The organism is Zooshikella harenae (genome assembly GCF_018837975.1).
GTDB lineage: Bacteria > Pseudomonadota > Gammaproteobacteria > Pseudomonadales > Zooshikellaceae > Zooshikella > Zooshikella harenae.
In genome coordinates this window covers 1-57671 of record NZ_JAGSOY010000013.1, presented here as the reverse complement: position 1 = coordinate 57671, position 57671 = coordinate 1, and the positions used below count along the sequence as shown (strand labels likewise).

The 57671-nt window shown below is 40.0% G+C and carries 53 protein-coding genes and 3 tRNA genes (1 of these 56 running past the window's edge); 26 read left to right on the top strand and 30 right to left on the bottom strand.

All coding sequences use genetic code 11. The annotated features are described in order from the left end of the window. From KCG35_RS07985 to KCG35_RS07975, 3 genes are all read left to right on the top strand, one after another. On the top strand, nt 1–18 hold the final stretch of the coding sequence (locus tag KCG35_RS07985) for an alpha/beta fold hydrolase (RefSeq protein WP_215819158.1). The gene continues 717 nt to the left of window position 1, outside the view; the window shows 18 of its 735 coding nt (coding positions 718–735); its start codon lies beyond the left edge, outside the window; it ends in the stop codon at nt 16–18. A gap of 359 nt (nt 19–377) precedes the next feature. Further along, complete coding sequence (locus tag KCG35_RS07980) at nt 378–647, top strand: hypothetical protein (RefSeq protein WP_215819157.1); 270 nt, start codon at nt 378–380, stop codon at nt 645–647. 22 nt (nt 648–669) lie between these two features. Further along, nucleotides 670–1416, top strand: a complete 747-nt coding sequence (locus KCG35_RS07975) for a hypothetical protein (protein ID WP_215819156.1) — start codon at nt 670–672, stop codon at nt 1414–1416. Between the two features lie 130 nt (nt 1417–1546). Here the strand turns inward: KCG35_RS07975 and KCG35_RS07970 are convergent, their stop codons facing one another. Both KCG35_RS07970 and KCG35_RS07965 read right to left on the bottom strand, forming a co-directional pair. Then, nucleotides 1547–2074 carry a hypothetical protein gene (locus KCG35_RS07970; RefSeq protein ID WP_215819155.1) on the bottom strand — a complete coding sequence of 176 codons (528 nt, stop codon included), beginning with the start codon at nt 2072–2074 and terminating at the stop codon, nt 1547–1549. A 387-nt stretch (nt 2075–2461) separates the two neighbouring features. Next, nucleotides 2462–3010: an outer membrane beta-barrel protein gene (locus KCG35_RS07965; protein ID WP_215819154.1), complete on the bottom strand. Its 549-nt coding sequence runs from the start codon at nt 3008–3010 to the stop codon at nt 2462–2464. 1170 nt (nt 3011–4180) lie between these two features. Here KCG35_RS07965 and KCG35_RS07960 point away from each other — a divergent pair. The 5 genes from KCG35_RS07960 to purU all read left to right on the top strand — a co-directional run bounded on the left by KCG35_RS07960 (nt 4181) and on the right by purU (nt 8729). After that, a complete protein-coding gene (locus tag KCG35_RS07960; RefSeq protein WP_215819153.1) occupies nt 4181–4534 on the top strand; it encodes a hypothetical protein in 354 nt (117 codons plus the stop codon). A 145-nt stretch (nt 4535–4679) separates the two neighbouring features. Continuing rightward, entirely contained in the window at nt 4680–5108 is a 429-nt protein-coding gene (locus KCG35_RS07955; protein WP_215819152.1) for a DUF2628 domain-containing protein, read from the top strand. 367 nt (nt 5109–5475) lie between these two features. Beyond that, nucleotides 5476–6066 carry a hypothetical protein gene (locus tag KCG35_RS07950; RefSeq protein WP_215819151.1) on the top strand — a complete coding sequence of 197 codons (591 nt, stop codon included), beginning with the start codon at nt 5476–5478 and terminating at the stop codon, nt 6064–6066. A gap of 233 nt (nt 6067–6299) precedes the next feature. Beyond that, nucleotides 6300–7775 carry an exodeoxyribonuclease I gene (sbcB, locus tag KCG35_RS07945; protein WP_215819150.1) on the top strand — a complete coding sequence of 492 codons (1476 nt, stop codon included), beginning with the start codon at nt 6300–6302 and terminating at the stop codon, nt 7773–7775. A gap of 99 nt (nt 7776–7874) precedes the next feature. After that, a complete protein-coding gene (gene purU, locus KCG35_RS07940; protein ID WP_215819149.1) occupies nt 7875–8729 on the top strand; it encodes a formyltetrahydrofolate deformylase in 855 nt (284 codons plus the stop codon). 80 nt (nt 8730–8809) lie between these two features. On the opposite strand, the gene KCG35_RS07935 is transcribed toward purU, so the two are convergent. The 4 genes from KCG35_RS07935 to KCG35_RS07920 form a co-directional block, all read right to left on the bottom strand. After that, the gene (locus tag KCG35_RS07935; protein ID WP_215819148.1) at nt 8810–9631 is read right to left on the bottom strand and encodes an ion transporter; all 822 of its coding nucleotides are present in this window, start codon (nt 9629–9631) and stop codon (nt 8810–8812) included. 179 nt (nt 9632–9810) lie between these two features. Further along, the gene (locus tag KCG35_RS07930) at nt 9811–10191 is read right to left on the bottom strand and encodes a response regulator (RefSeq protein WP_215819147.1); all 381 of its coding nucleotides are present in this window, start codon (nt 10189–10191) and stop codon (nt 9811–9813) included. Between the two features lie 304 nt (nt 10192–10495). Further along, complete coding sequence (locus KCG35_RS07925; protein WP_215819146.1) at nt 10496–11119, bottom strand: response regulator transcription factor; 624 nt, start codon at nt 11117–11119, stop codon at nt 10496–10498. A gap of 16 nt (nt 11120–11135) precedes the next feature. Beyond that, a complete protein-coding gene (locus KCG35_RS07920) occupies nt 11136–12986 on the bottom strand; it encodes a PAS domain-containing sensor histidine kinase (RefSeq protein WP_215819145.1) in 1851 nt (616 codons plus the stop codon). Between the two features lie 187 nt (nt 12987–13173). On the opposite strand from KCG35_RS07920, the gene KCG35_RS07915 reads away from it, so the two are divergent. Continuing rightward, entirely contained in the window at nt 13174–14049 is an 876-nt protein-coding gene (locus tag KCG35_RS07915; RefSeq protein ID WP_215819144.1) for an eIF2B alpha/beta/delta subunit family protein, read from the top strand. Between the two features lie 74 nt (nt 14050–14123). Here the strand turns inward: KCG35_RS07915 and aspA are convergent, their stop codons facing one another. Continuing rightward, nucleotides 14124–15569 carry an aspartate ammonia-lyase gene (gene aspA, locus KCG35_RS07910; protein WP_215819143.1) on the bottom strand — a complete coding sequence of 482 codons (1446 nt, stop codon included), beginning with the start codon at nt 15567–15569 and terminating at the stop codon, nt 14124–14126. Between the two features lie 413 nt (nt 15570–15982). Here aspA and aotJ point away from each other — a divergent pair, with 413 nt between their 5' ends. Next, a complete protein-coding gene (gene aotJ, locus KCG35_RS07905) occupies nt 15983–16759 on the top strand; it encodes an L-arginine-binding protein AotJ (RefSeq protein ID WP_230409083.1) in 777 nt (258 codons plus the stop codon). A 283-nt stretch (nt 16760–17042) separates the two neighbouring features. Here aotJ and KCG35_RS07900 read toward each other — a convergent pair whose 3' ends face one another. The 8 genes from KCG35_RS07900 to KCG35_RS07865 form a co-directional block, all read right to left on the bottom strand. Next, nucleotides 17043–17456 (bottom strand): CBS domain-containing protein, encoded by a 414-nt coding sequence (locus KCG35_RS07900; RefSeq protein WP_215819142.1) that lies wholly within the window; start codon nt 17454–17456, stop codon nt 17043–17045. Then, nucleotides 17453–17803 carry a P-II family nitrogen regulator gene (locus tag KCG35_RS07895; RefSeq protein ID WP_215819141.1) on the bottom strand — a complete coding sequence of 117 codons (351 nt, stop codon included), beginning with the start codon at nt 17801–17803 and terminating at the stop codon, nt 17453–17455. The genes KCG35_RS07900 and KCG35_RS07895 overlap by 4 nt, the downstream gene beginning before the upstream one ends. Continuing rightward, nucleotides 17803–18597: a DUF1538 domain-containing protein gene (locus KCG35_RS07890; RefSeq protein WP_215819140.1), complete on the bottom strand. Its 795-nt coding sequence runs from the start codon at nt 18595–18597 to the stop codon at nt 17803–17805. Before KCG35_RS07890 ends, KCG35_RS07895 begins: the two co-directional genes overlap by 1 nt. Then, a complete protein-coding gene (locus KCG35_RS07885) occupies nt 18585–19334 on the bottom strand; it encodes a DUF1538 domain-containing protein (RefSeq protein WP_215819139.1) in 750 nt (249 codons plus the stop codon). The genes KCG35_RS07890 and KCG35_RS07885 overlap by 13 nt, the downstream gene beginning before the upstream one ends. A gap of 265 nt (nt 19335–19599) precedes the next feature. Then, nucleotides 19600–20931 (bottom strand): dicarboxylate/amino acid:cation symporter, encoded by a 1332-nt coding sequence (locus tag KCG35_RS07880; RefSeq protein WP_215819138.1) that lies wholly within the window; start codon nt 20929–20931, stop codon nt 19600–19602. A 469-nt stretch (nt 20932–21400) separates the two neighbouring features. Continuing rightward, nucleotides 21401–21477: transfer RNA gene (locus KCG35_RS07875), tRNA-Met, on the bottom strand. 67 nt (nt 21478–21544) lie between these two features. After that, a tRNA-Met gene (locus KCG35_RS07870) sits at nt 21545–21621 on the bottom strand. A 67-nt stretch (nt 21622–21688) separates the two neighbouring features. After that, nucleotides 21689–21765 (bottom strand) — tRNA-Met (locus KCG35_RS07865). A 214-nt stretch (nt 21766–21979) separates the two neighbouring features. On the opposite strand from KCG35_RS07865, the gene KCG35_RS07860 reads away from it, so the two are divergent. Then, nucleotides 21980–24883, top strand: a complete 2904-nt coding sequence (locus tag KCG35_RS07860) for a hybrid sensor histidine kinase/response regulator (protein WP_215819137.1) — start codon at nt 21980–21982, stop codon at nt 24881–24883. Here KCG35_RS07860 and KCG35_RS07855 read toward each other — a convergent pair. Together KCG35_RS07855 and KCG35_RS07850 are read right to left on the bottom strand one after the other, a co-directional pair. Further along, nucleotides 24807–25463 carry an endonuclease dU gene (locus tag KCG35_RS07855; protein WP_215819136.1) on the bottom strand — a complete coding sequence of 219 codons (657 nt, stop codon included), beginning with the start codon at nt 25461–25463 and terminating at the stop codon, nt 24807–24809. The genes KCG35_RS07860 and KCG35_RS07855 overlap by 77 nt on opposite strands. Nucleotides 25464–25954: 491 nt before the next feature. Beyond that, nucleotides 25955–26632 carry a response regulator transcription factor gene (locus tag KCG35_RS07850; protein ID WP_215819135.1) on the bottom strand — a complete coding sequence of 226 codons (678 nt, stop codon included), beginning with the start codon at nt 26630–26632 and terminating at the stop codon, nt 25955–25957. A gap of 263 nt (nt 26633–26895) precedes the next feature. Between KCG35_RS07850 and dinB the strand changes: the two genes are divergently transcribed. After that, nucleotides 26896–27984: a DNA polymerase IV gene (dinB, locus tag KCG35_RS07845; RefSeq protein WP_215819134.1), complete on the top strand. Its 1089-nt coding sequence runs from the start codon at nt 26896–26898 to the stop codon at nt 27982–27984. Nucleotides 27985–28305: 321 nt separating this feature from the next. Here the strand turns inward: dinB and KCG35_RS07840 are convergent, their stop codons facing one another. After that, nucleotides 28306–28683, bottom strand: a complete 378-nt coding sequence (locus KCG35_RS07840) for a DUF3461 family protein (protein WP_215819133.1) — start codon at nt 28681–28683, stop codon at nt 28306–28308. A 23-nt stretch (nt 28684–28706) separates the two neighbouring features. Further along, complete coding sequence (locus tag KCG35_RS07835) at nt 28707–29138, bottom strand: universal stress protein (RefSeq protein WP_215819132.1); 432 nt, start codon at nt 29136–29138, stop codon at nt 28707–28709. Between KCG35_RS07835 and KCG35_RS07830 the strand changes: the two genes are divergently transcribed. Beyond that, nucleotides 29130–29318, top strand: a complete 189-nt coding sequence (locus tag KCG35_RS07830) for a hypothetical protein (protein WP_215819131.1) — start codon at nt 29130–29132, stop codon at nt 29316–29318. The genes KCG35_RS07835 and KCG35_RS07830 overlap by 9 nt on opposite strands. A 108-nt stretch (nt 29319–29426) precedes the next feature. Here the strand turns inward: KCG35_RS07830 and KCG35_RS07825 are convergent, their stop codons facing one another. Both KCG35_RS07825 and KCG35_RS07820 read right to left on the bottom strand, forming a co-directional pair. Further along, a complete protein-coding gene (locus tag KCG35_RS07825) occupies nt 29427–32021 on the bottom strand; it encodes a TRAP transporter permease (protein ID WP_215819130.1) in 2595 nt (864 codons plus the stop codon). A 105-nt stretch (nt 32022–32126) separates the two neighbouring features. Continuing rightward, nucleotides 32127–33110: a TAXI family TRAP transporter solute-binding subunit gene (locus KCG35_RS07820; RefSeq protein WP_215819129.1), complete on the bottom strand. Its 984-nt coding sequence runs from the start codon at nt 33108–33110 to the stop codon at nt 32127–32129. 434 nt (nt 33111–33544) lie between these two features. Here KCG35_RS07820 and KCG35_RS26915 point away from each other — a divergent pair, with 434 nt between their 5' ends. Then, nucleotides 33545–34540, top strand: a complete 996-nt coding sequence (locus KCG35_RS26915; RefSeq protein ID WP_215819128.1) for a glyceraldehyde 3-phosphate dehydrogenase NAD-binding domain-containing protein — start codon at nt 33545–33547, stop codon at nt 34538–34540. A gap of 28 nt (nt 34541–34568) precedes the next feature. Here KCG35_RS26915 and KCG35_RS07810 read toward each other — a convergent pair whose 3' ends face one another. Next, entirely contained in the window at nt 34569–35069 is a 501-nt protein-coding gene (locus tag KCG35_RS07810; RefSeq protein WP_215819127.1) for a YchJ family protein, read from the bottom strand. Nucleotides 35070–35731: 662 nt separating this feature from the next. Here KCG35_RS07810 and KCG35_RS07805 point away from each other — a divergent pair. The 4 genes from KCG35_RS07805 (at nt 35732) to KCG35_RS07790 (ending at nt 41157) form a co-directional block, all read left to right on the top strand. Continuing rightward, nucleotides 35732–36388 (top strand): DUF4360 domain-containing protein, encoded by a 657-nt coding sequence (locus KCG35_RS07805; protein WP_215819126.1) that lies wholly within the window; start codon nt 35732–35734, stop codon nt 36386–36388. 500 nt (nt 36389–36888) lie between these two features. Further along, nucleotides 36889–37551, top strand: coding sequence for a DUF4360 domain-containing protein (locus tag KCG35_RS07800; RefSeq protein WP_215819125.1), 663 nt, complete (start codon nt 36889–36891; stop codon nt 37549–37551). A 258-nt stretch (nt 37552–37809) separates the two neighbouring features. Further along, nucleotides 37810–39945 (top strand): ATP-dependent DNA helicase DinG, encoded by a 2136-nt coding sequence (dinG, locus tag KCG35_RS07795; protein ID WP_215819124.1) that lies wholly within the window; start codon nt 37810–37812, stop codon nt 39943–39945. A 51-nt stretch (nt 39946–39996) separates the two neighbouring features. Then, entirely contained in the window at nt 39997–41157 is a 1161-nt protein-coding gene (locus KCG35_RS07790) for a serine hydrolase domain-containing protein (protein ID WP_215819123.1), read from the top strand. A 78-nt stretch (nt 41158–41235) separates the two neighbouring features. Here KCG35_RS07790 and KCG35_RS07785 read toward each other — a convergent pair whose 3' ends face one another. Together KCG35_RS07785 and KCG35_RS07780 are read right to left on the bottom strand one after the other, a co-directional pair. Further along, on the bottom strand, nt 41236–41856 hold the full coding sequence (locus KCG35_RS07785) for a tetratricopeptide repeat protein (RefSeq protein WP_215819122.1): 621 nt from the start codon (nt 41854–41856) through the stop codon (nt 41236–41238). A 114-nt stretch (nt 41857–41970) separates the two neighbouring features. After that, a complete protein-coding gene (locus KCG35_RS07780) occupies nt 41971–42168 on the bottom strand; it encodes a zinc ribbon domain-containing protein (RefSeq protein WP_215819121.1) in 198 nt (65 codons plus the stop codon). A gap of 192 nt (nt 42169–42360) precedes the next feature. Here KCG35_RS07780 and KCG35_RS07775 point away from each other — a divergent pair, with 192 nt between their 5' ends. Both KCG35_RS07775 and KCG35_RS07770 read left to right on the top strand, forming a co-directional pair. Beyond that, complete coding sequence (locus KCG35_RS07775) at nt 42361–43539, top strand: 1-acyl-sn-glycerol-3-phosphate acyltransferase (RefSeq protein ID WP_215819120.1); 1179 nt, start codon at nt 42361–42363, stop codon at nt 43537–43539. A 938-nt stretch (nt 43540–44477) separates the two neighbouring features. Beyond that, a complete protein-coding gene (locus tag KCG35_RS07770; RefSeq protein ID WP_215819119.1) occupies nt 44478–44933 on the top strand; it encodes a DUF2753 family protein in 456 nt (151 codons plus the stop codon). Nucleotides 44934–45008: 75 nt separating this feature from the next. Here KCG35_RS07770 and KCG35_RS07765 read toward each other — a convergent pair whose 3' ends face one another. After that, nucleotides 45009–46091, bottom strand: a complete 1083-nt coding sequence (locus tag KCG35_RS07765; protein ID WP_215819118.1) for a GGDEF domain-containing protein — start codon at nt 46089–46091, stop codon at nt 45009–45011. A gap of 405 nt (nt 46092–46496) precedes the next feature. On the opposite strand from KCG35_RS07765, the gene KCG35_RS07760 reads away from it, so the two are divergent. The 3 genes from KCG35_RS07760 (at nt 46497) to KCG35_RS07750 (ending at nt 48312) form a co-directional block, all read left to right on the top strand. Beyond that, the gene (locus tag KCG35_RS07760) at nt 46497–46964 is read left to right on the top strand and encodes an outer membrane lipoprotein (RefSeq protein WP_230409082.1); all 468 of its coding nucleotides are present in this window, start codon (nt 46497–46499) and stop codon (nt 46962–46964) included. Nucleotides 46965–47029: 65 nt separating this feature from the next. Further along, nucleotides 47030–47578: a sigma-70 family RNA polymerase sigma factor gene (locus KCG35_RS07755; RefSeq protein ID WP_309227327.1), complete on the top strand. Its 549-nt coding sequence runs from the start codon at nt 47030–47032 to the stop codon at nt 47576–47578. Continuing rightward, on the top strand, nt 47575–48312 hold the full coding sequence (locus tag KCG35_RS07750; protein ID WP_215819116.1) for a DUF3379 family protein: 738 nt from the start codon (nt 47575–47577) through the stop codon (nt 48310–48312). Before KCG35_RS07755 ends, KCG35_RS07750 begins: the two co-directional genes overlap by 4 nt. Before the next feature lie 94 nt (nt 48313–48406). On the opposite strand, the gene KCG35_RS07745 is transcribed toward KCG35_RS07750, so the two are convergent. The 3 genes from KCG35_RS07745 to KCG35_RS07735 all read right to left on the bottom strand — a co-directional run bounded on the left by KCG35_RS07745 (nt 48407) and on the right by KCG35_RS07735 (nt 50403). Beyond that, nucleotides 48407–48847, bottom strand: a complete 441-nt coding sequence (locus KCG35_RS07745; protein ID WP_215819115.1) for a DUF2489 domain-containing protein — start codon at nt 48845–48847, stop codon at nt 48407–48409. Between the two features lie 109 nt (nt 48848–48956). After that, the gene (locus tag KCG35_RS07740; protein ID WP_215819114.1) at nt 48957–49451 is read right to left on the bottom strand and encodes a YiiD C-terminal domain-containing protein; all 495 of its coding nucleotides are present in this window, start codon (nt 49449–49451) and stop codon (nt 48957–48959) included. A 151-nt stretch (nt 49452–49602) separates the two neighbouring features. Continuing rightward, entirely contained in the window at nt 49603–50403 is an 801-nt protein-coding gene (locus KCG35_RS07735) for an alpha/beta fold hydrolase (RefSeq protein ID WP_215819113.1), read from the bottom strand. 271 nt (nt 50404–50674) lie between these two features. Here KCG35_RS07735 and KCG35_RS07730 point away from each other — a divergent pair, with 271 nt between their 5' ends. Then, nucleotides 50675–51622, top strand: coding sequence for a helix-turn-helix domain-containing protein (locus tag KCG35_RS07730; protein ID WP_215819112.1), 948 nt, complete (start codon nt 50675–50677; stop codon nt 51620–51622). On the opposite strand, the gene KCG35_RS07725 is transcribed toward KCG35_RS07730, so the two are convergent. After that, nucleotides 51546–52022 (bottom strand): GNAT family N-acetyltransferase, encoded by a 477-nt coding sequence (locus KCG35_RS07725; RefSeq protein WP_215819111.1) that lies wholly within the window; start codon nt 52020–52022, stop codon nt 51546–51548. The two genes, KCG35_RS07730 and KCG35_RS07725, sit on opposite strands and share 77 nt — an antisense overlap. Nucleotides 52023–52272: 250 nt before the next feature. Between KCG35_RS07725 and KCG35_RS07720 the strand changes: the two genes are divergently transcribed. Together KCG35_RS07720 and KCG35_RS07715 are read left to right on the top strand one after the other, a co-directional pair. Next, nucleotides 52273–53286 (top strand): efflux RND transporter periplasmic adaptor subunit, encoded by a 1014-nt coding sequence (locus KCG35_RS07720; protein WP_215819110.1) that lies wholly within the window; start codon nt 52273–52275, stop codon nt 53284–53286. A 17-nt stretch (nt 53287–53303) separates the two neighbouring features. Continuing rightward, nucleotides 53304–56471 carry an efflux RND transporter permease subunit gene (locus KCG35_RS07715; RefSeq protein ID WP_215819109.1) on the top strand — a complete coding sequence of 1056 codons (3168 nt, stop codon included), beginning with the start codon at nt 53304–53306 and terminating at the stop codon, nt 56469–56471. Nucleotides 56472–56637: 166 nt separating this feature from the next. Here KCG35_RS07715 and KCG35_RS07710 read toward each other — a convergent pair whose 3' ends face one another. Next, nucleotides 56638–56925: a hypothetical protein gene (locus KCG35_RS07710; RefSeq protein ID WP_215819108.1), complete on the bottom strand. Its 288-nt coding sequence runs from the start codon at nt 56923–56925 to the stop codon at nt 56638–56640. Nucleotides 56926–57671 lie beyond the last annotated feature (746 nt).

Sequence of the window (57671 nt, the reverse complement as noted above, 5' to 3'; positions counted from 1 at the left end):
TGTACTGAAATTCTATAGTTTTATCCCGTTGATTCAACTAATAAAACGCAGCAAATACTTTGACGATGACTATTTATTGAAGAAGCTGGTGATTTAACGAAGGTAGTTGAGGTTGTGTTAATGTAGTGCATGAATTAATTAATTTGTTTCTCCCGCAGCAGAAAACCAAGCCTCCAGGAAAGGATTCACGGCGTGTTCGAAGGGCGTTATGCAGACGTTGGATAAAGGTGATTTAGAAAATGGCTTTTATAAAGGTGAAGTTATATGCGATTGCTCTGGCTGTTACCCCAGGTGAGGTCCTGAATCTTGCTATTTGAGAGTAGTTGGCCTTTACTCTACCTTTGGAAGAAAAAATCAATTAGAAAAATAGGCTAAATATGGCTGAGATGTGGTATGACTTTTCAGACAATATGGACTCCATTGAGTGGATTTCTGAGCTTCCCGGTGGAATAGTGAGTGATCGGATTAACTTGCAGTATCAGCGTGTGGAGCTAAAGAAAGTCGCGGAAGGTTATATCATTTATATTGGGCCTGCTGATCCTGATAAGGGTGGAGATGGTATTGTGATAAATCTTGATAATCAAATGAACCTTACAGACTATGTGATTGAAAGAATTGAACCTGTACCCATTAACAATCAACCCTAAAGAAAGTATATACAGGTGAATAATGGCAGTACTTGTACACATTACAAGCATAGAGCATGAGTCAAGTATTAAAAGAGCTGGTATAAAGCTCGGCTATAGTAATGTTGTATTTTTTATGCCACATATGAAAGATTTTCTTATTTCTCATCAGTGGGCGCGAGAACTCAAGCGATCAGGGATTAAGAATTTTGCAGCTGTTGACTTCAAAATACCTAATGACGAGGAAATATGGTTTGGTAAATATCATTTGCAACATGAAAAAATGGAGTTAAACAAGGCAATTTCATTGTTTATGAATACTGAAGATAAACTTGGGTATGAGTTTTTTATAGAAAGAAAAATTGAGCCAAGTGAAATCCTAAAGGTCAGGAAAATACCAAAACCAATGGGGTGGAGGTATCAACCAAATGCTCATGGTAAAAAGCCTTGTCCTTGCCCTATGTGCCTGCAAGCTGGAGGCTATAAAATAAGAAATTTGAAAGAAATCGAAAGTGAGTCAATCACTAAAGCGGAGGCACTAGAAATTATTGCTACAAGTAGTGATGAGGATGCGTTATGGGAAGCTGTTTGTCGGTTGCAGGGTAAATGGAAAAAAGGTTCTCCTCAGTTTCTTGAGCGTCTCCTTAATTTTAACGATGAGTATCTTTTATGTGATTTGATTGAGCTTTTATCAGAATATCGACATCCACTTGCAAAGGATTACTTGGTTATATTAGCTAAATCATCTTGTGATGATGTAAGCGAGTTAGCTTTAGAAAAATTAAGATAAGAATACTTTGATATGCTTTGTATGGTGTTTGATTCTTACTTGTTTTATTAAATATTTAATTTCAGTAATTGGTAAGTTTATAAAGCCCACACTTATGGGCTTTTAAAGAAATTATGATGTGGTAAGCCTATTAGGAACAGCGTACAAGAGTTTTAATGCTATTTTTATCTTTGAGCTTTTTTAGTAGAGTATTAGCATCTTTAGGCTTTAAATAAAACTCTTCTTTATATGACTCTCCTTCGCCAGAACAGTTAGTTTGAATTCGCCAGTAACCATCTTCATACTTATCGGTACTATGTATATTGCACGACCACTCATAACCTGAAATTTTTTCTGAAGTAACTTCAAGTGGAAAATGGTAAGTTGCAGGATCAGACTTTACTGACTGGCAATCTTCTTTTGAGTATGCCCAGTTGCCAGCAATACTAAATTTTGATGCCTCTTCAATCGTATGTCCCGATTGTTCTGTTTGTTCTGTTTGTTCTGTTTGTTCTGTTTGTTCTGTTTGTTCTGTTTGTTCTGTTTGTTCTGTTTGTGTGGTACTTTCAATTTTCTTATCGACTTGTTTATCAGGCTGCTTGCTGTTGTCTTCTTGTTGAGAACAGCCAAAAGCACTTAAACAACAAAAGAAAACAATGGACAGTTGCTTTAACTTCATAAAGTAATCCTTAGTAACTGGTAATAGTAAAATAGCCGAGAATTAAGTATGGACACCTCTAAAAATGAACTTTTTTAGTGGAAGCTGTGTCAGCGCTGTACTCGGATCCTCATGTATTCCTTATACACTGCGGTCCTCCGTGCAGTGCTTCCTTGCTCTAACAAAAAAATTACTATTTTTAAAGGTGCCCATATGTAGATGTTAGACAGCTGATTTGTGTACTTGCTTCATTTAAAATCAACACTAATTCTAACCATAATACGACTGTATACCCTCAGAGAAGTGAATATATTAGGAGTCTTGTATTCGATCGATTGATAGGGTGGGCTTGCCTAATTAGTGGAATAAAGCTATGAGTCAATGAGACTCATAGCAGTCTCTCAGGACTTAGAATTTTAACTGGACACCTGCAGAAACAAAGTCAACATGATCAACGTCACTCACATCGTCAATACGTTCCCACTCGGCGACAATGTCCAAATTGGGTGCAAGAGCAAACTTAGCACCAACACCATAAAACAAATCGGTGCCTGTTTCATCATCATTAGCGTAGGTAAAACGACCCCGATAGTGGCCATCAGCTTCCCAGCGCATAGCACCTATTTTACTGGTTAGGCTGAATTGGTTGTTGAGTGGTAATGTGCCAGTAAGCGCAACACCTAAGCCTTCTGCTTCAACTGAATATTTTCCAAAACGATTTTTACCGGTTGTTTCACCAAAGTTGTAATAACCCGCTTCAATACCAATGTTTTGGTTTAATTGGTAACCACCATATAGCTTCCAACCAGTATCTTTCTCGTCGCAGCTAAAACCGTCTGCACATTCATCGAAGTCAGTTTGACCAACATTACCACCAAGATAAAAGCCATTACCTTGAGCAAGAGTAACACCACTCATGAGTGTAGTGATACAAAGTACAAGAATTTGTTTTTTCATAAAAACCTCTCTTGTTTTATGAGGAATTAAGAATAAAAAAAGATGTGATACGTAAAATCGGTTGTTTTGATGAGGCGTTAATAGAAGGAATTATCGCTTGATGTCGTAGATTACAATCATAATATAAGGTGTATAAACTATGTTAGAATTTATTTTATGTATATAAAACAATTGTTGTAAGAAAAATATTTTATGTTTGTTGTATGGCTGGCAAATAAATAATAGATGGTAGAAAAACGCATTGAGTTTTTTTTTGTTTTCTGGTTGGTGAGTGTTTAATTATTGCCTTTCTTAATGTTTTTGTGAGTTGATTTGATAATTTATTGTGCTTTGGTTGTTGTTATGGTGGTGTTGTAAGTCTTGGTATGTGGCTGATAATATTTGATTTAGTTGATATTTTAGGTGTCAAGCTTGGTGTTTTTCAATTATTTTAAAGTGGATGGTTAAAAAATGTTAATAACGTATTTTTTAGTAAGATTTCGTCAATACGAATAGTGCTTACGTTACGTTAGACTCTGGTAAGTGAAGTGATTCAAAGCATGACTATGTGGATGTTCTAAGATTTAACAATCATACCTGTCTTGCTATTCCAAGTTTGAGTACACTGTGGGTAATCCGGATGTCAGTTCTTCTATACAAACTAAAATGAGTAACTGGCATTCTTAAAAGGTATTAAAAGGGGATTCATTGATGAATATGAAGAGTTTGAGGAAAACATTTCAAGGTGGCCAAAACGCTAATAGCTGGGGTCTATCAAAAAGGTAACGCTGGCTATACCAACTTCGTAGTAGCAAGCTAAATTACTGTAGTAACAGAATCTCCACTACAGTATACCTGTAACATGGACGTTTTTGGGCGACAGGCATTAAGGTGTAATGAAACTTAAAACTTACCTTGAGTGTATATTTGCCAATAACTAAGGTGAGATACACTTAACTTTAAGTCCCGGGTGACATAGCACGGTCGGTAAGTCTCAAAGTCAATGGTGAAGGGTATTATTCTTGCGAGTTGGCTTGTTGGGGGAGGTATCGCCAGCACTCATTTCAGTATGAGTGTTGCAAAGAGTAGTTTGATTTAAGTGTAAAGCTGGATCGTAAGATCTTGGTTAATCATGAATATTTATACTCAAATTGATGGGTATAGACGTATGAACGTTAAGGGAAACTGCCTATGTTAAGGAATGCTGTAAAGCCAGTCTGTATTGTACTATCTCTTTGTTTGACACCTATATTAAGCTATGGTGAAACGCATACAGATGCCTCATCTAAAACTGAAAGTGTGAAGTCGGATACGGTAAAAAAAGAATCATATCTTTCTTATGGTGAGACATTATCTCAGATTTTAATTCAATTTAAGAATAAGCCTGTTACCCTTGTGCTCTCTTCTGGTCAGGAATTATCTGGCACTGTGGAGAGTATCAATGATTCGCTTGTTGTGATTAAGGCCTTAAAGGGTAGGGAGTTTTATGATGCAGTTGTGCGTCATAGCATGATTGATGCCTTGATAGTCCGTAGAGATAAGTAGTTGTGCTGCTCTACAGTTCTTCTCCTTTTGAAGATTTATAATAAAAAGTAAGCTATACGACATTATAAGGAGTTAAGCACTAAAGCATTTCATGTTTTAGCTCGAATTATCCCTCACTGTAAAGGGAATAAACAAAGGATTGGCTATGAATAAATACATGATCTTTGAAAATAGTGCTCACGATATCCAAGTTGTAAAACGTGGCTGGTCATGGCCTGGTTTTCATTTTGGTTGGTTATGGGCGCTTTTTAAAGGACTGCCATTACTGGCCTTATTTGGTATTAGTGTCATAGTAGCAGTTTACGTATGCTGTTTACTTTATCTATTTCACTATGGCATGCCGCTTATACTCATTGCTTTGGTTGTGAGCTATCTCATACAAAGTGTTTTTTGTGGTTTGCTAGGTAACAAGCTAATGTACAAGCAACTAGCTAAAAAAGGATTTGAGTTAATAACTGTGATTCCTGCTCATAAACCTGATATTGCAGTACGAATCTACCGTCAGCGGCGTAATGAGCAAAATTATCAACGATTACGCTTTTCACAACGGCAAGCACGTTTGAATATAGCTTAATAATACACAGCACTGTGAATTTAAACGCACAGTGCTATATTTATTGATTTTAATTCACAAAAACTATGAGATGTAGTGCATGTGAAATCGAGAAGGGAGAGATATTGGATGATAAGGAGTAATATTTAAAAAGGTTAAATGTTAGCAACCAGAATAAAGTACTTTCACTATTAATACTTACTGTTCATAAGGCATGTTTCTTTTTAGGCAACGAACATTCTACATAAGTAGGAAAAAGCATTCTTTAAAAAATTAAACTTGGCCCATGCAATTAATGTGATAATGTTAGTGGTTTTTGGTGTGTTAATGATGTTAATTTGCACCACAAATGAGAAATAAAACACTGACATAAGTGAAGAGGTTGCTTTTGAAACGGTTACGCTACCTACTGTTGTTCATTTGCTTCTGGGTTTCTGGTTGTCTATTCCCTGAGCGCTTTTCAGCCGAAATTGCTATTCATAAAGACCTGTCATTTGATTTTAAATATGAAGGAATTCTCACCGCGATTATGGCGCGTGCAGATGAAACTGAACAGGGACATATTAGTAGTGAGCGAGAACACGAAATGAAGCGATGGGCTGATGAGCTTAAACGTGATCCTAGCTTTAAACAGGTTAACTACATTGGTCATGGCCAGTTTAAGGTATTTTATGAAAAGCATGGTCAGCTTGATAAATCATTTGCGTTCGTAACTAAAGACATCAAATTAATATCAATAGTTTCACATAAGAATAATACAATTGAAATTAAAGGACTAAAGGTCTCAAAATCTAGACGCCATAAGTTGAATATACTAGGCATGACAATCGAAGGTGATCTTCATATTGTCAGTGATTTGCCCGCCATTCAGCACAATGCACATCAGTTTCATGTGAGTAACTCATCTAAGGCGATTTATCATTGGCATGTCGCATCACTGACAGACCCTGCGCCTAAGCTCGTACTGTCAGCACTATAATATCATGTATTGCTGTATTCTAAGGTGTTGTGGTCAGAGTACTGATTAATAGATTAGTAAGCACTGCTGTGAAAAAAAGCGCTACTCCATGGGTTGCACTTTTTTTGTAAAACAAGATTAGAAAAGAATGAGTGCTATATCCGTTCGAAGGGTATAACCTGCTTTGGTTTAGATGGTAGCTAATAAAGTCAGGTGTTACTATTGTGACAGCGACAATGGAATAGAAGCCTGTTATGCCAAAGACAACTCTTTTTTTTCATGACTATGAGACATTTGGTGCTGATCCAGCCCGAGATAGGCCTGTGCAGTTTGCTGGAATTCGTACTGATACCGAGCTGAATGAGATTGACTCGCCTTTTATGGTGTACTGTAAACCTGCAGGAGATACACTGCCACATCCTGAAGCATGTTTGGTTACGGGTATTACACCACAGATTGCGCATGCAGAAGGGGTAAATGAGGCAACATTTGCGCAGTTAATACACCAACAACTTGCTCAGCCGTGTACCTGTAATTTAGGGTATAACTCTATCCGTTTCGATGACGAGGTAACGCGGTTTCTGTTATATCGCAACTTCTATGATCCCTATGCGAGGGAGTGGCAAAATGGCAACTCTCGCTGGGATTTGCTGGATGTGGTGCGTTTAACTTATGCATTGCGTCCAGAAGGACTAAACTGGCCTACGCCTGATGGTGTGCCCAGCTTTCGGTTGGAGCATTTATCCGTTGCCAATAATATTGCTCATGAAAATGCACATGATGCCTTGTCGGATGTGCGAGCAACGATTGCTTTGGCAAAACTTATAAAGTCCTACCAACCCCGTTTATATGACTATGCATTTTCGCTTCGGCAAAAACGGTTTGTGTTTCAGCAAATAAATCTGGTTCAGCATAAACCCTTTATTCATGTGTCTGGTATGTTTTCCACGGCACGAAATTGTTTGGCGATTGTTGTACCTATTGCTACACATCCTATAAATAGTAATGGTGTTATTGTTTATGACCTATCTGTAGATCCAACGCCATTACTGGAAATGGATGTTGAAGCAATAAAAACCCGGCTTTTTACTGCTCAAGCTGAGCAGGGTGAAAATCAAATCAGAATTCCCCTTAAAGTTGTACATGCTAATAAGTCTCCAATGCTTGCCCCTTTAAAAACACTACGAGATGAGGATATACAGCGTTTAGAGATTGATATGGGGTTATTAAGACAACATTACGACCAGTTGATTACAAATTCACAATACCCTGTTGAACAGTTAATAAAAAAAGTGCAACAGGTGTTTTCTGACCCTCCTCAAAGTGACACACAAGATCCTGAACTTATGCTTTATAGTGGTGGCTTTTTGCCTCAAGAAGACCGCGAAAAAATGCAGTTGGTCAGGGAGGAGAAACCTGAGCAGCTGGCTCACTTGAAGCTAAACTTTAAAGACTGGCGTCTTGATGATCTGCTATTTCGGTATCGTGCTCGTAATTATCCTGATCTGTTAAATGATGAAGATAGGGCAGAGTGGCTAGCCTTTCGTCGACACCGTTTACTGGTGGGTGAAGAGGGGAGTTTGACACTCGCAGAGTTGTACCAGCGTATTGAGCATTTAAAACAAGGAGAGTCAGCGCCAGATCGCTTGCATATTTTAGATCAGTTAGTCGTTTATGGTCGGCAGTTGGAAACTGAACTGCAGGGTGCAAATATTATGGAGAGTCCGTAATTGTCGCCATTGCGAGTAACTTGAGCTAACGCCTATAATGCGCAGCTTGCCAGTGAGCTCTGGTCTGAAAGCAGAAGTTTGATTCGTTTTGAGGACATTATGTCACGCACTTATCGGTTAGTTGTAGCCTGTCCTGATAGGGTGGGTATTGTTGCAAAAGTGAGCAACTTTCTCGCGACCTATAATGGGTCTATCACAGAGGCGAACCATCACTCGGACCCTGTTTCGGGCTGGTTTTTTATGCGTCACGAGATCTGTGCTGACTCACTGCCTTTCGATCTAGAAGGCCTGCGTACAGCGTTTGCACCTATTGCTAAAGAATTTGGTATGGAGTGGAAGATCACTGACTCCGCTGAGCGTAAGCGAGTGGTATTGATGGCGAGTAGTCAGTCGCATTGCTTAGTGGATCTTTTACACCGTTGGCATTCGGGTGAGCTGCACTGTGATATACCCTGTGTTATTGCTAATCATGAAGATCTACGGGGGATTGTTGAGTGGCATGGAATTCCTTATTTTTATGTACCTGTAGATAAAGAAAATAAAGCCAAGTCGTTTGACCGTGTTGCACAATTGGTGAGTGAGCATGATGCCGATACCATTGTGCTGGCGCGTTATATGCAGATACTGCCGCCTTCTCTGTGTGAGGAATATGCTGGACGTATTATCAATATTCATCACAGTTTCCTGCCATCATTTGTAGGCGCTAAACCCTACCATCAGGCCTATGAACGAGGGGTAAAATTAATTGGTGCAACCTGTCATTATGTGACAGAAGAATTGGATGCAGGTCCTATTATTGAACAGGATATCATTCGCGTAAGTCATCGAGATAGTATTAATGATATGGTGCGGTTAGGTAAAGACTGTGAAAAAAATGCATTAGCAAGAGGGCTTCGTTATCATCTTGAAGACCGTGTCTTGGTGCATAATAACAAGACGGTTGTATTTTCCTAATATATACCCTGCCAAAATAATATTCATAGCTAAGATATAGCCTCATATACCCCCTTCTATGAGGCTTTACACTAACTGTTTTACGTGTGAGTAATTAGTTTTGCGCCACAAAATTTACAGTGAAGCGCATCGCGGTCATGACCTGCCCGACCACAGTTATGACATCCATGAATGACTTTTTCCCGTCTCAGTTCTACAGCTAATTCTGCAGTTATAATGCCTGTGGGTACCGCAATAATAGCGTAGCCTGTAATCATAATAAGTGATGATAGCGCCTGTCCTAAGATGGTTTGAGGTGTAATATCGCCATAGCCTACCGTTGTAATCGTAACAATAGACCAATAAATACTTTTTGGAATACTGGTAAAGCCATTTGCAGGGCCTTCGATTAAATACATCATTGAACCGAAAATTGTGACCAGAACCATGACTGAAATTAAAAATACAAAAATTTTGCGGCGGGAAAGAATAATTGAACGCATTAATGTATTGGCTTCCCCTAAATAGCGCATCAGCTTTAATATCCGAAAAATGCGGAGTACTCGGAAAAGTCGAATAATAATTAAAAAGTTGGCTTGGGTAATAAATAAAGCGAAATAACTAGGTAACACAGAAAGCAAGTCAACTAAACCATAGAAGCTCCGTGCATACCTCCAAGGTTTTGGGCAGCAATAAAGCCTGATAATGTACTCAATAGTGAACAAGGAGGTAAAAAACCATTCAATAGTTTGGAAAGATAACTTGTATTCTTTAGATATGGCTTCAACAGAATCTAAAATGACCGCCGCAACACTCAGCAGGATGGCGTAAATAAGGACTATGTCAAAGAGCCTACCTGCCGGAGTATCAGTTCCAAAGATAACCTCATAAACCTTTATACGGAACTCATGGTGTTTTGTCATAGAAAACCCATTGTGTTGAGACTTTATAGAGTAGTGAATATATATATTATACGTTTAGATAATGCTATCTATTGGTGGCAATAGCACTAGAACATGTGAGGTTTTAACTGGCATTTTTCATAGAGATAGGATCAAAAAGCAATGGCAGAGGTTATAGAGCTTTTTAGTGCAATCCTATATTACTGTTCATGATCTTTGGCGAGTAGTGTTTGCAGAATGACTTGGATACGGCGGCTGTTAATGGGTTGAGTAAAAAAGTCCAGCGCCCCTTGTTTTATAGCATTAACGGCACAGTGAACCTCTCCAGACTGCCCAACCATTAACACAGGTAACTCGTCATTTAACTGTTGAATGTGTTGAAGCAAGGCGGTGCTATCCATATCCGCTAGTTTGGAGGTGCTAAAAATACACAATGGTGCTTCATGGTCTAGCTCTGCGAGTAATTGTGCTCCAGAGCCTAGTGTCTTTGTCTCAATATTAAGACGCTGACAGACTTCAGAAATGGTATTTAATGTGTGTCTGTCATTATTGAGAATAAAAACAGATCTGTTGTATGACATTGTCACATTCATAAAGCTATTGCATCAGGCGTAAAATATGTTTTAGGTCGTTATTTGGTGGGTTTTTAAGGGTAATAGCAATAACTTGGAAAGCTATTGAGCGTTAACACCTTTAAAATTCACCTTAACGGGTTACTGTAATATAACCCTTTATGATGCTAAGTCTATGGGGTGAGCCTTAAGTACAAAATCTGTAATTTTACTGGCTCATATTCGGGATGTACCTAACAGGTAATTTGTGGAAGGGTACCAAAGTACGGGTACCCTTTTTGAGTAATTCCTGGAGGAGAGCAGGTGTGGTGGCTTACAGCTCAACCTGATCTTTGACTTGCATTACCTGGCGCACTAAATGAGCAAGGGATTTAGTGCCCATTTTTTCCATCACCCGTGAGCGATGAATCTCAACTGTGCGTTGGCTTAAGTTAATATCAGCTGCGATTACCTTATTGGCCTTTCCTTCAACAACATGCTTAAGTACTTCTCGCTCGCGTTCAGTAAGTGTGGCAAGTCGTTTTAAGATTTCTTTGTGTTCCAGTAACTCTTTACGCTGCTCACTGTCGAGTTTAAGACCATCATTAATAAGATCAAGAAGCTCTTGGTCTCGAAATGGCTTTTGAATAAAGTTCATTGCACCATCTTTGATGGCTTGAACCGCCATTTGTACATCACCATGACCAGTAATGAAGATGATGGGCAGTATACAATGCATTTCATTTAACTTGCTTTGTAGCTCTAAGCCACTCATGCCTGGCATACGAATATCCAGTATGATACAGCCTGGTCTATTTTCGTCATAGGACGCAAGAAATTCAGCTGGGGATGCAAACACTTCAACACGTTGCCCCACTGATTGCATCAACAGTTTTAATGAGTCTCTAACAGCCTCATCATCATCAATAATAAAAACAGTGGGTTCCTGCTCTTGCATATTCTCTCCGATCGAATTAACGCTCAAACGTTGGCAAAGTGATAAAAAATGTTGTCCCGCCATTGGGGTTAGCTTTGTAACTAAGTTTGCCACCGTGTGAAGAAATAATCGAGTGGCTAATTGTGAGACCAATTCCTAATCCATTGCTTTTAGTTGAAAAAAATGGATTAAATAAGTGATCTTCACCACCCTTGGGTAAACCACGACCTGTGTCTTGTACTGAAATCTCTATCCAATCAGGCGACAGTTGCTGAGTACTGATGGTTATACCTGTAGAGATATCATTGGTATCCGCCATGGCTTCAACAGCATTATGTATTAAATTCAGTAATGCTTGCTGTAATAGTATAGGGTCAACCTTAAGCTGTGGGCTAGTTTTACTTAAATGCAAGTGTAGGGGAATTCTTCGGTGTCCACAATCAAGTTGTGCAAGGCTGATGGTTTCAGTAACCAGTTGATTACAATTGACTACATGTGTATTTGTGGCTGCTTTACCAATGAACCCCCTCAAGTGACTAATAACTTGACTTGCACGTTCCGTTTGTGAAGTGATTTTGGTAAGACATTCCACCACTTGTGGATTGGGAGGTTGGTGGGCATTCTGATGGAGTAATCGCTGACAAGCTTGCGCATAACTGCTAATTGCGGCAAGAGGCTGATTGATTTCATGAGCGATACCTGCAGCCATTTCACCCATGGTACTTAAGCGACTAACCTCCATAAGTTTTTCTCGTTGTAACTGAAGCTGATGGTCTTTCTCTTCAAGTTGCTGTTGTATTAAAAACTCATCAGTAATATCGCGGATGGTGGCAATAAAAACACATTCTTGGTCGGCATTTAGTGACAGTGCCTTCCAATAAACATCGAGTATGAGTTGGCTATCTCCACGCGCTGCTCGCCATACAAATTGTTGAGCATTATCAGATGCAGCTGCATCACAATAGCGTTTCAATGCTGTTGAGGATGATTCACCTGTAGGTTGTTGAGGGGCGCTAAAGTTTAACAGCGACTTACCTATAAGCTCATCACGTTCAGCACGAAAGATATGGCTGGAGGACTCATTACATTCAAGGATTGTATGGTGTTTATCGGAGACGATAACCCCTTGGCTGGATGAGTGAAATAATATACGGAATTTTTGTTCATTATTATGCAGTCTCTGCATTATGGCATTGATACGTCGTTGGTACAGCCTAACGCCAAAAACCAATAATACTACGGTTAAGACACCTAGTAACAAACTTGCCTGTAGAAAAGATTTTGTCAGATCACTTAAATCAATGAGGCCAACTAAGCTTAAATCACGCTGTGGCAATGGCAGGTAGCTGATAATGTATTGTTTATTGTTATCAGTAATTTGAGTTGTTTGTAAGCGATTTTGGATTAACCGTTGAATGCCTGTAGCAAGGGCGGGTGAGAGGGTTTCACCGCTAAAGTAACGTAGTTCCTGTTTGTCCGTTTGCTCAAGGAGAAATATTTGCTCACCTTCACGTAATTGGTTGAATGTTTGTTGAACGGCAAGAATTGCTTTTTCGGCGTGGAGGTGTCCATTTTCTCCATTAGTTTGTGGTTGTGGTGATTCTGGAGAAGACGAGACAATCTGCTCAAGAAGCATTGCTTGTGATTTGAGCATATTTCGTAAGTGCTGTTTTTGCTCATCAATCACAATACTGCGAAGAGTGGTAATGGTGATAACTTCCATAACTACAACAATGCAGCACATGATAGCTATAACACTGAACAGTTTTCGATAGAGTTGATGAGACTGATGGTCAGTCGTTGAAGGAAAAAACTGATCTGAAGCTGCAGAGGTAGGGGATATGCAGTTATTCATTGTATGTGTAGCTAGAGAAGCGGGCTTATCCATTCATACCTTTTCCTTGCTAGGGACTGTGAGCAGACCCTCATTTTATAAGCGTTGAGACTAAGACCATTTAGCACGTCTATTAATGATTATTCTAGGAGGTGTACCACTAAGCACTAAATACGAGCAATTACCGTCAGGCTTACGATAATTACTTATAGGGCCAGTATTGTTGGATAGGAATTGAGCTATGAGTTTACCAACTGAAGACGATTTGCAGCAACTTAATGAACAGATTTGTCAGGAAATCAGCTCAAACCTGACTGATGGTGCAAGTCAAATAGCACGTCAAACCTTGATGGCATTGGCAGACTTTTGCTGCCTTGCTGATCGTTTGCCCAATAAACAACATGCTCAGCAGACAGTTTCTGAGTTGGTAAACCGATTAAAGTCTATTCGTCCTTGTATGGGGGCAATTGCAGGTTTAATTGAATGTTGGCAGAAACGCGTCACATCAATGGAAGATTTACGTGAGGCTTCTTCTATTGCACTAGAACTGGTGGACTGCTCTCATAATGCAGTACAAGAAGCCGTTGAGTTATTACAAACGCTTTTACCTCGGTCAGGGTGTTTGTTAACCCATAGTTACAGCTCAACGGTCAAAGAGTTACTATCGCAACTATCAAGGGATAACTATCGTATTATTTGTACTGAGTCCAGGCCTGGTAATGAGGGGAAGCGTTTAGCAGCCTACGCATCAGTGTTAGGTGTTCCATGTACTTACATTACTGATGCTCAAGTAGGTATTGTGATACCAAAAGTTCATGCTGTTATTTTAGGCGCTGACTGTATTCTGGCCGATGGTAGTGTCGTTAACAAAAGTGGTAGCTTCTTGTTAGCGCTTGCCGCTAAAGAGTATCAGAAGCCAGTCTATGTAGTCTGTGAAAGCTTTAAGAGGCAGGCATTTACCGCAGAAGCGTTGACCTTAGAGCAACATGCACCAGAGGAGCTGGAACTGCCTCAGTTGCCTGGAGTGGATGTCATGAACCAATACTTTGAAGTGGTGCCCGCCGAATTTATAACAGATATTGTGACTGAAAAAGATTTGAACTTATCTGACTACTAGAAATTGAGCCAGAGCCAGAAGGGGGTGAGTCCCCCTTTCTGCATTGCAGGTTAGAAGCGTAACCTGTGTGACAATTATTTTTTCTGTAAATTATGAGGGGTAAGCATATTTTCTGGCTTGAGGATTTCAGCGAGTTGATCTTCAGCGATGAGCCCTTCTTCTTTGACCAAATCAACAACTCGTCTCCCTGTTGCCAGTGCTTGCTTAGCAATTCGGCTGGCATTTTCATAGCCAATATAAGGATTTAATGCGGTCACAATGCCAATGCTATTGTCTACGTAATCTCGACAACGCTCCTTGTTAGCCGTTATACCTTTGATGCACTTTTCACTTAGCATTATGGTGGCATTAGTCAGTTCTTGTATTGATTCAAGTATTTTGTAAGCAATGACGGGTTCCATGACATTGAGCTGGAGCTGACCGGCCTCAGCCGCCATGCTCACACAAAGATCGTTTCCTATAACATTATAAGCAACCTGGTTAACCGCTTCTGGAATCACGGGGTTAACTTTACCTGGCATTATTGATGAGCCAGGCTGCATTTGTGGTAGGTTTATTTCGTTTAGTCCAGCAGTAGGCCCACTACTTAATAAACGTAAATCGTTGCATATTTTTGATAGTTTAATCGCAAAGCGTTTCAACATGCTGGAAAATAAAACAAAAGCGCCCATGTCTGAAGTGGCTTCTACCAAATCAGATGCCTGGCATAAGTCGATACAAGCAATACGTGACAGGTGCTTAATGGCAATTTGTCCATAGGATTGATCAGCATTGATACCTGTACCAATAGCTGTCCCCCCTAAATTAACTTCTTTGAAAAGGTCTGTTAACCATTTAATACGCTCAACATCTTCACCAATAGTGGTTGCATAAGCATTGAATTCTAGACCTAATGTCATAGGAACTGCATCTTGTAATTGAGTCCGTCCCATTTTTATGACATCCGCAAACTCGGTCCCTTTTTCTTGTAGGCTCCGTTGTAATTGTTGGGCGGCGATCACCAGCTCACTATGTTTCAGAATGATGGCCATACGTACGGCTGTTGGATAAACATCATTTGTGGACTGACTCATATTGACATCATTGTTAGGGTGTAGATGTTCATATTCGCCTTTTTTATGTCCCAAAATTTCCAATGCGCGGTTAGCGATTACTTCATTAGCATTCATATTGGTTGAGGTGCCAGCACCACCTTGTATAACATCGACAAGAAAATGTTCGTGTAATCTTCCTGCCATTACATCATCACAGGCTTGGCAAATAGCATCTGTCTTATGTTGTGGGAGTTGCTTTAATTCAGCATTGGTTTTGGCGGCTGCTTTTTTAACCATTGCCAGCGCTGTTACCAGCGTTGGAAAGAGATTGATTGAGACGCCAGTAATCTGGAAGTTTTCAATCGCACGTTGGGTTTGGATGCCGTAGTAGGCATTGATAGGTACTTCTTTTTCTCCAAGTAAGTCTTTTTCTTTGCGAACTTTATCTGTATTCACATTACTGCTAAGTGGCGAATTGTTCAGCATGGTTATCCCTTGTTCACTGCGCTCAGATTAATGCTTTGGTTTTTGGTTGAGCGTGAAAGCAGTACTAGTTTGCGCGTGGATAGGTAGGAAAACAATAAGGACAATAACGGATAACCACGATGGTGCTGGTGCTTTGTGTGAATGTATATTGCAAATTATTATAAGAGTGCTAGGGTAAGCTGTTAAGTGATTATAGATCACTGTTTTTTTATATTTATAAAAGGCAGAAGCTTTATAAAGTGGAACCACGACACGTTGACTGAGATATATAAAGTCTTCGTACCTCACCAGAAGAAAAGAGTGAAGTGCTGAATAATAAAAAGGCTACAAGCAGCGTGTTTTATGTGGAGATCCTTTGAATTTTATAAAGTGACGTGGCCTGCGGTTATATAGGTGAAGTAAGGGAGTAAAAAATGATAAAACGTCTCGCGTTAGCCTTTGTGGTGTCTGCTGTAGCATCAACAGCAGCAGTGGCTAAAGACTGGAAAACAGTTCGTTTTGGTGTAGAAGGAGCCTTTCCTCCGTTTAGCGAAACAGCACCTGACGGTTCTATCGTAGGCTTTGATATTGATATGGCAAATGCACTTTGTGCAGCAATGAAAGCTAAATGTGTGCTGGTTCCTCAGGATTGGGATGGCATGATTCCTGCTTTGATGGCGAGGAAATACGATGCCATTATTGCTTCAATGTCGATCACTGAAGAACGTAAGCGTAAAGTGGATTTTACCAATAAGTACTATCATACACCTGCTCGTTTTCTACGTAAGAAAGGTAGTGATGTTGAAATCAATGAAGACAGCCTAAAAGGTAAGACAATTGGTGTGCTTCGTTCCAGTACCTTTGATAGTTATATCTCTGATAAATACCAAGGGTTGGTTAATATCAAACGATATAGTACACAAGATGAAGTTTATCTGGATATGAAAGCTGGCCGGTTAGATTTAATTTTGGGTGACTCAATTCCTTTACAAGATGGTTTTCTTAAAAAAGCGGGTGGCGATAAGTACGAGTTTATTGGCCCTAAGATTACCAACAAGAAATGGTTTGGTGAAGGTATGGGGGTTGCGGTTCGTAAGCGGGATAAAGGCTTAAAAGATAAGCTCAATGCTGCGATTGAAAAGATCAGGAAAGATGGTACCTACGATAAGGTACAGAAAAAATACTTTGATTTTGATATTTATGGCGACTAGTTGGTGGTATGTGTTCACAAAGGCTGCTCTTTATAGCAGCCTTTTTTATGACAGGTGCTGAAAATTAATATATAATGAGAATTATTCTCATTTGCGTATAGGGGGATGGTATGCGTGTTAATTTTCAACGAATGGATGGCTGGTTAGGAAAACATTGGGTTTTAATTTCAGCCCTGTTAAGTATGTTAGTGTGTTGGTTGTTTTTGTTATCAGTAGTTTAGTTTCTATAGTTGCATTCACTTTCACAGAATAATGTTTAGCATTGTCGTTTGAGCTTATTTTTTTAGGTATTAGGTGGTGTCGAACACAGTCCATGAAGCACAATTTCTTGGTAGGTAATGATGCCAATAACTTGTCCATCTTGGATGACGGGTGCTGTGGATAGACCAAAGCGGTCGAAGAGTCGGGAGCAGTAGCGAATATCCATATCCGGGTCCACACTGAGTACAGGTTTAGACATAATTTCGTAAACATTAACTCGCTCTGGTGCTCGATCCTTAGCAAGCACATTTTTAGCAATATCCGCTAAGACAACAATACCGTATTCATCATTCTCATGACGCTTTTCAACAATAAGGGTATGTGCATCAGCCTGGCGTAAACTATTAATTGCCTCCCGAACAGTTTTTAGCCCATTAATTTTCAGAAAATTGTCTTTCATAATATCTCGAACACGAATGAGTGTGGGCTTGCTCATAATGCCTGCTCTACTTTATTGGTTAATTCATCGATTTGGTGGGCAACACCCACTGCATCTTCAACATCCAACTGAATAGCAATACCTGTGCCTGGCGAGGTATCAAACTCTCCTGCAATGGCAATTTGTTCAAGAATCTTACGGCTAAGGTGTTCTTCAACCAAAAAGAGTAAAACATCTCGTTGCGTTTCCAGTGAGAGCCCTAAGAATGTTTTAGTACCAGAAAGTCCTTCACCACGCGCGTTGTTAATCAGCGTTGAACCTGTGGCTCCTGCTCCACGTGCTGCTTCTATAACAGCATTTGTCTTTGAATCATCGACAAATGCAACAATTAATTTAAAGTGCATTATTCAGCTCCATGCTTGCTCTGTTTATTCGCTTTACGTTTAATCCAGTAGTCTACTAATTGAGCGTAAGCCATCACTGTTATCATGGGAAATAAACTGGCAAAAGCAATAAGGCCAAACCCATCTATCAGTGGACTACGGCCAGGGACAGTTTCTGCAAGGCCCAGCCCGAGTGCTGTGACTAGGGGTACCGTTACAGTAGATGTTGTAACACCTCCTGAATCATAGGCTAAAGGAATAATGAGTTTAGGGGCAAAGTAGGTTTGTATAATGACAATAATATAGCCTGCCACAATAAAATAATGAATGGGCAATCCTGTCACGATACGATAGGCCCCCAGCCCAATACCGATGGCTACACCAATTGCTACTGCAACGCGTAAGCTCCAGGCATGAATGCCTCCACCTGATACTTCACTAGCCTTTATAGCAACAGCCATTAAAGAGGGTTCGGCAATCGTCGTGCTAAAGCCAATAGCAATTGCAAAGAGGTAAACCCAATAATAATCCTGCCAAGTTAGTGGAGAGCTTCTGTTGCCATCTGGCGCCAAAAAATCGATAGCCGTTAATTGCTTTGCCATTAATTCGCCTAATGGAAACAGAGCATGTTCTAAGCCAATAAGAAATAATGTTAGGCCAACAATAACGTAAATAAATCCAATTAATACCCGACGAATGTTGGGTATAGGACGGCGTATAACAAAGTGCTGAAAACCAAACAAAATGATAGCGATGGGAAGGACATCTCTCATCGTTACAAAAAAGCTAAGAAAAAAATCTGTTATCCAAGCCATTGCACCACCATACCAAATATCATGACAAAAATAATAGGGAAAAGTGACGCAAAAGCGATGAGTCCAAAACCGTCAATTAAGGGATTTCGACCTTTAATAGCCGAGGCTAAGCCTACACCTAACGCAGTGACGAGTGGTACAGTGATAGTTGATGTGGTGACGCCACCGGAGTCATAAGCAATGCCAATAATTTCTTGTGGCGCTACTAGGGTTATCAATGTGACGATCACATAGCCGGCGATCATTAATAAGTGTAAAGGCCAGTTTTGTAGTATTCTCAGTACCCCTACCATAATAGCGATACCAACAGATAGTGCGACTGTAAAGCGCAACCCATAGGCATAAGCGTTTTGAGCCTGTTGATTGAATGCAATAATACCTTCTTCTGCTGCGACTTCTGCTGCTTCTTGACATACAGAAATAAGGGCGGGTTCAGCGACAGTTGTGCCAAAGCCAAGTGCAAACGAAAATGCAAATAGCCAGGCTAGACTGCCTTTATGAGCCAGTGCTTTTGCCATTGTTTCCCCAATTGGGAAAAGCCCTGTTTCCAGGCCATGTATAAATAATGTAAGACCAATAAGAACACACAGTAATCCCCCCATAAGTTGCCAAAAGTGGGGAAGAGGTTGTTGAAGTACAAAAAGTTGAAAAAAAGTGACAACGAGGAGAATGGGAGTGAGATCGCGGAGGCTGCTAAGGGTGGATTTTACAAGCGCAATAAGTCCCGTATACAGCATAAATGATCCTGGTATGCTTTATGTGTTGTAGATATCACTATACATCCTCATGAAAAATTATACCTGCCATCACATGATGGTAGCAAAATTATGATGTTGACTCATAAGGACATCTCTAAAAATGCACTTTTTTAGAGGTGCCCATAAGTTAAGCAATGGAGCAGGTATTTTATTGGGGGGTGAGAAGAGGTTGTAGACTGAAAAAAGGTAAAGGTAAAAAATGGTTGAAAGCAAATGCTTTCAACCCAATGTTATTTATACAAGTCTACTGTAGGGTATTTTCAGTATTGATAGGCTCATTTTTAGGCTGATCGCTATCACTCTCTGATGTACTTGCGGCGGAGCTTTCACTCAAATAGGTTTCTAGGTTTAGTTCCTGCTCACTTTTGCTAATCAGCATGGTAACCATAAGATCACCACTGACATTAACCATTGTTCTGGCCATATCCAATATTCGGTCAATACCTGCAATGAGTGCGACCCCTTCAACGGGTAATCCGACAGTGGTTAATACCAGTGTGAGCATGATTAAACCTGCACCAGGTACACCCGCTGTACCAATTGAAGCTAAGGTTGCCGTGGTGATAATGGTTAAGTAGTCTGCAACGCTAAGGTCAATACCAAAAGCCTGAGCAACAAACAGAGCCGTTACACCTTGGTAGAGCGCTGTACCGTCCATGTTAATGGTTGCCCCCAACGGTAGTACAAAGCTGGAGATTGATTTGGGTACTCCTAGCTTTTCTTCACTGCAGCGTAAGCTGACGGGAAGCGTTCCTGAGCTACTGGAGCTGGTAAATGCAATGGATTGTGCATCGATGATTTTCTTAAAAAAGTGCCCTGGATTTAAACGACCGATAAGGCTGATAAAGAGGCCATAACAACCATAAATGTGCAAAGCACAGCCAATATAGACGGCAACAATGACAATCATTAGCTTTTCTAATACCGCTAGGCCATAACTGCCAGCGATTGATGCCATCAGTGCAAAAACACCGTAGGGAGCCAATTTCATGACCAGACTTGTGAGCTTGTACATTGCTTCGGCAAGACTGGTAAATACAGCAACTGCAGGTTGGCTTTTTTCGCCAATTAAGTTCAGAGCAACACCTAAAGCAGCGGCAAAAACAATGATTTGAAGGATTTTACCAGAGGCGAGAGCCGCGACAGGATTTTGTGGCACCATGCTGACGAGGGTATTGATAAAGGAGGGGGCATCTTGAGTGGCAGCCTGCTCTTTAGCCACAAGATCCATACCTGCACCAGGCTCAAACAAGGTGCCAATCAATAGACCTAATGAAATGGCAATGGCTGTGCTAATAAGGTAGAAAGCAACAGCTTTAATGCCAATGCGGCCCATTTTTTGCGAATCTTTAATAGAAGTAACACCAACAATTAAAGAGCAAAATACCAATGGCACGATGAGCATTTTGATCGCGTTAACAAACAAGGTACCAATGGGTTTCAGCACAGTAGCTGAGGGGCCTAGTGTGATGCCAACTACAATCCCTAATGCCATACCTGTCACTATTTGTTGCCAAAGGGCAAGTCTGCTCCAGATACGCCAGGGAGTAAGCAGTGGGTTTGATGTTGCCGACATAGGCTACTCCAGTTGTTTAGTCTCAGTATATCGGTACTTCAGGCAATTCTTGTGAAGAATTTTTAGGTGGGTAGTCGGTGTACAACATATTTGTTATAGGTGTTTCCCACTATCTAAAGGCAAGAAAGTAGGTATGGAGCACATGCATGTGACAGCCCCTAAAAATAATTCACTTATGAATAAGCGTAAAGTACAGAGTTTTGGTGAGTTATTAACCAGCGCAATAGTAAGCGTTAAGGGCTAAAGTGCTGGCTGATACACATCAAGAAACCTTGATTCAATGGAGTTGTGTGTTAAAAGTCAAGCATTAGCATAGATTTAACCTATTGATTAACAATAGCTTTATTAGGTCTATTAAAATCAGTTTGGAAAAAATAGGAAAAATCTGAATAGCTTATGGAGAGTGCAAAAGTATTATTTTAACGTTAGTGGAGATTAAAATAGAGTGAGAAGATTTATAACGTAAAGTTGGTAGCGGGGGCTGGATTTGAACCAACGACCTTCGGGTTATGAGCCCGACGAGCTACCATGCTGCTCCACCCCGCATCAAAGTTACTACCCTGTTTACACGAAAAAAACACTATTTATAAAGTACTAAGTAGATAGTTAATGTTGGTAGCGGGGGCTGGATTTGAACCAACGACCTTCGGGTTATGAGCCCGACGAGCTACCATGCTGCTCCACCCCGCATCAAAGTTACTACCCTGCTTGCACTAAAAAAACACTATTTATAAAGTGTTAAACAGATAGTTAATGTTGGTAGCGGGGGCTGGATTTGAACCAACGACCTTCGGGTTATGAGCCCGACGAGCTACCATGCTGCTCCACCCCGCACCAAATTGAGTTGCGTATTATAGGTAGAAAAAAACTACCGTCAACCTTTTTTATTCATTTTGTCTTATATCTTATATAAGCATGTCAACTTTGAACACAATATAATCTGAACGATTAAGGTTGATGGCAAGAGAACAAGGGGACTTCTATACTCTCGGGTAAAGAAAAAGGAAAGAGAGAAAGACCTCATAGGTTATGTCCCATGGAAGGTACAATGAAATTGCTGTACGCAAGCTTGTTAATTGTAACTTTGGTTGCTACAGGTTTTCATATTTATAGCCACAAAAGCTCTCACTGGCATAATAAACAAATTGAAGAACTTCTAGGTCTTGAGCGTAATATTGCTGAGTTGACTACACAAATTGTATTAATTCGGTCTTCAAATTTTAGTCATAAAGTCACATACAGCCTATCATTGGAAGATTTTAACAAAAGGTTGCGTAGTTATTTGCGGGCTGCTCCAGCGAGTTTTTATTTTGCAGATGATTCAAGGCTACAGTTTAAACAGTTATCGTCGTCACTTTCGGCATTAAGTGAAGATTTTGCTGCTTATTTGTCGTTGGTTGATGAACTTACCCATGCTACCTTGCAAATTCATCAACTCAATCAGCAGTATTTAAGAAAAAATTATGAGCTTTCAATTCATGCATCAGAGATTGAAGGATTAATGCTCGTTTATCAGCTTGAGCATCAAATGAATATCAAGCAGGCTATAGATAGAAAGATTGCGTTCTTAGAGGCAATTTCGAGGGAAGAAAAATTCACTGCATGGCAACGATCACTCACTGTTTTTTTACAATACGCGCGTTTTATCTCTAAAAATGGTGTTACAGCCGATCGTTTTTTAGATCGCCTAATGACGAATAAGTCTTTTAAGTCGCTTCTGGATAGGATTGCTTACCATGAAAAAGAAATTTATAACAACCAGCGACATGAAGTTATAACATTTATGCTGTTTTTTTTGGCTATTTTTATTTCGATCATAACGATTATTTACTCTAAAAATAAGGGGTTGCAGAAGCAAACGCTGCTAGCTAAGCGGGCTGCACAAGCGAAGAGTGAATTTATGGCTAATATGAGCCATGAGATTCGGACACCAATGAATGCCATCATAGGGTTTACAGGGTTGGCGCTACCGTTAGCTTCAGATATTAAGCTTCGAGATTATCTGGAAAGAATAAGAACGGCTTCTGATGCGTTATTAATGTTGATTAATGATATTTTGGACTTTTCTAAAATTGAGGCCGGAAAACTTAATATTGAGCAAGTCGCATTTGATTTGAATGAGCGCCTCGATGTTTTGTGTGGTATGTTTTCAGATATTTCTGCGTCAAAGAAAATTGAAATGGTTGTACATAATGCAACCCATTTGGATAAATGGTTACGTGGTGATCCTCTACGACTTTCGCAAATACTGATTAATTTAACCAGTAATGCGATTAAATTTACTGAAAATGGACAAATATTGGTTCTTGTTAAATGCTTAAAGTTTGAAGGAGACAGCAACCAAATTGCGTGGCTTCAGTTTGAGATAAAGGATACAGGTATTGGTATTAGTGAAGAACATCAGCAACGGTTGTTTGAAGCTTTTAATCAAGGTGATAACTCTACAACTCGAAATTATGGTGGAACGGGGTTAGGGCTTACGATTTGTAAGCAGTTAACAGAGCTAATGGGAGGTGAAGTAGAGGTAAAAAGCCAATTAGGTAAAGGCAGTACTTTTATTGTCCGGTTACCTTTTGAACTTGTTGAGTCGCCATGTGATACCGCGTTTTATCACATGGTTGGATTGGTTAAAGGTTGTAAGGTACTTATTCTGGATGATGATCCCAATTTTGCTGAAGTTGTGATTGATATACTTAAGCACTTTGGTGTGCATTCATATTACGACTCGTCGGGGTTAGCGGCTTTGGATCGGCTAACTAATGAGCATACTGACATAGATGTTTTATTAGTTGACTGGGGAATGCCTGAAATGAATGGGGTGGATTTTTTGCATGCTTTAAAAGAGCGGTTACCGGAATTTAATAAACCCATCATTATTATGTCTGTATATGAGCGTATTGAATACATTGGACAAAAACAAACAGCATTAAATTGCAGTTGTTTACCGAAACCATTCTCGTCTATAGCCTTATTGAAAGCACTTATCCATGCTTTACAGTTGGAACATTTTTTAGAGTTACCTCATGCTGATAAAGAAAACTATGATGGATTGTTTGGTAAAAGAGTGCTTTTAGTTGAGGATAATAAAGTTAACCAGCTATTGGCTTCAAAATTACTTAGAAATGTCGGTATTATTACAGATGCAGTGGATAATGGTGAAGAAGCATTCATAAAACTGCAGACGCAATTTTATGATGCTGTACTGATGGATATCCAAATGCCGGTAATGGATGGTTACCAGGCGACTCAACAAATTAGGAACCATTTTTCTAAAGATGCGTTGCCTATTATTGCAATGACTGCCAATGCTATGGAAGGTGATCGGGAAAAAAGCTTGGCGATGGGGATGAATGACTATTTGACCAAACCTATTCAAAAAGAGGTGTTATATCGATGTTTATTACATTGGTTGACTACTACAGATTCTAGGGAAAAGGCATTTTCCGAGCTTCATTATCCTGATGGGATTAAGGCTACAAAATATACATTAAATGAGGAAAACCAGGAGATTTTGAACGAGCGTAAAGATATTTTACCAAGAAAAGAACATCTTCAGCTTGTATCAGTCGAAAACAAGGCGTTGAGAAGTTTAGTGCAACCGTCTCTAGCATTACTCAATATAGATGATGCCATGGCGAGACTCGATGGAGACTGCGCAATGTACTGTTCTTTACTTGAGCTATTTTCAGAAGATTTTTCTATAGCACCTACACAGTTGAAGAATTTGGTAAAACAAAAGAATTATAATGAAGCACTGGCGTTGGCACATAGTATAAAAGGTGTCGCTGCAAATATTTCAGCGCAACGGTTATATAGACTGACAGAGAGCATTGAGCGTCAACTTAAAGAGGAAAGTCCAAATTTAACGACACTACTTAATGCTTTTCAAGTCTGTCATCAGCAAACGATGGAAGCAGTGCAGTCGTATACGGCATCTGTTGCAAATGCTTAGTAGTCGATGAATGTCCAGTTTTAACTGCAGAGCCAATGAGTTGAGCAAGTCTTAAGACCTCCGGTATATTGCCTTGCTCAGACAACCGATGAAGTGTCGCTGCAGCAATACCAGGTGAAGTACCTTGTACATGAAAATAAAAGTCACCACTTTTGTGTATATTGCCAGCTTTACACATAGTCGCAAAACGTTGGTGAGTGTCTGATAAATGCGTTAAGGCGGTTTGAATGGCTCTCATATTGGGCAATTCGCGCATGACGGAGATACAAGGACGCGCTAGCCATTTTGTTAAAAGGGGTAAGTCAATAATATTGAGTCCTGCCATACTAATGCCATCAAATAAAATGACATTAACATGAGGATAAAACGGGCTGTTGACCAGTTGTTCAGCAAGTATTTCGGTAGCATCCATTCCATTTAACGTAACTTCACTCCATAACATGCCTTCAAAACGTGTATTTAAGCAAACAATGCCACTAATGTTCACTTTATTATCTTGATTATGATTGAAAGGCGTATCGTAGTAACCGATAGCTCTAATCGACTTGTTGTATTGAAGTAAAGCCTCAAGTGTCTTCATAGGGTACAGGTATTTGTAGTAGTACTTCTTATGTTATCGTTATAGTTCAGCAAAGCAGCATCACTTAAAATCTTGAATAAACGTATGCTATAGGGATAACGATTAACTGATTACGGCATACCAATCGACTTTCTAAAAGATTAGCACAGGGATAACTAAACAGAGGGCTAGCAAAGTTGTATTGATAGACTGTTGAGTTGTTTCGTATACGGTATTTTGTAGCATGCATTCCAGTGTATATGGAGGTCCTTGCAAGAGCCATTTTAAGTGAAAAAAAGGCTCTTAGCATTTATTAAGTTGCTTTAACTCCTGTGGCATAAAGTCAGGTTGGTACTATTAGGTATATTATTTTTATGAGTCGTTGTAAAACTTAAGTATTTAACATGTTTGTTCTTCTGATCAAGATAGAAACAATGTGTCTTATTTATGGTGCTGAATAATCTGCATCCCTGTAGATTATTATGGGTAATCCTCTATACAATAAACTTGGCTTAACTTCCCATGATGCTAAATAATGCTGGATTTTCGAGTTTTAATTGCTTGATTGCAATAACGGCTTGAGTACGATTACGTACGCCCAATTTTTTGAAAATTGCTGTTGCATGTGCTTTTATAGTCGCTTCAGATAATTTTAACTCGAAGGCTATTTGCTTATTTTGTTTACCTTCAGTCAACATTGAGAGCACTTTATATTGTTGAGGTGTTAGTGTTGCTATTTGTTCAGCTAGCTTTTCTTGGTGCGGGTCGTTCATGAGTTGCTGATGCTTGTCGATTGTCTCGGGAATCCAAATACTGCCATTCAATACAGTTTGAAGTGCGGTACAAATGGTGTTCAAGGAAGACGACTTAGGTATAAAACCAGAGGCCCCATAGGTGATGGTTTGTTGTATGACTTGAGGTTCTTCTAGTGCAGAAACAATAATAATAGGGATATGTGAGTAGTTTCCTCGAAGAAAGAGCAGCCCTGAGTAGCCATGAGCACCAGGCATGAATAAATCTAATAGGATTAAATCTATCTGAGGTTGTTGTTCGAGTATGTGTTGCAGATTATCAATGCTTTCTGCCTCAATCAGATCGGTATTGCTGACACCAGTAGTAACTGCTTGGCGAAGTGCAGTTCGAAATAAAGGGTGATCATCGGCGATAACTATTTTATAGTACTTTTGCATTCCAAGACCTCGTGTGGCGATTTTGAGACCACGGTTTTCCCTTATAAAAAATCACGGTAATTATGTATTAAAAGTGCGCATAAATGTATCCTTTTTTAGAAGATTTTATAGGGTGTTTTGTGTGTTGATTATTGGCTTAAAGTTAACTGTGGTATGACAGTGGAAGGCTGCAAACACTGGTTTTAGGTATACAATAAAATTAATAAGGAGTTGAGTAGACATTAGTGTGATAAATATGCTGTTGATTATTGAGGCTGAAACCTATGCTTGAATCTCAAGACCGCAAAATAATCCATATAGATGCAGATTGTTTTTTTGCGGCAGTAGAGATAAGGGAAAATCCGAAATTAGCAGGGCGTCCAGTTGCTGTTGGTGGTTCCCCTGAGCGACGGGGTGTCATTGCAACGTGTAATTATGAAGCACGCCAATTTGGCGTTCACTCAGCCATGGCATCAGCCAAAGCGTTGCAACTCTGTCCAGGATTGGTCATTCTAAAACCCAGAATGTCACTTTATCAACAGGTCTCTCAACAACTTAGGACTATTTTTTTTGAATATACTGATAAAGTCGAACCACTCTCGCTCGACGAAGCCTATTTAGATGTGACATCAAGTTCACAATGTAGGGGTAGTGCAACATTGATGGCGCAGGCTATCCGTCAAAAGGTGTGGGAAAATGAACATATTACTGTGTCAGCAGGTGTCGCACCCAATAAGTTCTTAGCTAAAATTGCCAGTGACTGGCAAAAGCCTGATGGTTTGTTTGTCCTTTCCCCAGAACAAGTTAATGATTTTGTCTTAAAATTACCTGTTTCCAAGTTGCCTGGCGTAGGAAAGGTTACTGCCAAAAAAATGCATCAGTTGGGGGTTACTTCGTGTGAAGACTTACAACAGATAAACAGCGCAAAGCTAAAACAATATTTTGGTGTCTTTGGTGAACGTCTTTATTTGTTAGCTCGGGGGGAGGATCAACGACCTGTACAGCCTTTTCGTCGACGTAAATCGTTGAGTGTTGAGCACACATTTAGTCAGGATTTACCTGATTTGCCAGCGGTACAACAGTCAATGTCTAACTTATTCGAAGCGCTGTGTGAACGGTTAGATCGAAGCCTAGATGAAGGCTATGAGATGAATAAGCGCTTTATTAAACTTAAGTTTAGTGACTTTACTCAAACAACATATGAAGAGCGTTGGATTGGTCAGGACTCATCACAATTGTCATTGGCGACATTTCAAACACTAGCAGAGCATGCTTTTAAGCGTGGTGAAGGTAAAACGGTACGATTAATTGGTATTGGCGTTGGACTTAGAGATCGACACATGGACTGTGGTGAGCAGTTAGTTCTTTTTTAAGAATACATGTTGATATTTGCTATTGGTAGTTTGTGGCTGGCAAGACTGCGCCTTGGTTATGAAAAGCAGAGTTATGATTAGAGGGGGAGCAGTGAGTCTATTAAGTGCTATACCAAAAGCAATATACCCTTCACAAATCATTTTTAGGCTTTGTTGTCAGCATTCTTCACCCCAGTCACTGAATATAAGCTCCTGGGGTTTCATTTCTTGACGGCTGTGCCTAAAAACCCTTTATTATGGGTATACATAAATAGACTCACTTTGTAGGTGAACACAAGAACAGCATTTATAGCAACTAAGTTTATTCCAATCGTTAAGGCGCTATAGTCTGTTCAAGTCATTTTCGATTTCTGAAATTTTATGGGCAACTACTTTTTCCAAGTGACGAAGGTCATCAAGAATTTTCTTTTTTAAATCCTTCATATCCTTTTCCTGGTTGGTAATTTGGTCCAGTTCTTCAACCACTTGACGTAAAATAGGCGAAATTTCAGTGACATTCTTATACTTGTGAGTACCACTATCTACAAGAACTGTTTTCTTTTGCCGAGGATATTTAAACTTTTCACTACGCGCAAAAAGAGCACCTCTCTCTTTTTTATAGTAGATTTTTAGCGTGTCATAATCAGCTTCTGAGCGCAGCGAATATTTTTCAATTCGGTCATACTGGGTTATACCCATTCCTTTTAAGTGTTCGTACATGACATCACCTTGTAAAACAATGATTATTCTTTGATCACCATTACGTTAGTTTTGGCATGCTCAACAACTTTGGATGCGACAGATCCTAAGAAGAACTGACCTACCTTTCGACCACTATGACTGGAAATTACAACGAGGTCGATGTTCTCCTTTTCAATTTCTTTAAGAATCTGTTTATGAGCACTGCCCTCGCCAACGCCAAATGTGACATTAATATCTTCAGGGATGTTTGCTTTTGCATAGCCCTTTAACTTCTGCTTGAGTTCAGTTAAGGCCTTGAGCATAACATCTTTAGGAAAGTAGCTTGATACCATAGGCATATTAAAACCAGGTATCGAGCTAAAGAGGTGAAGGGTAGCATTATGAGCTTTAGCTTCAGTAATGGCTGCCTTGAGTGCTTTTTTTACCAGGGCAGTTTCATTCATATTAAGAGGGAGCAGTATTTTTTGGTACATTGGGCGACCTATAAAACAGCAATGTGTGCAAGCCGAGTACTTGGTTCTATTATATCTGGTTTACGTCTAAATATGGCTGATCATTTTTATGGACGTTGTCATTTCAGTAATAAAAAAAAACCACTGAAGCAGTCTCATCCATTGAGAGAATGCCGCAGTGGCATGGGCCGTTTGCCCTAGTCCTGAAATTCATCTCGCTCTTCGAGAGTAGGTGACTTGCTGTTAATAATCAATACGTAGAACAGCGGATTCGGTTTCGGATAAACGGCAGTCGTAGTTAAATTTTATTTAAGTAGTTACCTTGGTAAGTGATACTCTTCGTCTTCTTTTTTGTAGTCCAAAGATAATCGCTAGTAAGAGTAGTGCTGGTATGTACATCCACTCTTTAGCAGGTCGGTTGTTGGGTAACTCTATGTATAAGATTTCCCAGTCAAAATCGATGCCTGCTTTAGCTGCAGGGCTATCAAACTCAACATTATCGACAATCACTTTATTGTCATTGGTGACAACTTCAATACCCGCATGAGCAAGTCGATTTGCGCCATCAGCCTTTTCACCGAGAGGCAGCAGAACTGTTTTTTCTACCACATCGCCATCAAAGGTTTCGCCTGCTACCCGCATTCGTAGTTGGTTATTTTCGGGTTGTTCTGCTGCAACAGTCGTAATTTCGGTTGCAGAAGTATGTAGGAATGGAGGGTAGAACTCGTCCCACCAGAATCCTGGTCTGAATAAAGTGAATGCAACAAGAAGCAGTCCTAAGGTTTCATACCAGCGTGATTTTATCAGCCAGTATCCTTGGGTTGCTGCGGCGAAAATTAACATTGCCATTAAGGCGCCAACTACCGTGATGATGAGTTCAAGTGGACTATCAATTCCAATCAGCAATAGTTGCGTATTAAAGATAAACATGAAAGGCAAAATGGCTGTACGAATATCGTAGATAAACCCTTGGATACCTGTTCGAATGGGATCACTTTGTGCAATGGCGGCTGCAGCAAAAGCCGCTAATCCCACGGGTGGAGTATCATCAGCCAAAATACCAAAGTAAAACACAAATAAGTGCACGGCAATCAGGGGAACGATAAGCCCATTTTGTGCGCCAAGTGTCACAATAACCGGTGCCATCAGTGTTGATACCACAATATAGTTGGCTGTTGTGGGTAAGCCCATGCCAAGAATGAGACTGATGATCGCAGTAAATATCAGGATCAGCAGAATACTACCGCCAGAAATAAACTCGACAAATTCAGTCATGACCAAGCCAATGCCTGTTAGGGTAACCGCACCTACCACAATACCTGCTGCGGCAGTGGCTACACCAATACCAATCATGTTGCGTGCACCATTGGCTGTGCCATGGAAAAGGTCATGAAAACCTTCAACCAATGGTTTGTGCAAGTCAGCTTGTTTTCTGAATGCAGCTTTGAGGGGCTTATGCGTTGCTGCAATGACAATCATAAATACCGTTGCCCAAAATGCAGACAAGCCAGGTGAAAAGCGTTCAACAGTAAGACACCAGACTAATACAACAATAGGGAGTAAAAAGTACAGGCCACTTTTTACAGTGGGACCGACTTCAGGCATGCTAACTAATGGTGCATTGGGATCATCTATTGCCAGCTCAGGGTATTTTGCTGAATAGGCGACAAGTGCAATATAGCCAGCACATACAGCTGTACCAACAGTCCAAATAGCATAGTCACCCAGTACATCTTTTACCCAGCCAATGCCAAAGTAAACTGCAGCACTCATTATACATAGCAGCAAAAATGAGCCTGTAAATGAGAGCAATGAACGGACAAAGTTTGAAGGGTGGCGTCTAGGCAAACCTTCCATACCTGCTTTTATTGCTTCAAGGTGCACAATATAGAACAAGGCAACATATGAAATCGCAGCTGGTAGGATGGCATGCGTGATGACTTCAATATAGGAAATACCCACATATTCCACCATAAGAAAAGCCGCTGCCCCCATGATAGGTGGGGTAAGCTGACCATTGGTGGATGCTGCTACCTCAATTGCACCTGCTTTACTGGCTGGAAAGCCAACCCGTTTCATCAGAGGAATCGTAAAAGTACCCGTTGTCACCACATTAGCAATGGATGAGCCAGAGATAATACCGCTTAATCCAGAAGAAACGACAGCTGCTTTAGCAGGGCCTCCACGTAAGTGGCCTAATAGTGAGAAAGCTACTTGAATGAAATAATTTCCTGCACCAGCTCGGTCGAGTAGGGCGCCAAAGAGTACAAACAAAAAGACGAAGTTTGTTGCTACACCTAGTGCGACCCCAAAAACACCTTCTGTTGTAATCCAGAAGTGTGAAAGTGCTTTATTTAAGCTTGCACCTTTATGGGCGATAACATCCGGCATGTAAGGCCCAGCAAAAACATAAACTAAAAAGACACTGGCAACCACCATCAGTGGGGGGCCTAATGCACGACGTGTAGCTTCAAGCAGCAGTAACATGCCAATGCCTGCCATAACTATGTCAGCAGTTATGGGTGCACCTGCACGTGACGCAAGTTCATCTTTGAAGTGCACCAGGTAAAACGCACTGGCAGTTCCCAAAATTGCAAATAACCAGTCTGTCCACGGAATATAAAAGCGTGGAGAGCGCTTAAATGCCGGGTAGGCAGTGAAAGCTAAGAACAGAGCAAAACATAAATGAATAGCTCTTGCTTCAGACGCATCAAAAACACCAAACCCTAAGTAATAGGGAATGGGAGATGCAATCCAGAGCTGAAATAATGACCAACAGATTGGCACTAAAAACAGTAGTGATCCCGTCCAATTTTGAGGGACTCGAGCACCACTGTCAGCTTCTGCGACCATTTGCTCTAGATTGGCATCAAGCGTCTGACTGGATTCTTTCGTATTTGTCATAATTACTAGCCTGTCATTACGAAAGCGGAAAATATGTCTGGCGCTTGGCCGGGGAGTTTAATAGTTATTGTAGTCTTATCCCCGGCTCGAGAAGGGAGAGCAAGATTATTTGATCAAGCCCACTTCTTTGAAGTATTTAGCTGCGCCCTCGTGTAAGGGTGCGGAAAGTCCATTTTTAGCCATACTTTCTTTCGTCAGACTAGAAAAAGCCTGATGAAGCCTTTTGAAGTCATCAAATCCTTCAAATACCGCTTTTGTAAGTTGATAAATAATTTCAGGACTGGTTTTGGTTGAAGAGACAATTGTTGCTGCAACACCAAACGTTGGAATGTCCTTGTCGTTCCCTTGGTATAATCCTGCAGGAATGACGCTTTTTGCATAGTAGCTGTTATCAGCTAACAGCTTGTCGATGACTGGACCCGTTACAGGAACAACCATAGTTTCACATGCCGTTGTTGCTTCTTTGATTGAGCCACTTGGGTGACCAGCAACAAACACAAAGGCATCAATTTTGTTATCACACAGAGCACCAGCCTGTTCTGCAGACTTTAACTCAGACGCGAGTTTGAAATCTTTTTTAGTCCAACCATACTTTTCCATTAGTAACTCCATGTTGGCACGTTGACCAGATCCTGGGTTACCAATATTCACTCGCTTGCCTTTTAGGTCTTTAAATGTCTTGATGCCTGCGTCTTTACGAGCTACAACAGTGAATGCTTCAACGTGTAAAGAAAAGACAGCGCGTAAGTCTTTGTAAGGACCCTGAGCTTTAAATTCGCTGCTACCATTATAGGCATGGTATTGCCAATCTGATTGGACGACACCAAAGTCTAGCTCACCTGCTCGCATAGTATTCAAGTTATAGATTGAGCCTCCTGTACTCTCTACTGAGCAGCGAATTCCGTGTTTTTTACGACCTTTATTCACTAATTTACAAATAGCACCACCGGTTGGGTAGTAAACACCTGTTACTCCCCCTGTACCAATTGTAATGAACTCTTGCTTGGCAAAAGCCGAGGTGCTGGTTAGGCAGGTTACCGCTAGGCTGGCACCTATCACTCCAAAGGACAGTTTTTTTAGTATTGACATGTTTACCTCATCGCGTTGTAGTTATCTTGGCTTGCGTTGTTGGTGCAAATTATCAGCAAAAACAAATATTTTCTGAGTTGAAGTTACTCAGAAAACTGCAAGACGAGGCCCTTTTTTTAGAAAGAGCACGACTATAATGACCAATATAGGTAAACCACTATAAGTACTTTTACTTACTTGTGGGTAAAATGTGGCCAATACATAGAAAATAACAATTATAATTTTCTAATTTTTTACTATTTGAAAATGCATTTCTGCGACAGTTTACCTGTTTTAGTTAAGTATGTATTTTTGGGTAAATCTATTAGATGTTAGGGAGCAATTAAAGATTGCTCTACTTGGTCGTCAGCGTTACGCTTAGCGTTTGTATCAAATTATTTGGGTAATGATGAAAAGACAGCCAGCTGATTGGACAGTAAATTGGAGAATTTAGTGTGACAGTACGTGTCGGATTACACGGATTTGGTCGCATGGGGCGTACTGCCTTACGTGCTGCCTGGAGCTGGCCAGAACTGGATTTTGTTCATATAAATGACAGTAGTATGGAGCCTTCGCTTGCTGCTCATTTATTAGCTCATGAAGACTCAAATGTTTCCTGGAAAGATATACACGTTACAGATAACATTGAATTAAGCATTGACGACCAGTGTCTTGGATTTACGCGCCACACTTCAATTCTGGATGTAGATTGGCGAGGGTTTCAGGTTGATGTTGTCATCGTGTGTGATGAAAGTACAAATGATATATCATCCATAAAACAATTGCTTTCAAAAGGTGTGCGAAAAGTCGTTATTGCTGGGGCGATGCATCATAATGTACTGAATATTGTGATGGGGGTTAACGACTATTTATATAATGCTTCAGCACATCACTTGGTGGCTACAGGGCATTGGTTGACACAATCATTTGCACCTATTTTGAAAGTATTACACGATGGGTTAGGGGTATCTCATGGAGCTGTTTCTGTTGCTAAACCTTTAATCCCTTCTTCACAAGACTATGATCCCATTGCTTGTCGTTTCCGGCATCCTGGCAATGCAATCATTCCTCAGCGGCTTGAGAAAATACATACTAAGCTCATTTTTCCTGAGCTGGCAAATCGATTGAACTGTAATATTATTCACTTACCACTGTATGGTGCCTCATATGTGGAAGGTACTTTTGAAGTGAGTTGTAATACAACAGCAGAAGAGGTTGGCAGTCTTTTTGTAAAGGCTGCCAATGGACTGTTAAGAGGGATTATGCGAGTGGATGATAATAATTTAGTTTCTACTGACTTTGCTCATGGTCCATTTTCGTGTGTCATTGACCTGCCGGCATTGAGTGTTGTCGCAGGTACACAGGTCCGTGTATTGGCTTGGTGCGATTTTGAAGTGAGCTTTTGTCAGCGATTAATGGAGTTAGTTCGTAAAGTGGGTATGTCTATTTAGAGTTGCTCTTTAGTAACTACAGTAGCGTTTAGCTGCGCATACAACACTTCTTGTATTTTTTTCCACTGCCACAAAGGCAAATATCGTTACGTGATAGTTTTTTTACCTTGATCGATGGCACAGTATGTGGGTCGATATAATACCACTTTTGATTAATTCTGCAGAATGTTGAATTTTCATGTAATTGGTCTGACTGCTGTGAAGATTTTAGCCGGTAGTGAGCAATAAATTCTACTTCACCATAGGGATGTGTAGGGTGGCCAAATAAGCAGTGAATAATTTCTAACCCAGTCCAATCCGTTTGTTGTGCCCACTGTTGTATTTCATGTTGTTTAAGAAAAGGTTGTTGGTCTGGGTGGGTAGTATTGACCAAATAATCAACACGCTGTTGCTGATAAGCCGTATAACGGGACCTCATTAACTGTTCAGCTGTTTCGGGACGTTGTTCATTGTTCAGAAACCGCAGGCAACAATCCTGGTATGTGTGTCCACTGTGACAGGGGCATGGAGCATTTGTAGATAGTGACATATCAAGCTAACAATATCATCTTGTTTAGTTATATGTTTATACTCTTGAGTAACTTAAATGTCCAAGATTTTTTATCTTTAGGGCATGGGTAATAATGTTTTTTGTACGGATATAGATTATCTAAACATATTTCTCTTGTGTGCAATGACTTTCACTGCTGAGATTCCCTATGAAGAAAAAAATGCAATTTTTAGTCTGTTGTATTTACGGAGGGTGAGCAGAAGAGCATAAAATTATTGTTTTTTAAAAATTCTATGATAAATTGCGGCAAGTTAGTTTAAATATAAACTACATATAACATGTCTTTCGCACTTTATTTACTATTGCTGTGAATAATATTTAAGTGAAATATACCTATCGTAAATTGGTAGAACAATTGATGAGCGCAGGCTTAGTTAAAGGAATACCTAGAATCTGATGGGTTTTTATTTATCACGTTATGCATAGCAGGCATGATGTCATTCACTTAAAAAAATGCTGGAGATGTGTATACCTGTTGCGAAGAGTTTTTGTATTGCTAGCCAAATGTTTAAAAGTGGGGGCTTATAAAAGTGATTCGTAAGCAGTGTAATAGGAAGCTTTACATGGCAAAGCAGTTAATTAAGGGAGTAATATAGTTTGTCATGCTTCTGGATGAAGAGAATCGTTAAAAGGACATAAATATGAAAAAGATTTTCAACAAAACTTCTGTAGTTGTATGCTGTGCTATAAGTTCGTTATTGATTGGAAACACGGTATTAGCTGTGGATCCAGATCAGCCGCCAGAAGGTAGTGTGTATATTGAAAACATCGTGTACGGGGGAAGTGGATGCCCACAAGATAGTGTAGGTATATCGATCGCAACGAATGGCTTAAACTTTGGTGTTTCTTTTGACCAATATATTGCTGGAATTGGTGATGGATTTGGTCGCGCAGACCAAAGGAAAAGCTGTGATCTACGTGTTAATTTAAAAGTACCTCCTGGCTATGCTTATACTGTCGCAGACCTAACCTATCGTGGATATGCTGAAATGGATAGGGGAATCTTTGCCTCTATGTCATCAACATATCATTTCCAGGGAGAAGCGCTTGATGCTGGGTTTGTCAAAAATATGCGTGGGCCTATAGAAGAAGATTTCACCTATACTGATAGCCTGGACCTTGAGTCATTTGTGTGGTCTAGCTGTGGTGCAACAGCGCCTTTAGTCTTGCAGACAAAAATGAAGCTCAAAAAAGCCCGCTTTACGCCACCAGAGTCTGGGGGGACGATAGGGGTTGATAGTGTTGAAGGTAAATTAACTCATGAGTATGGCCTTTTGTGGAAAAAATGTGAAGGTTAATCTTTTACCAAAATTTCACTATTTGTAAGTATCTAAGCAAGGCCTTTAATTTGTTTGTGCTTAATAAAATTATGCTAAATTAAGGGTTTTGTTACTGATAAACAATTGTTGTATTTTTTGTACAGTGTGTTAGATTGACTGCGCGTTAACAATTACTTAAAAATATTTAGTAACTTGTTTAACACAGTTTATGTCTGCATTAACTGAAAAAAAGGAATGAAAGGGAGCTTCGTTAATAAGGCTTAGGCTAAATAGCAAAGGGTTTTGTTCACCATTAAGTCTTGAGACTTTTTATTTATGCTTATTTTCCTATGATTTTAATTTTGGGGTTTTTTCTTTTGTTTTTCAACGAATATTGTGTATGTTAGGTGCATATATTTTTGCTCATTGGTGCTGTTTTATGTGAAATATGTTATCAAGAACGAGCTAGGCTAGTGCAGATAATAAAAAGTATTGAATTATATAAAAACTCATCCACATGGATAGGTGAGGATTATAACATGATTAAAAAAACAGGCTTGAAAGTCCTGGGGACTTCATCTCTTTTCGTTGCAGTTGCATTATCCACTTCAATCGCACAAGCACAGACGGATCCTGTAACACCTCCTCATGGTCAGGTTTATGTAAAAGACATCACTTATGGTGGCAGTGGCTGCCCTCAGGGGTCTGTTGGCATCTCTGTGGCTGATACTGGACTTAACTTTGGTGTGTCATTTGACGAATATATTGCAGGTATTGGTCCTGACTTTAGTCGGGCTGATAAGCGTAAAAACTGTGATCTTCGTGTTAACTTGCATGTGCCTTCTGGTTATTCGTACACAATTGCTGATGTAAACTACCGTGGTTATGCAGACCTTGACCGAGGGATTATTGGTAAGTTTAAAACTAAATATCGTTTCCAAGGTGAGCGCTTAGAAGCTGGGTTTGTACAATCAACTCGTGGACCAGTGAGTGAAGATATTTTGGTATCAGATAGTCTGGATCTTGAAGCTTTTGTATGGTCAGCCTGTGGCGCAACTGCTCCTGTTGTACTTCAAACCAAACTACAGTTAGCCAAAACACGTATGGCTGCAAATGATGCAGGTGGTGTGCTGGGTGTAGACAGCATTGAAGGTAAGCTAACTCACGAATATAGCTTGGTGTGGCGCCGTTGCAGCAACTAATGATCTTTATAGTCAGCACATGTTGTATTGCTGAGTGAGGGTATATTGTTGTAGCCTTAACAAACGGCTGGTAAGTATGTTTTCTATTAGTGTATTTATTGGCCTGATGTAAAATTTTAAGCTTTATCGTTCATAAGCCTTACTGTTGTCAGTAAGGCTTTTTTGTATGTTGTTAGACTGATAGTCGTTGAGTGAATATCTGGTGAGCAAATTACTCAAAATTGTCTTATCATAAAGCTGGCAATTTATGAGGGTCGTATGCTGAGTTCATCATTAAAAAAAGTGATTCAAGATGCTTATCGTGCATTTTTAAATAGCAAGCAGCTAAAGCCGAGATATGGCCAGAAGCTGATGATTGCAGAAATCGCTAAAACGATGGGCTCAATTAAAGAGGATGAGGAGGGGCTGCGTATTGGTGATCCCGCAGTCTGTGTTGTTGAAGCGGGAACAGGAACTGGAAAGACCGTAGCCTACGCGTTAGCAATGATTCCAATTGCCCAGTCATATGAAAAACAGTTGGTGATTGCGACTGCAACGGTGGCGTTACAGGAGCAAATTTTATTCAAGGATCTGCCTGAACTCAGGCAAAATAGTAGTTTATCGTTTAGCTTTGCTTTAGCCAAAGGGCGAGGCCGTTATGTGTGTTTAAGTAAGCTTGATAATATCTTACATGATGGTGCTTCGACACTCGTTACACAAGATCTATTTGTTGCTGCAGGATTACTGAATACTGATCAGCCTTATGACAGACAGATTTACCAAACCATGTTGGATAAGTTTGCCAGTAGCCGTTGGGATGGCGATCGTGATAGTTGGTCTGACGTTATTGCGGATAAAACTTGGCAATTAGTGGCGACTGATCATGTGCAGTGTAGTAACCGTCGTTGTACTTATTTTCATCAGTGCGCATTTTTTAAAGCAAGAGAGCAACTGGGTGAGGCCGATGTTATTGTCACTAACCACGATATGGTTTTGGCTGATTTGGCTTTAGGAGGGGGAGCTGTTTTGCCTGCGCCAAGTAAGACACTTTATGTGTTTGATGAAGGTCATCACTTACCAGATAAAGCACTTAACCATTTCAACCACAACTCACGGATTCATAGTACACGTTCCTGGTTAGAACAACTACCCAAAACACTACTTCAAATGCGTGATAATGAAGTCATTGAGCGTGCCAGTGCTGAGAAGTTTATCCCACGGGTAGAACAAGCCTGTGAGCAGTTAAGGCAGGATTTATTGATTTGGCAGCAACAAATAATGCCTCTTTTGCCGAGTAAAGATGAACAGGCTAAACCTCAATATCGTTTTGCACATGGTGTGTTACCAGAAGCATTGCGCGAAAGTGCAGGTATCATTAAGGCGCAATTTGCCCTTTTAGTTGATATTTGGGGGCGTGTGAGTGAGCAGATTAAGCAGTTACTTGATCAAAAAAACTATATTATTCCTCAGCATGAGCTAGAGAGTTGGTATGCCTTAGCGGGCATATTATTGTTAAGGGTTGAGGATAATTTTGATTTATGGACCGTATACAGTGTTGAAGATGACGCTGAAGCTCCACCTAATGCTCGCTGGGTAACCTGGCATGGACAAGGGGGGCAAACGGATTTGGAGTTATCCTGTAGTCCTATTCTTGCGGCTAAAACATTACGCCAAAACTTGTGGAATCGCTGTTTTGGTGCTGTGGTTACCTCTGCTACTTTGACAGCATTGGGTCAGTTTGAGCGCTTTAAAATGCGTGCGGGCGTAACTGATACTACTCATTTTGTAGTTGTTCCAAGTCCATTGCCTTATCAGGCTGCTGCACGGTTCGTAGTGCCTTCGATGCCATGTACGCCTAAAGATACTGAATTACACACTGCATTTATTGTTGATTATTTACCTGAGTTACTTGGAGTTCAGTTAGGTGCCTTAGTTTTGTTTGCCTCACGCCGGCAAATGGAAGATGTTTATACAGAAATGACTGGGGCTTGGCAGGATAAGATTCTGATGCAAGGTGATTTGAGTAAACAGGAAATCATTTTGCGACATAAAAAACGTATTGATCAACGTAAAGCGAGTGTGATTTTTGGTTTAGCTTCTTTTGCGGAAGGAATTGATTTACCAGGTGTGTATTGCGAGCATGTAATTATTGCCAAAATACCGTTTGCTGCTCCAGATAACCCTGTTGAAGCTGGGCTAGCAGAGTGGATTGAACAACAAGGTGGTAATCCTTTTATGCAGGTAACGGTACCTGATGCTGCAACGAAACTGGTTCAAGCTTGTGGTCGATTATTGAGGCATGAAACTGATCAAGGCATTATTACTTTGCTTGATCGTCGAATTGTTACCCAGCGTTATGGCAAAGCAATTCTTTCATCTTTGCCACCTTTTCAGCAAGATATTCAGCCAGCATAATGGATATAACAATAAAAGACTTTTTCACAGGTTTAATGGATTTTCTTAGTTATGCAGACTTCTGAAATAACGACACCTGTAGTACAAGGTTATTATGAAGAACGATTTCATGGATTAAAAACGCTGTTTCAACAGCAAATGGAAAAACAGCATGGTGCTTCATTAAGTATTTGCCAAAATGGTGAGATGCTCGTAGATATTTGGGCTGGTCATATGGATAAGGCTCAGCAAGAGGTATGGCATCAAGATACATTGGTGAATATTTTTTCCTGCACTAAGGTGGCAGCGATTGTTAGCTTGCTCCAGCTTTATGAGCAGGGCGAATTATTGTTGGATAAACCCGTCTCTTACTATTGGCCAGCTTTTGCCCAAAATAGCAAAGGGCTAGTTACTGTCGAGCACCTATTAACACACCAAGCGGGTTTACCTGCATTTAAACATGAGGTATTGCCTGATGATTTATTTGACTGGTCAACTATGGTCAATCATATAGAGCGCGCAGAGTTATGGTGGCCTGCAGGAACTAAGCATGGCTATGCGCCTGTAACATTTGGCTGGATGGCGGGTGAGCTATTTCGACGTATTCAAGGAGAGTCTCTTGGTAACTATTGGCGTGAACTTATAAAAAATGAGTTTCAGGAGGAGTTCTATATTGGTGTACCTGAGGATGTGACATCACGTATTGCCACTATGATGCGGTTAAATCAACCTGGTCAAAATCCCCAAGGCCTTTTAGCCGAGTTAATGAGTCGGCCTAAAGGTATTACCGCACGAAGTTTTACTAATCCACTAACCATCATGACCAGCACAAATTGGCCTCAGTGGCAATCAATGGAGTTACCTTCTGCTAATGGTCATTCAACAGCACGAGCACTGGCTAAAATTATGGCTGACCTATCCAGTATAGAGCCCAAACTTTTAAAGCCAGAAACACTATCATTAGCGACTCAAACTTATGTTTCTGGTCAGGATGCGGTGCTACCTTGTCAAACGCGCTTTGGTTTAGGTTTTTTATTGCACCAGTCTTATTCTGGTGGGCAGCTTGGAGCGCACCAGAATTTTGGTCATCCAGGTGCTGGTGGTGCATTGGTTGTGGCTGATCCTATCCGTCAGCTTGGGTTTGCATTTGTTACTAATAGTATGGGGGCAGCATTACTCGTTGATGAGCGTGCTGAAGCGCTGCTGGAAGCCTGTTATCGTGATCTGGATTAACTGCAGCGCTTAATGTGAGTGAGGTGTGAAGCCAATTAATTCTGGTTGTTTTTAAAGTTAATTGCGAATGACTTCGTACTATTGCTGAGCAGCTTGGGATTTTTCTGCTTTTTGTTGAAGGTAGAGATGTTTTAAGCTGGCCAGTATGGCGTTAGCTTGCTCAATTTGTCCTGGCGCAAGAATATGCTTAATCCTTGATACTTCTTCCTGAGCATTTGCTTGGTGTGGGTTATGTGCTTCACTTGATAGACTTAACCAAATATAAGCCGTAATCAGGTTGGTATCGACACCAATACCTTTGTGAAAAGCATGGCCTAGGTAGTATTGTGCTTCAGCATCTTTCAGTTTTGCTGCTTCATTTAATAAATTAATGCCAAATTTCTCATCCTTAGTGACACCTTTACCTTCTAAATAAGCTAGGCCAAGCAGACGCTTCGCAACGGGGTGATTAGCTTCAGCAGCAGGTTTAAGGTAGCGAACTGCCTTTGTATAGTCTGTTTCCCCCATACTGCCTGTAAAGAAGGCTTGTCCTGCCGCTACCTGAGCAGCTTGATTCCCTTGTTTTGCTAATGATTCAATATCTGTTAAGTCATTGGCCAAAGAGCTAGGTACTTGTAAAGACAACCAAATCAAGGGAAGAGAGAGAAGGCGTGCTAGATTTGAAAACTGCATAAAAACCTCTGCTGATTGTCGTAACATGGATACGCTCATCCATTTAGGCATGATGTTCTAGCTAAAACGGCGATGGCATTATAGCGGATAGGTGGAGTCATCCCAAGTACTGTTATGATAGAGGTCAATTCTTCAGCATGTTTAGCAGTCATCCATCGTAAATACTTTTATATCAGCTTGTTGCTGAATAGGATCGTAGTCCACAACCAAACGAATAGGGCGACAGCATATCTGGCAATCTTCAATAAAGTCCTGAATATCACAAAGTGGCTCTATTGCAGCATTAAATGGTTCGCCACAATAAGGACATTGTAAAGTGAGCCATTGAATTGATTCCATTTAATAACAACCTATCTATGTGATTAACAGAAAACGGTGTCTGATTTGTACTATAATGGCGAGCTTCTTAAGCAGTACAATGTTGGACAATACTTTCTTAAGTCCTATATATAGCTTGTTGTAGTTATATAGTATTGCAGGAAAAACGAATAAAATTGTTGTTAATACAGTCAGAAGGTGGACCGTTGTTGCATGGACAACTTCGATGATATCAGGCCTTATCACGATGATGAGGTAAGAATGGTTTTGGATCGCTTGTTAGATGATGGTGCATTTATAAATGCAATGACTTCGCTAAAGTTTCCCAAATGCCCTGAGTTTTTACAGCCTGGTTTAAAATATTTAGTGCGTATTGCACTTCGTGAAGAGCTGCGCCATGTTAAAGATGTCGCAGGGCTGCAGGATGTGCTGGAAACATATATTGATCGTAATATCCAAAAAAATACATCGCAAGTCACTTATTCTGGACAAGAATCACTGAAAAATGCCCGTGGTTATCTTTTTATGTGTAACCACCGGGATATTGTTATGGATCCAACATTCGTTAACTTCGCACTCTATCATCATGGTATGAAGACTCCGCGAATTGCAATTGGGGATAATCTGCTAAGTCGTCCTTATGTCAGTGATCTGATGCGCTTGAACAAAAGCTTTGTTGTTAAGCGTTCCGTTAAAGGAAGAAGAGAAAAGCTGGCGGTTTATAAGCAGCTTTCAGCTTATATCAATCACTCGCTGAGTAGCTTTGAATCAATTTGGATTGCTCAGCGTGAGGGACGTTCTAAAGACAGTAACGATAAAACCGATACTGCAATTCTTAAAATGCTGTTAATGGCACAAACAGATAAGGATGCAACGTTTGCTGAGCAAATACAACGACTCAGTATTGTCCCGGTTGCAGTGTCCTATGAATATGATCCTTGCGATATTGTTAAAGCAAGAGAATTAGCTTATCGAGCAGCGCATGGTAAATATGATAAAGCTGAAAATGAAGATGTGAACAGTATTGTGCGTGGAATTACGGGGTATAAAGGACATGTTCATATTTCATTTGGTCAATGTTTAGAAGAGGAATATTCAAATGCAACGGAGGTAGCTAATGAAATAGATCGTCAGATCCATTCGCTTTATCATTTGCATCCTTCTAACTTCTTAGCATTTGAGCAGGTCAAAGAAGCATTTGCAGATATAACCCCTCCCACGCTGGAAGCATATTTTCCTGATCTTGATTTAAAAGCAAAACGAGAAGAATTTGAGCAACGCTTGGCCTCTTGTCCGGAGACATGGCGCCATTGGTGGCTTCAGGCTTATGCTAACCCGCTGATTAATAAATTTCGTTGCCAAATGAGCAGTTATGAGTCAGATGACTCATAACGTGTGCGTTGGCACAGCTTATGTGTTGGCCTTTATTGAGTATTGAAAGTTATAGTCAGCAGCTTTAGTGCCAAGGAAGGTGCAAAATTTCTCTTTCAACACTGAGTGGGTAAAGCAAGTATATTCAGCTCAGTGCAACTCATTTTTTATAAATATAAAATAAGTGCGGATGTATAACTGGCCCCAGCCATAATAAGAGAAAAGATTGATACTGTTCGGAAGAGTTGGGTCCAGATGTGTTGAGATGCTGCAGAGTAGGACTTTAATGGAAGCTGTTGGATATCGCTATAAACTAGAGCATGTTTTGTTGCGTGTTTACGAAAATAGATGTTTATGGTTAAAACAGTACTTAATAGTAAATAAATAGATCCTAATATAAACAAAGAAAAGCTTGGCTCACTGACTGCAAATTGCCATAGAGTATTCATAAGCATAATTAGGTACTTCTTCAGTAAATTGTTTGATTAAACTTGACTGAGATAAAGTCTGCCTCAATCTATAAAATTCACTGCATTTTAACTGGTTAAATAATGTACAGCCACTATTGTGATGAATGATAAATTAAATATGTGAACCTGATATCAATTTATAATCATATGGCTTTGCAGTGCGGATAACAATCAATTGTCAAATTATTGGCGTCGCTTAGGAACTTTCTCTGCTATATTTTTTCTAACCATGAGTACTAAGTGTGATCATATCGTGTTTTAGGTTATACGCAATATGACGTTTTTTTATTTACATGATACATATATTACTTAAAACAAAAGCGCATAGCAGCCTTGTTAGTGGAGATTGAGAGTAGGTTGTATACAAAGGAGAGTCCTTCAATCAATCACAACGGCTAATGTTAAAGTCGGTAGATAGACGTGTTTGGATAGGAATAAGGTTGCTGAATGAGATTAAGCTTGAACATCATTTATTGAGGATCAGGTACAATGCAAAGCCTGGAAACTCGGTGGCGACAATTAACATTTCAAGGAAGTGAAGCATTTCACACAGAGCAATATTGGGAAGCTCAAAAATATTTCTTTCAAGCCTTATTTGTTGCTGAAGATATACTGCTTTTAGAGGATAGTCGGGATAGTAGTTTGCCTGTTGTCCAGTTATTTATGCTTGCTTGTCATAATTTAGCAGATACCTATTTAGCTTTAGGGCTTAAAATTCAAGCATTTGAATATTACCGAAAGGCCTATGCAGATTTAGTTCATTTACTAAACTCACCATTACAAGATGAGGATATACGTCAACAAGCCCAGGAATTTGTAAGTAAAGCGGCAGATGAATGGCAACAGGCATTTAATAGCTTGGATAAGCGTATACTATGGGGTTGGTGTAACCAGCAACAGAGTAATAAGCCTGGTCATATCATGTCGTATAATGCAAGGCACTAGTAAGTTATACTGTCAGTTTTTGTTTTCTTTTTACTGCAATGTCTATACCAAATAAATTATCATTAGCCTAACCGATTAACATTGAAGTGAATGGTTTTGGCTATTTGAAATTGGCTGTTTTGTTGAGCAGATAGGGGTAGGCATCAGTGACGATGAAATTAAAGGTGAAATTTTGTTTTTCTTTTGCTGAAGTAGTTGCTGATCGGCTTGATTTAACAGTATTTCAGCATTCCAAGTAACATCTTTTAAGTAGATGGCAGCCCCACAAGAAATTGAAATTGGAATAGCTCTTTCTTGATAAATTAGAGGCTCTTTTACAATAGCTTTTTTTAAGCGTGTACTTACAGCCTGAGCGTCTTTCATACTTTGGTTGGGTAATGTGATAACAAATTCATCACCCGCATAGCGAAAGGCCTGATCACTTCTTCGTAGAGTTTTTTGGAAAACATAAGCAAGGTGTTGTAAAACGGCATCTCCACAATCATGTCCAAATTGATCATTGATCTGTTTAAAGTCATCACAGTCAATAAATAAAATGGCTAAAGATGCTTGATAGCGTTCACAACGTGTCAGCTCATTTTGGATATGATCAAGCATTACTCTTCGGTTATAAAGGTTTGTGAGTGGGTCTCTTTGTGCAAGGTATTGTAGGTTGTCATGCTTATTCAAAAGAGAAAGCAGTAAAGAGACTTTGGTTGCCAGTTGGTTAAATAGGGAGCTGACATCTTGAAACCAATGAAGCTTATTTTTTTTAAAGCCTAAGTTAAGTACGGCAACTAACTTTTCTTGAAAATAAATGGGCAACATAAAGATGCCATCAATGTGATTAATATATTTGGTAGGAATTATACAAAGTTGCTTTTGTTGGCGTAGCAGGTGTAAGCCATTGGGATTATCATCCAAAAGCTGTTGTACAATTGATTCGGTTTGAAAGAGGCTATGAGCATAAAGCCATTTAGGTACGCGCGTGGGAAAATTTATGGAAGAAATGGGTATATGAGGCGTTAGGGTATACCATGCGGCTTCTGTATTAAAATACTTTAAGCTAGCTTGTAGCAGTCGCTTAAGAAGCCCTTCACTACTATTGCTTGTTAAAAGGCAAGCATCAATTTTAAAAAAGATTTGTTGGGTCTCTTGGAACGTTATATCAATAGTCATAACTGTTTTATTATCTACATCAAAACTGCAGACTTAAACCTCATAAATTATTCTATGGATATCATTTTTATAGATATCACTTGATGTGTACGATCCGATCCCTTTCCTCACCCTTTTAAAGGGCGTTCATAATTTGATTATGAAGTTTGTCATAGTTATACACATGATATCGGTATAAATTCTCAAATGATGAAATTGTCTCGTAATATTTTTACTTAGTAATTTTTTCTTAAAGTTTTAGTAAACTTTTGTATTTTTTGTGGTCTATTTTGATAAGTCTCTGTGAAGTATCTTTAGGACGGTGGTAAAGAATGATTTTATCTCCTGCAATTAATGAGAAAGGTGCGATAATCAATAGTAGCAATGTAATGATTAAGTGTGGAAAACACGGTTAGGTATGGAACCATGATAAAGCTAAAGAATGTGGCAATTACAGCCTTGGCGGCTTTTTCCTTAGGTCTTACTGGCTGCATGTCGAACTTATCTGGAAATAGCTATTCTCGTGATGAGGCTAGACAGATGCAAACGGTTCAGTTCGGTACAGTTGTAGGAGTTGAAGCAGTTGCTATTGAGGGCACCAAAAGTGGTGTTGGTGCTATAGCAGGTGCTGCGGCAGGAGGTATTGCGGGCTCTACAATTGGTGGTGGCCGTGGCAGTGATATTGCTGCTGTTGCGGGTGCTGTTGCGGGTGGTTTACTTGGAGGTCAGGCAGAGGAAGCCTATACTCGTTCTCACGGTGTGCGATTGACCATTCAGTTGAATAATGGCGCTTATATCTCGGTTGTTCAGCAAGTTGACCCAGCTGTACGTTTCTATCGAGGTGATAGAGTGAGGGTTTTGACGGCTAATGGTGTTTCTCGCGTTGTTCGCTAAAGCCTTTACAGTTCAAGATAATATTAACCCTTTGAAAACATGCCCAATCAGGTGGACTGTGAAATATTTTTATAGTCCACAGGGTCTTTATTGGCATGAGCAAAAAAGATATGCAATTTAAAGCGTTAGTCGATGCTTACTATAAATCGCTGTATCGTTATGCGTTCTGGCTAACATCAGATGAGAGTATTGCTGAAGATTTAGTACAGGAAACGTTTATGCGGGCTTGGCGTTCATTAGACAGCCTGCAGAATGAACAAGCCGCTAAATCTTGGCTGATAACGATCTTGCGTCGAGAAAATGCACGGCGTTTTCAACGAAAATCGTTAGAGTATGCTGACTTAAGTGTTGATGAACTTGAAGATCAAACACATTCATTTGATGTCTCCACTGATGTGGATGCGATCCGTCAGGCATTGTATAAATTGTCTGATAAGTATCGAGAGCCATTGGTTTTGCAAGTTGTGATGGGGTTTAGTCAAGAAGAAATTGCCTCAGAAATGGGGTTACCTATTAATACCGTTGCTACTCGACTACGCCGTGCTCGGTTACAGCTTAAAGAGTTGCTGGGAGATGATCACATTAAACAAGGGGTTAATCGGAGGGGCTTATGAAATGCCTGGAATTTCGTCGCTTAGCTTTGGAACAACCTGCGGCAATTCCTGCGGAGGCCCAAGCGCATATTCGGCAATGTGCCAACTGTAAACAGTTTTATCAAAAACTGAACACACAAGAAGCGGCTTTAGCACAAGCATTAGCGGTTGATGTGCCTGAGGACTTAGTAGCAAAAATCATGTTACGACAGAGTTTTGCACCTGAGGAGCCTGCTGGCTCAAGTGCCAAAGGGTCACATCAAGGTGTCAAAAGAGGCATTATAGGATTTGCGCTTGCAGCATCGATTGGTGTTCTTGCCGTTATGCTCAACTGGTTACCGTTGAATACCCCAGTATATGAAGAGCATGGAGCGACTGCTGAGCTTATGATTCGCCATGTTGAAGATGAGTCAGAAACACTCACTAAGACTGAGTTGATATCTATGGATACTTTTCGCAAAACCTTACAGAATGTCAATTTGCAAGCTAAAGCAGATTATCAAGGAATTACATTTGCGGGTAACTGTATTGTTGATGGTATTTTAGCGGCACACTTTGTGGTGCAAACACCTGAAGGTCCTGTAACGGTTTTATTGATGCCAAATCACCCGTTCCATGATCCCATCGATTATAGCGATAAACGTTGGCATGTAGCGATGGTGCCAATGAAAAAAGGTTCAGCTGCATTTATTTCACCTCCAGGATTAAACTGGCAGGTAGTTAAAGATCAGATGATGGCTATAGTTAAAGTGTAATAACTGATGCCACAAAACGTATTCGCGAAAAGATATTAAACAAAAGGGCCAAGACAGGCCCTTTTGTTTTTGCGCTGTAAATAATTGATACGCTTTAAAAGCCATACACAAGTAGCTTTTTGGCTGCCTGAATTATTTCTTCTCGATGCTGAGTTTCCAGCTCAATTCGCTCTTTATCGAGAGCATGAAGTTTATTAGGGCGCAAACTATGGCGCGCATCATGGGTTGGCATATCTTTTGTTGCGATATACATAGTGTCAATTACGGCGAAATCAGCATGTTTTAGGATATTTTCATCAATATTTTCTAATAAAAATCTTAGCCGTATGCATGCTTCAGATAAATTAACCTGCTCGTTGACAACTGCTGCAGCTATCAGTCGTATACTGGAGATTAAAAAGTCTCGGTGTTGTTTTTTGTATTCACGAATTTTGGCCTGATTTTGAAAAACTTCGCGCCAAAGCTTAATTGCCCAAATAGCAAGTGCAAGTGTAATTATGGTGGCAATAATTAATAACAACGTATATAACGTCATAGGACTCTCATTTCTACTTTTAACAGCTTGGTCATTAGAGCACTTTGCAGTTTAGTGCAGAACTATACATGGTATTTATTAACTTAACGTAAGCATAAATGTGCTGTTTTTACTCATTGAAGATCATTGAGCAAGCTGCAGACGCTGGTGGGGCGTTAACAGAGGCAACATAGGTCCCTGTAAAATCTGCGGTGAGTTTATTTCCTTGTTTTACTTGGACAGGAAGAATTAGTTTAGCTGTACTTTTTACATTTAAATCATGGCAGAAATTATCAAGATCACTATCCTCCGGACGGAGACATTCAGCAAAAAAATCATCAGTAATAGGCTTCAAGTAACGTAATTTACTCTCAGCGATAACGACTTGATTAGGGCCTGAAGCTTGTTTTGCAAGCAATGTAGCCATTGCCCAGCCGGTAATGGTTGCTAAGGTGGCGATACTTCCACCAAATGCGGTTTGTTTGTCATTTACATTAACGGCTAGCGGAGCACTGAGACGCAAACACTTGCCATCAAAGTAGCTGACTTCAATTTGCATAGCCGCTATTAAAGGGATATTAGAGTGTAAATAGGCATCAAGTTCTTGAGCAATTGCTAATTTCATTATCTCACTACAAACGCTTGAGGTTTAATTGATTAGGCTGTACGTGAAGTATTGTGGCTATAAAAAGTGTTGAATCATTCTAATCGCTGCCTGCAGGGATTGCCACCATTGCTTAGGTGTCAGTATTTATAAGATATAAACGATTGTTAAACTACCCTGTCAGTGCAACCTGCTGTTGTGACAAAAAGTGTAGCAGGTGTTGATTGACTTGCTCTGGTTGGTCCAAAGGCGAGGCATGTCTGGAATCAGTAATAACTGCAAGGGTTCCCTGCTTAAAGTGTCGTATATAGCTTTGTTTGTAGGCAACCGGTGTGTAATCATGTTCTGCTGCCAGCACAAGTACAGGGCATTGAATACGCTCAAGTTGGGGTTCAACACTCCAGTGTACAAGGGCTTCAAAAGCCGCTAAGTAAGCGGCTTTATCATTTTGTTGCCAGCGTTGAGTGCCTTTTTCACGAAGCTTGTCCTGAGAGGGCAGAGGGAATAGCCTCTTCATCAAAAGGTAACTGTGCACGCGCATACCAAAGAGTTTAATAATGGCTATACGCTGCCAGATAAATAGCTTGGTTGACCAGTTTAGCGAGCTAATGCCTGGACCACTGTTGATGAGGGTGATGGAGTAAAACAGTGTTGGATGATCAACAGCCAGCTGTAATGCAATCATGCCTCCCATCGATAAACCTACAACATGACAACGTTGTATTTTGAGTTGAGCCAGTAGCTGACGGATATCCTCTGCCATACCCCTAATTGAATAAGGGCCAGGTGGTTTAGCTGAATCTCCATGGCCGCGAAAGTCTGGTGTGATGACATAATAATGTGCGGCTAGAACCTCAATTTGAGCCTGCCAGTCTTTACCACAAGACCCTAAGCCATGTAAAAGTAGTACCGGAGTACCCTGCCCATAGCAGTTGTAAGCGATTTTATGTGTGTTGACTATGGTCAATGGCATGGTGTTGGCCTTCCCTAGCACGTATAAATACCAATTGTCTGTTACGGTTGGGCAGGTTTAATAGAGGCGCCCCAGGGTAGTTGGTTAAATAGATGACAAACAGTCTGGCTAAATAATTTACAAAAAAAGCATAGCGCGACCAACGAATTTGTCCATTGATCAGTCATACAGGCTAACCCAAAGGCATTAAACCCACAGTAAGCTTAAGTGTAACGGCTTAAGATGAAGTTTGTGGGGGTGGTGTTTAATAAATTGAGAAGTGGCAGTAGTTATGTTGGAACGGTTTGGTGATTACCTTAAGCGTAAGCGTAAAGCGCAAGGTTATACACAAGAAATGATAGCAACAGCGTTTTCTAGCTTCTCGCCAGTACTGACAGGTATTGATGCTGTTACGGTAAGTCGTTGGGAGCGCTTTACTACAGAGCCACCCATTAGCAGGCAAAAAGAAATTATTTGCTTTTTTAAAGACGAGATAAGTGAAGTATTTCCCTTCATGCCGGCTAAAACCACACTGCAGTCTACTGATCAGTCTGTAGCGTATTTGTTAAAACACTACCTTAACTCAACAAAATTACAGTCAAAGATTGGCACCTATCCAGAGCAGTGCATTAATAATTATGAGCTCAAGTCACTGTTGTCATTAACGACGGATGAGCATTTACTCCGCCTTATTTTGGATTATGACCATTCTATTTATCAGTCTGATAACAACGTGACGTTATCAACCTTACAAAAGTGGATGCAATCAGGTTGCTCTCCGTTAATGATGGCATGCACAAAGTTGGGACACTACTTTGGACACTTAATAGCGTTGCCAGTGACTTTACAGGCGTTCTTACAACTGATTAATAATGAATTGGCTGAAGCTGATATTTGCCTATCACACTTGGCTTCAGTTAACGAACCCCACTGTTTATACGTTTTTTCTCTGTATGGTGGAAGCCGATTGGCTGCATCACTCATTATCTTACAGATCATGTCTTATGTGAGTCAGTACCGTGACTATGTGCAGAAAATTGGTGGCTTGTGCGCAACAAGTGATGGGGTACGTCTTGCTAAAGCATTTCATTTGCAGCCAAAGTTTGTTGGGCCTACTGTGGCAAATGGTTCTGTCCGCTTTCAGGGACGAGAGGTAGAGTTTGTTACGTTTTCGGCAAATGTGACTGATATTTTGGCAGATCGAGGGGTGCGTCAAGTGATGACGGGCTTTGCCAGATAAGGGCTTGTAATCGAGCATTACGTTGTTGATAGGCTTTAAAGCGCTGTAGTATAGGCACAGGGAGGGTCTGGATATTCGGACTAATAAATTCAGCTTTTAAGTAAAACGGTACTACGTCCTGATCAGCAAAACAGTAATAATGACTAATAGTAAGAAAATCGATTATTCCATTCAGTAAGGCTAGTCCTAGCCCTTGTCTACGTAACGCATAGTCTACCCACAATCCCCTTAATAACCACTGATCAGTTAAGGGGACGAGACGTAAGGCTGCGACAATTTGGGATTGTTGCAGTACAAATATATTCTCATTGCCTCGTGCTTTGCCTTTATATCCTTGTACTTTATAAAAACGATTGACGAGAGGATACTCAACAGGCTTTAACTGCTTTACTCTAAACAAGACGTCGGTCTCGGAATGTGAATAGTGGCAAATTGATTACACCATTAGTCAGTGATAACCTCGTAACGTGTTCAGTGTACCTTATTAATGAGAGATAAAGTAGACGCTATGGATAGTGTGTATTAGCCTAATTTATTAGAGACTCGGTAGATATTTGTACTTAGTGTGACATGTTTATAAAACATTAAAATTTTCAACTCACGATATAACATTTAGTTTTTACTCAATAGCAGCAGGGACGAAACAATTAATGAATCGCGTATTGCCGTATATTGCAGTTTTATGGTTTTCATTTTTATGTTGCAGCGTAAATAGTGAAACTCGAGTAAGTGCAGAGCCTGCAAGTGAGCTTCTATTTTATCCAACACGTAGCGCTCCTGCGCAAGTTGTGGCACTAAATAAAAGCCAAATTCCTGCAGAAATTTCAGCACGTTTAGTTTCAATGCCAATTAATGTCGGTGATCAAGTAAAAAAAGGAGCTATCTTAGCGAACCTTGATTGTCGGCAGACACTATTAACTAAACAACTACAACAAGCTAAATTAGCAGAACTTAACAATCAGTTAGCCTTTAGTAGACGTGAGTTGCAAAGAAATGTAAAGCTTGCACGTAAACAGACAATTGGCGAAGCAGAGCTGGATCGATATAAAACCAGTGTAGTCAATACAGAAGCACAGTTAGAAGCACAACGCGCAGCACTGGATATTGCTGAGCTAAATGTAGAGTACTGTGAAATAAAAGCGCCTTATAGCGGAGTAATTACGAAGAAAATAGCTAATGTGGGTGAATTACTCTCTATTGGTACTCCTGTGATTGAGTTATTGCAAACAGATCATCTGGAAGTTTCAGCAAAAATTGCGCGTTCTGATGAGTTTTCTTTTATTAATGCTCGCCATTATGAATTTTCGAGTAGTGAAAAAACATATCCCTTAAAAAAACGTACTCTACTACCTTTTATTGAAAATAATACCCGAAGTCGTGAGGCACGCTTTTTATTTACAGAAGACTTCTCAATTATTGGTAGTACTGGCCGTTTACTCTGGGAAAATCCTACCCCTCACTTACCTGCTTACCTATTACAAAAACGAGATAAACAATATGGCATTTTTATTGTAGATGAAAATTCCGCAAAGTTTATTCAAATTGATGGAGCACAAGAGGGAAGACCAATTTCTATCAATATTGCATCAACATCATTGGTGATCATTGATGGCCGTCATGGGTTAGTTGATGGTGAGCAACTCCATATTGTCAAAAAACAATAAAATAAGGAACGAAGACAATGTGGTTACGTAGTTTAATCGAAAATCATAAACTTACTAATTTACTTTTTTTATTAATATTATTGATGGGGTATCTGGTTTATTTACAATTGCCAAGAGAACAAGACCCTAGTATTAATTTTAATTGGGTGCAAATAACGACGTTATTACCAGGTGCTTCTGCTCAAGATATTGAAAAAAAAATTACCGATGTATTAGAAGAGGAGCTGGAAAAAATACAAAATGTTAAGTTTGTATCCAGTACCAGCCGTGAAGGTGTTTCCAGTATATTAGTTCGTTTTCAGGATATTAGTCAGCGCTTGTTTGATAAACGTATGGCTGATTTGCGTCGTGAAATAAATAATGTAGAAGATGAATTGCCAGAAGAAGCAGAAAGCCCCACAATTTATGAAGTGACCACAGCAAATGCATTCCCAACAGCAACCGTAGTGATATCAGGACCAGCCGATGATGAAAACTTACGTCGGCAAGCCATTATTCTAGAAAATGAATTAATTCGAACAAAAGGCGTTGATCGGGTTCAACTCACTGGTGAGCGAGACCCAGAAATACAAATTCGATTTGATGTAGAGAAAATACAGTTACTTGGTATTTCTCCAACGGCGGTGGCAGATACTATTCGAACATTTTATCGCGATATTTCAGCAGGTAGCGCACGTGTTGGTGAAGATCAATGGTTAATACGCGTTGAAGGGACAACCACCAACCCTGATGAGCTTGCACAATTACCTGTATTAACGAATCAAGGCTCACACAGTGAGGTACGCCTGGGAGACATTGCTGAAGTTGTTTGGGCGAGAGCCAAGGCTGATCGATTAGTTCGTTTTCAAGGTCGTCCTGCTGTGATGTTTGCTGTCATGAAGCAAGAAAGCACCAATACCCTGGAGCTTGTAGAAAGAATTAGCCATCTTGTAGAAGATAAAAATAAATTTTCTAAAGAATTAGGGGTGAATTATACGCTGATCGATGATCAAACGTTAATTACCCGTAATGCATTATCCATCATGGAGAATAATGCTTTAATTGGTTTGGCCTTTGTACTCTTTGTAACCTGGTTTTTTCTTGGTTCTCGCATTAGTTTGCTGGTTACCATTGGTATTCCTTTCACACTGGCGGGTACTTTTATCATGTTAAAAGTATTTGACCAAACGTTGAATACTTCTGTGCTGCTGGCGATTGTCATTGCATTAGGTATGTTGGTTGATGATGCGGTGGTCGTGGTTGAGTCAATCAACAATAAGATACGTTCTGGGCTAAAAGGGATTCATGCGGCCTGGACTGGACTCACTGAGGTGATTGGTCCGGTAACAGCCTCAGTATTGACCACTATGGCGGCATTCTTACCGTTGATGCTTCTACCAGGCATTTTAGGTAAGTTTATGATGGTGATACCCTTAGTGGTTACAACGGCATTAGCAGTCAGTCTCATTGAAGCCTATTGGATGTTGCCAGGACATATCATTGCCGCCAAAGTGTCATTCGCGAGAGTTTCTGCCATTGATAATTTTAGACAACATATTATTCATAAATTCAAAGTGTATTATGGTTATGCATTGCTTAAGGTTATGCGTCACCCTAAAAAAACAATATCTGCACTGGTCTTGCTATTTGCTGCGGCACTTTCAGCCGTTGAAAGTGGTGTGATTCGTGTGGATTTTTTCGCTGCCGACACCATCCGCCTATTCTACGTTAATGTGGAAATGCCAACCAATAGCTCATTAGACGAAACAATGGACAAGATGCTTGAGGTTGAAAAGCATGTGGCTAAAAACTTAGAGGATCATGAAGTCCGTTCCGTTGTGAGTTATGCTGGGCAAATGTTTACAGAAACAGCGCCTATGTTTGGTGAACATCTTGGGCAAATTATGGTGAGTTTGCAACCGAGAAAAGAAGATTATCGCTCAGTAGAGCAAATTATAGAAGATATGCGTAGTGATGTTTTACAAGTCATAGGACCGACAAATATTTCCTTTTTAAAACTTGCGGGTGGCCCACCGACGAGTAAGCCTGTCAGTGTAAAAGTACGAGGGAAGGAGTATAGTGAGTTACGGCAGGCTACAGATGCATTAAAAGCCTATATAGCAAAAAATAACAATTTTCGAGATATATCAGACGATGATAGTAAAGGACGTTATGGGCTTACATTAAAGCTGAATAATGATGCGATTAATCGTCTGGATATCGTACCTAATGAGGTTTACCGAACAGTAAAAATGTTGGTTGATGGCGAAATAGTGAGTTATGTTCAGCATGAAAGTGAGCAGGTCGCTTTACGAATCAAGTCAACATCAGCGGTTGAAAATAACTACAATGATATCAATGAATTATTACGCTTATCTGTTCCTACTCGAAATGGGGATAATGTACCACTAAAAGAACTGGTGAATGTTAAAACTGAACAGGTTAAAGGCAATTTACGCCACTACAATTTCTTGCGCACCATAACGCTAGAGTCAGATATTGATAAGCAAAAAATTGATACAGTTGCCGCCAATAATCTCATTAAAGATTATTGGGAAACCATTGCTAAAAAATATCCTAATGTATCATTAGATTTTTCAGGTGAATTAGATGATATACAGGAGAGCATTGATGCTATAGCAATGTTGTTTATGTTGGGTATTGGTTTAATGTATTTAATTTTGAGTACGCAGTTTCAAAGCTATTTTCAACCCTTGATGGTGTTGATTACCGTACCTATGGCATTTACAGGTGTCGTCTTAGGGTTATTTGTATCAAGCAATCCTCTTAGCTTATTTACGCTGTATGGTATTGTTGCGCTTGCTGGCATCGCTGTTAATGCAGCAATAGTACTGATATCTACAGCTAATAAGAATTTGGCTAAAGGTATGACTTTGATCCATGCGATATTTTACGCATCTAGACGGCGAATGTTACCTATTTTGATTACGACGTTAACAACCATTGCCGGGTTATTTTCTTTGGCAGTAGGGCTAGGTGGTCATTCGCTTATTTGGTCTCCAGTCGCGACGGCAATTGTTTGGGGCCTATTCTTCTCGACGTTTCTAACACTCTTTGTTGTGCCTGCTTTGTATCAGATGTCGATGTATCGAGTTGCTAATAAGCGAAATATGACCCTGTTTGTTACTCAAGATCAAGATTTACAGCAAAACGGTATTAGTAAGGATAAAGAGGTAAGAAAGTGAGGTAAGTCGCGCTTAGCGAGTATGAGCTATCTATTGAGCTAACTATAGCGTTATAGGCTACGCACCAATGCGGTAGCCTATAACGCTAAGATAGGGTTTTAATGTAGTCGAATATGTATGTTAGTTTATTGCTGACTAAACCCATAATTGTGTTGTGAAACAGTTTCTAGCCATGTCCACCACCGCCAATAGCGGCAGATGGTATACAGTTGTACCCTGGCTTAGGTTTAATCGTAATTTTCCCCTCATCGTATAAAAGTTGCTGGCGATAACAAAAGTCGAGGGGTTTACCTGTTTGTCTCACATATTTGAGTTGAGCTTGTTTTTGTCTGGCCCACTCATTGCCTGGTGTTGTATTTTCACTGTCACCTGCAAGTGCTGATAGCGGGCTAGCCAGCATAAGGGAAGAAAGTCCCAATGCGAGTCCAAGCTTTTTTTCCCATAAGGTTAACATCACTTTTTTCCTCAGAGTCATTATTTTGATGAGCAATCTAAGCATAGGATAAATTATTGAATGGCGTAAAACGTTTTCTTTTTTGCGTACGATGTTTCCAATCTTGCGCGTTTTGTAGAAATAAATTTAAGATGATGGTTAATGTGAGTAAATTTCGTAAAGGGTTTTGGTCTAAACTAAAATAGTATATTAGTTTAATACTTTCTACCATTGTTGCTGTATTTTCTGCTAAGTGCATATGGAATATAAACTTCACCAAAGCTACTAAATAAATTCTATTTATATGAATTTTTTACAGTATCTAATTGCTATTTTAATGGGGTTATCAGGAGTTTTGGTAGTGGGATAATTTTTTCTTTAGAGCCTCGAATAATGATGGCCAATACTTAAAATCAATATTCGTTGTTTTAACGGTATTTTTGATATTTAAGCTTTATTTAAGTACCTCTCGATATAGGAAGAGCCGTGCTGAAAAAACTTGGTTTTGGATGGCGTTGTTGAATAAATCGGCCAGCCCATCCTTCTTTAGTGTTTTGGCGAATTAATGGTACCCTGATGCGACTACTAACCCATCAGAAGCCATTACATGCCGTATAAACATAACCAATTCAGTCACCGGCAACATAAAAAAGCCAAATATAAGGTGATCAATTGGGCGGAATATACGGAAGCATTGCGTCGTCGCGGCGATATTACGATTTGGTTTAGCGTTGAAGCCATTGATGAATGGCATCCAGCCAAAATTC

Bases quoted from the DNA above. Each gene is read 5' to 3' on its own strand.
- KCG35_RS07980 (WP_215819157.1), top strand. From the start codon at position 378: ATGGCTGAGATGTGGTATGACTTTTCAGACAATATGGACTCCATTGAG.
- KCG35_RS07975 (WP_215819156.1), top strand. From the start codon at position 670: ATGGCAGTACTTGTACACATTACAAGCATAGAGCATGAGTCAAGTATT.
- KCG35_RS07970 (WP_215819155.1), bottom strand. From the start codon at position 2,074: ATGAAGTTAAAGCAACTGTCCATTGTTTTCTTTTGTTGTTTAAGTGCT.
- KCG35_RS07965 (WP_215819154.1), bottom strand. From the start codon at position 3,010: ATGAAAAAACAAATTCTTGTACTTTGTATCACTACACTCATGAGTGGT.
- KCG35_RS07960 (WP_215819153.1), top strand. From the start codon at position 4,181: ATGTTAAGGAATGCTGTAAAGCCAGTCTGTATTGTACTATCTCTTTGT.
- KCG35_RS07955 (WP_215819152.1), top strand. From the start codon at position 4,680: ATGAATAAATACATGATCTTTGAAAATAGTGCTCACGATATCCAAGTT.
- sbcB (WP_215819150.1), top strand. From the start codon at position 6,300: ATGCCAAAGACAACTCTTTTTTTTCATGACTATGAGACATTTGGTGCT.
- purU (WP_215819149.1), top strand. From the start codon at position 7,875: ATGTCACGCACTTATCGGTTAGTTGTAGCCTGTCCTGATAGGGTGGGT.
- KCG35_RS07935 (WP_215819148.1), bottom strand. From the start codon at position 9,631: ATGACAAAACACCATGAGTTCCGTATAAAGGTTTATGAGGTTATCTTT.
- KCG35_RS07930 (WP_215819147.1), bottom strand. From the start codon at position 10,191: ATGTCATACAACAGATCTGTTTTTATTCTCAATAATGACAGACACACA.
- KCG35_RS07925 (WP_215819146.1), bottom strand. From the start codon at position 11,119: ATGCAAGAGCAGGAACCCACTGTTTTTATTATTGATGATGATGAGGCT.
- KCG35_RS07920 (WP_215819145.1), bottom strand. From the start codon at position 12,986: ATGGATAAGCCCGCTTCTCTAGCTACACATACAATGAATAACTGCATA.
- KCG35_RS07915 (WP_215819144.1), top strand. From the start codon at position 13,174: ATGAGTTTACCAACTGAAGACGATTTGCAGCAACTTAATGAACAGATT.
- aspA (WP_215819143.1), bottom strand. From the start codon at position 15,569: ATGCTGAACAATTCGCCACTTAGCAGTAATGTGAATACAGATAAAGTT.
- aotJ (WP_230409083.1), top strand. From the start codon at position 15,983: ATGATAAAACGTCTCGCGTTAGCCTTTGTGGTGTCTGCTGTAGCATCA.
- KCG35_RS07900 (WP_215819142.1), bottom strand. From the start codon at position 17,456: ATGAGCAAGCCCACACTCATTCGTGTTCGAGATATTATGAAAGACAAT.
- KCG35_RS07895 (WP_215819141.1), bottom strand. From the start codon at position 17,803: ATGCACTTTAAATTAATTGTTGCATTTGTCGATGATTCAAAGACAAAT.
- KCG35_RS07890 (WP_215819140.1), bottom strand. From the start codon at position 18,597: ATGGCTTGGATAACAGATTTTTTTCTTAGCTTTTTTGTAACGATGAGA.
- KCG35_RS07885 (WP_215819139.1), bottom strand. From the start codon at position 19,334: ATGCTGTATACGGGACTTATTGCGCTTGTAAAATCCACCCTTAGCAGC.
- KCG35_RS07880 (WP_215819138.1), bottom strand. From the start codon at position 20,931: ATGTCGGCAACATCAAACCCACTGCTTACTCCCTGGCGTATCTGGAGC.
- KCG35_RS07860 (WP_215819137.1), top strand. From the start codon at position 21,980: ATGAAATTGCTGTACGCAAGCTTGTTAATTGTAACTTTGGTTGCTACA.
- KCG35_RS07855 (WP_215819136.1), bottom strand. From the start codon at position 25,463: ATGAAGACACTTGAGGCTTTACTTCAATACAACAAGTCGATTAGAGCT.
- KCG35_RS07850 (WP_215819135.1), bottom strand. From the start codon at position 26,632: ATGCAAAAGTACTATAAAATAGTTATCGCCGATGATCACCCTTTATTT.
- dinB (WP_215819134.1), top strand. From the start codon at position 26,896: ATGCTTGAATCTCAAGACCGCAAAATAATCCATATAGATGCAGATTGT.
- KCG35_RS07840 (WP_215819133.1), bottom strand. From the start codon at position 28,683: ATGTACGAACACTTAAAAGGAATGGGTATAACCCAGTATGACCGAATT.
- KCG35_RS07835 (WP_215819132.1), bottom strand. From the start codon at position 29,138: ATGTACCAAAAAATACTGCTCCCTCTTAATATGAATGAAACTGCCCTG.
- KCG35_RS07825 (WP_215819130.1), bottom strand. From the start codon at position 32,021: ATGACAAATACGAAAGAATCCAGTCAGACGCTTGATGCCAATCTAGAG.
- KCG35_RS07820 (WP_215819129.1), bottom strand. From the start codon at position 33,110: ATGTCAATACTAAAAAAACTGTCCTTTGGAGTGATAGGTGCCAGCCTA.
- KCG35_RS07810 (WP_215819127.1), bottom strand. From the start codon at position 35,069: ATGTCACTATCTACAAATGCTCCATGCCCCTGTCACAGTGGACACACA.
- KCG35_RS07805 (WP_215819126.1), top strand. From the start codon at position 35,732: ATGAAAAAGATTTTCAACAAAACTTCTGTAGTTGTATGCTGTGCTATA.
- KCG35_RS07800 (WP_215819125.1), top strand. From the start codon at position 36,889: ATGATTAAAAAAACAGGCTTGAAAGTCCTGGGGACTTCATCTCTTTTC.
- dinG (WP_215819124.1), top strand. From the start codon at position 37,810: ATGCTGAGTTCATCATTAAAAAAAGTGATTCAAGATGCTTATCGTGCA.
- KCG35_RS07790 (WP_215819123.1), top strand. From the start codon at position 39,997: ATGCAGACTTCTGAAATAACGACACCTGTAGTACAAGGTTATTATGAA.
- KCG35_RS07785 (WP_215819122.1), bottom strand. From the start codon at position 41,856: ATGTTACGACAATCAGCAGAGGTTTTTATGCAGTTTTCAAATCTAGCA.
- KCG35_RS07780 (WP_215819121.1), bottom strand. From the start codon at position 42,168: ATGGAATCAATTCAATGGCTCACTTTACAATGTCCTTATTGTGGCGAA.
- KCG35_RS07775 (WP_215819120.1), top strand. From the start codon at position 42,361: ATGGACAACTTCGATGATATCAGGCCTTATCACGATGATGAGGTAAGA.
- KCG35_RS07770 (WP_215819119.1), top strand. From the start codon at position 44,478: ATGCAAAGCCTGGAAACTCGGTGGCGACAATTAACATTTCAAGGAAGT.
- KCG35_RS07765 (WP_215819118.1), bottom strand. From the start codon at position 46,091: ATGACTATTGATATAACGTTCCAAGAGACCCAACAAATCTTTTTTAAA.
- KCG35_RS07760 (WP_230409082.1), top strand. From the start codon at position 46,497: ATGATAAAGCTAAAGAATGTGGCAATTACAGCCTTGGCGGCTTTTTCC.
- KCG35_RS07750 (WP_215819116.1), top strand. From the start codon at position 47,575: ATGAAATGCCTGGAATTTCGTCGCTTAGCTTTGGAACAACCTGCGGCA.
- KCG35_RS07745 (WP_215819115.1), bottom strand. From the start codon at position 48,847: ATGACGTTATATACGTTGTTATTAATTATTGCCACCATAATTACACTT.
- KCG35_RS07740 (WP_215819114.1), bottom strand. From the start codon at position 49,451: ATGAAATTAGCAATTGCTCAAGAACTTGATGCCTATTTACACTCTAAT.
- KCG35_RS07735 (WP_215819113.1), bottom strand. From the start codon at position 50,403: ATGCCATTGACCATAGTCAACACACATAAAATCGCTTACAACTGCTAT.
- KCG35_RS07730 (WP_215819112.1), top strand. From the start codon at position 50,675: ATGTTGGAACGGTTTGGTGATTACCTTAAGCGTAAGCGTAAAGCGCAA.
- KCG35_RS07720 (WP_215819110.1), top strand. From the start codon at position 52,273: ATGAATCGCGTATTGCCGTATATTGCAGTTTTATGGTTTTCATTTTTA.
- KCG35_RS07715 (WP_215819109.1), top strand. From the start codon at position 53,304: ATGTGGTTACGTAGTTTAATCGAAAATCATAAACTTACTAATTTACTT.
- KCG35_RS07710 (WP_215819108.1), bottom strand. From the start codon at position 56,925: ATGTTAACCTTATGGGAAAAAAAGCTTGGACTCGCATTGGGACTTTCT.